Annotated in this window: 48 protein-coding genes and 1 pseudogene; 22 read left to right on the top strand and 27 right to left on the bottom strand. The window is 66.7% G+C overall.

Translation table 11 applies throughout. From position 1 onward, the window contains the following. Positions 1-263: 263 nt before the first annotated feature. A pseudogene (locus MT490_RS05490) lies at positions 264-476 on the top strand (transposase); the annotation flags it as partial. Positions 477-508: 32 nt separating this feature from the next. Here MT490_RS05490 and MT490_RS05485 read toward each other — a convergent pair. The 5 genes from MT490_RS05485 to MT490_RS05465 form a co-directional block, all read right to left on the bottom strand. Further along, complete coding sequence (locus tag MT490_RS05485; RefSeq protein WP_297384979.1) at positions 509-1,012, bottom strand: N-acetyltransferase; 504 nt, start codon at positions 1,010-1,012, stop codon at positions 509-511. A 10-nt stretch (positions 1,013-1,022) separates the two neighbouring features. Continuing rightward, complete coding sequence (locus tag MT490_RS05480) at positions 1,023-1,541, bottom strand: tail fiber protein (RefSeq protein WP_297384978.1); 519 nt, start codon at positions 1,539-1,541, stop codon at positions 1,023-1,025. A gap of 11 nt (positions 1,542-1,552) precedes the next feature. Next, positions 1,553-2,056: a tail fiber protein gene (locus tag MT490_RS05475; RefSeq protein ID WP_297384976.1), complete on the bottom strand. Its 504-nt coding sequence runs from the start codon at positions 2,054-2,056 to the stop codon at positions 1,553-1,555. 12 nt (positions 2,057-2,068) lie between these two features. After that, a complete protein-coding gene (locus tag MT490_RS05470; protein ID WP_297384975.1) occupies positions 2,069-2,575 on the bottom strand; it encodes a tail fiber protein in 507 nt (168 codons plus the stop codon). Between the two features lie 101 nt (positions 2,576-2,676). Continuing rightward, entirely contained in the window at positions 2,677-4,005 is a 1,329-nt protein-coding gene (locus MT490_RS05465) for a hypothetical protein (RefSeq protein ID WP_297384973.1), read from the bottom strand. Between the two features lie 114 nt (positions 4,006-4,119). Between MT490_RS05465 and MT490_RS05460 the strand changes: the two genes are divergently transcribed. From MT490_RS05460 to MT490_RS05440, 5 genes are all read left to right on the top strand, one after another. Continuing rightward, positions 4,120-5,748, top strand: a complete 1,629-nt coding sequence (locus MT490_RS05460; protein WP_297384971.1) for a M28 family metallopeptidase — start codon at positions 4,120-4,122, stop codon at positions 5,746-5,748. A 10-nt stretch (positions 5,749-5,758) separates the two neighbouring features. Next, the gene (locus MT490_RS05455; RefSeq protein WP_297384969.1) at positions 5,759-6,733 is read left to right on the top strand and encodes an agmatine deiminase family protein; all 975 of its coding nucleotides are present in this window, start codon (positions 5,759-5,761) and stop codon (positions 6,731-6,733) included. A 7-nt stretch (positions 6,734-6,740) separates the two neighbouring features. Continuing rightward, positions 6,741-7,589 (top strand): N-carbamoylputrescine amidase, encoded by an 849-nt coding sequence (aguB, locus tag MT490_RS05450; protein WP_297384967.1) that lies wholly within the window; start codon positions 6,741-6,743, stop codon positions 7,587-7,589. A 21-nt stretch (positions 7,590-7,610) separates the two neighbouring features. Next, a complete protein-coding gene (folK, locus tag MT490_RS05445) occupies positions 7,611-8,090 on the top strand; it encodes a 2-amino-4-hydroxy-6-hydroxymethyldihydropteridine diphosphokinase (protein ID WP_297384965.1) in 480 nt (159 codons plus the stop codon). A 153-nt stretch (positions 8,091-8,243) separates the two neighbouring features. Continuing rightward, positions 8,244-8,573, top strand: coding sequence for a DUF1905 domain-containing protein (locus MT490_RS05440; RefSeq protein ID WP_297384964.1), 330 nt, complete (start codon positions 8,244-8,246; stop codon positions 8,571-8,573). Between the two features lie 13 nt (positions 8,574-8,586). Here the strand turns inward: MT490_RS05440 and MT490_RS05435 are convergent, their stop codons facing one another. Further along, positions 8,587-9,222 carry a hypothetical protein gene (locus tag MT490_RS05435; RefSeq protein WP_297384962.1) on the bottom strand — a complete coding sequence of 212 codons (636 nt, stop codon included), beginning with the start codon at positions 9,220-9,222 and terminating at the stop codon, positions 8,587-8,589. A 198-nt stretch (positions 9,223-9,420) separates the two neighbouring features. Here MT490_RS05435 and MT490_RS05430 point away from each other — a divergent pair, with 198 nt between their 5' ends. After that, a complete protein-coding gene (locus tag MT490_RS05430; RefSeq protein WP_297384960.1) occupies positions 9,421-9,720 on the top strand; it encodes a GIY-YIG nuclease family protein in 300 nt (99 codons plus the stop codon). A gap of 22 nt (positions 9,721-9,742) precedes the next feature. On the opposite strand, the gene MT490_RS05425 is transcribed toward MT490_RS05430, so the two are convergent. From MT490_RS05425 to MT490_RS05405, 5 genes are read right to left on the bottom strand one after another with little or no spacing between them, the layout of a single operon-like run. Then, complete coding sequence (locus MT490_RS05425) at positions 9,743-10,537, bottom strand: hypothetical protein (protein WP_297384958.1); 795 nt, start codon at positions 10,535-10,537, stop codon at positions 9,743-9,745. Positions 10,538-10,551: 14 nt separating this feature from the next. Further along, on the bottom strand, positions 10,552-11,610 hold the full coding sequence (locus MT490_RS05420; RefSeq protein ID WP_297384956.1) for a ribonucleotide-diphosphate reductase subunit beta: 1,059 nt from the start codon (positions 11,608-11,610) through the stop codon (positions 10,552-10,554). 4 nt (positions 11,611-11,614) lie between these two features. Beyond that, a complete protein-coding gene (locus MT490_RS05415; RefSeq protein WP_297384954.1) occupies positions 11,615-11,821 on the bottom strand; it encodes a hypothetical protein in 207 nt (68 codons plus the stop codon). Then, entirely contained in the window at positions 11,818-12,039 is a 222-nt protein-coding gene (locus tag MT490_RS05410) for a hypothetical protein (protein WP_297384952.1), read from the bottom strand. Before MT490_RS05410 ends, MT490_RS05415 begins: the two co-directional genes overlap by 4 nt. After that, entirely contained in the window at positions 12,036-12,362 is a 327-nt protein-coding gene (locus tag MT490_RS05405; protein ID WP_297384950.1) for a hypothetical protein, read from the bottom strand. Before MT490_RS05405 ends, MT490_RS05410 begins: the two co-directional genes overlap by 4 nt. Positions 12,363-12,430: 68 nt before the next feature. On the opposite strand from MT490_RS05405, the gene MT490_RS05400 reads away from it, so the two are divergent. Next, entirely contained in the window at positions 12,431-12,700 is a 270-nt protein-coding gene (locus tag MT490_RS05400) for a DUF2171 domain-containing protein (RefSeq protein WP_297384949.1), read from the top strand. Between the two features lie 161 nt (positions 12,701-12,861). On the opposite strand, the gene MT490_RS05395 is transcribed toward MT490_RS05400, so the two are convergent. Then, on the bottom strand, positions 12,862-13,185 hold the full coding sequence (locus MT490_RS05395; RefSeq protein WP_297384948.1) for a DUF559 domain-containing protein: 324 nt from the start codon (positions 13,183-13,185) through the stop codon (positions 12,862-12,864). Positions 13,186-13,408: 223 nt separating this feature from the next. After that, positions 13,409-15,322 (bottom strand): ribonucleoside-diphosphate reductase subunit alpha, encoded by a 1,914-nt coding sequence (locus MT490_RS05390; protein ID WP_297384946.1) that lies wholly within the window; start codon positions 15,320-15,322, stop codon positions 13,409-13,411. A 665-nt stretch (positions 15,323-15,987) separates the two neighbouring features. Here MT490_RS05390 and MT490_RS05385 point away from each other — a divergent pair. Continuing rightward, a complete protein-coding gene (locus MT490_RS05385) occupies positions 15,988-17,586 on the top strand; it encodes an amidase (RefSeq protein ID WP_297384944.1) in 1,599 nt (532 codons plus the stop codon). Position 17,587: 1 nt separating this feature from the next. Here MT490_RS05385 and MT490_RS05380 read toward each other — a convergent pair whose 3' ends face one another. Continuing rightward, positions 17,588-18,049: a DUF2721 domain-containing protein gene (locus MT490_RS05380; RefSeq protein WP_297384942.1), complete on the bottom strand. Its 462-nt coding sequence runs from the start codon at positions 18,047-18,049 to the stop codon at positions 17,588-17,590. A gap of 85 nt (positions 18,050-18,134) precedes the next feature. Between MT490_RS05380 and MT490_RS05375 the strand changes: the two genes are divergently transcribed. Continuing rightward, positions 18,135-19,244 carry a GNAT family N-acetyltransferase gene (locus MT490_RS05375; protein WP_297384940.1) on the top strand — a complete coding sequence of 370 codons (1,110 nt, stop codon included), beginning with the start codon at positions 18,135-18,137 and terminating at the stop codon, positions 19,242-19,244. Between the two features lie 90 nt (positions 19,245-19,334). Here the strand turns inward: MT490_RS05375 and MT490_RS05370 are convergent, their stop codons facing one another. Further along, entirely contained in the window at positions 19,335-21,029 is a 1,695-nt protein-coding gene (locus MT490_RS05370) for an acyl-CoA dehydrogenase (RefSeq protein ID WP_297384938.1), read from the bottom strand. 54 nt (positions 21,030-21,083) lie between these two features. Here MT490_RS05370 and MT490_RS05365 point away from each other — a divergent pair, with 54 nt between their 5' ends. Continuing rightward, entirely contained in the window at positions 21,084-22,004 is a 921-nt protein-coding gene (locus MT490_RS05365) for an L-threonylcarbamoyladenylate synthase (protein ID WP_297384936.1), read from the top strand. Between the two features lie 100 nt (positions 22,005-22,104). After that, positions 22,105-22,836 carry an aquaporin Z gene (aqpZ, locus tag MT490_RS05360; protein WP_297384934.1) on the top strand — a complete coding sequence of 244 codons (732 nt, stop codon included), beginning with the start codon at positions 22,105-22,107 and terminating at the stop codon, positions 22,834-22,836. Between the two features lie 107 nt (positions 22,837-22,943). Here the strand turns inward: aqpZ and msrA are convergent, their stop codons facing one another. Then, positions 22,944-23,489 carry a peptide-methionine (S)-S-oxide reductase MsrA gene (msrA, locus tag MT490_RS05355; RefSeq protein ID WP_297384932.1) on the bottom strand — a complete coding sequence of 182 codons (546 nt, stop codon included), beginning with the start codon at positions 23,487-23,489 and terminating at the stop codon, positions 22,944-22,946. Positions 23,490-23,576: 87 nt separating this feature from the next. Here msrA and galE point away from each other — a divergent pair, with 87 nt between their 5' ends. Beyond that, positions 23,577-24,575 carry a UDP-glucose 4-epimerase GalE gene (gene galE / locus MT490_RS05350; protein WP_297384930.1) on the top strand — a complete coding sequence of 333 codons (999 nt, stop codon included), beginning with the start codon at positions 23,577-23,579 and terminating at the stop codon, positions 24,573-24,575. Positions 24,576-24,593: 18 nt separating this feature from the next. Here the strand turns inward: galE and MT490_RS05345 are convergent, their stop codons facing one another. The 11 genes from MT490_RS05345 to MT490_RS05295 form a co-directional block, all read right to left on the bottom strand. Further along, a complete protein-coding gene (locus MT490_RS05345; protein WP_297384928.1) occupies positions 24,594-25,307 on the bottom strand; it encodes a phosphatase PAP2 family protein in 714 nt (237 codons plus the stop codon). A 24-nt stretch (positions 25,308-25,331) separates the two neighbouring features. After that, on the bottom strand, positions 25,332-27,440 hold the full coding sequence (locus MT490_RS05340) for a TonB-dependent receptor (protein WP_297384927.1): 2,109 nt from the start codon (positions 27,438-27,440) through the stop codon (positions 25,332-25,334). A gap of 140 nt (positions 27,441-27,580) precedes the next feature. Next, entirely contained in the window at positions 27,581-28,825 is a 1,245-nt protein-coding gene (locus MT490_RS05335) for a VCBS repeat-containing protein (protein ID WP_297384925.1), read from the bottom strand. Positions 28,826-28,976: 151 nt separating this feature from the next. Beyond that, entirely contained in the window at positions 28,977-30,653 is a 1,677-nt protein-coding gene (locus MT490_RS05330; RefSeq protein WP_297384923.1) for a GMC family oxidoreductase, read from the bottom strand. A 21-nt stretch (positions 30,654-30,674) separates the two neighbouring features. Next, positions 30,675-31,514 carry a sugar phosphate isomerase/epimerase gene (locus MT490_RS05325; RefSeq protein WP_297384922.1) on the bottom strand — a complete coding sequence of 280 codons (840 nt, stop codon included), beginning with the start codon at positions 31,512-31,514 and terminating at the stop codon, positions 30,675-30,677. Then, positions 31,511-32,071, bottom strand: coding sequence for a gluconate 2-dehydrogenase subunit 3 family protein (locus MT490_RS05320; protein WP_297384920.1), 561 nt, complete (start codon positions 32,069-32,071; stop codon positions 31,511-31,513). The genes MT490_RS05325 and MT490_RS05320 overlap by 4 nt, the downstream gene beginning before the upstream one ends. Further along, complete coding sequence (locus MT490_RS05315; RefSeq protein WP_297384918.1) at positions 32,068-32,895, bottom strand: DUF1080 domain-containing protein; 828 nt, start codon at positions 32,893-32,895, stop codon at positions 32,068-32,070. Before MT490_RS05315 ends, MT490_RS05320 begins: the two co-directional genes overlap by 4 nt. A gap of 11 nt (positions 32,896-32,906) precedes the next feature. Then, positions 32,907-33,815 (bottom strand): TIM barrel protein, encoded by a 909-nt coding sequence (locus MT490_RS05310; protein WP_297384916.1) that lies wholly within the window; start codon positions 33,813-33,815, stop codon positions 32,907-32,909. Continuing rightward, on the bottom strand, positions 33,812-35,113 hold the full coding sequence (locus tag MT490_RS05305) for an MFS transporter (protein WP_297384914.1): 1,302 nt from the start codon (positions 35,111-35,113) through the stop codon (positions 33,812-33,814). Before MT490_RS05305 ends, MT490_RS05310 begins: the two co-directional genes overlap by 4 nt. 49 nt (positions 35,114-35,162) lie before the next feature. Continuing rightward, the gene (locus MT490_RS05300) at positions 35,163-36,206 is read right to left on the bottom strand and encodes a sugar phosphate isomerase/epimerase (protein WP_297384912.1); all 1,044 of its coding nucleotides are present in this window, start codon (positions 36,204-36,206) and stop codon (positions 35,163-35,165) included. A 25-nt stretch (positions 36,207-36,231) separates the two neighbouring features. Continuing rightward, the gene (locus MT490_RS05295) at positions 36,232-36,561 is read right to left on the bottom strand and encodes a c-type cytochrome (protein ID WP_297384984.1); all 330 of its coding nucleotides are present in this window, start codon (positions 36,559-36,561) and stop codon (positions 36,232-36,234) included. On the opposite strand from MT490_RS05295, the gene MT490_RS05290 reads away from it, so the two are divergent. From MT490_RS05290 to MT490_RS05250, 9 genes are all read left to right on the top strand, one after another. Next, complete coding sequence (locus MT490_RS05290; protein ID WP_297384985.1) at positions 36,461-36,664, top strand: hypothetical protein; 204 nt, start codon at positions 36,461-36,463, stop codon at positions 36,662-36,664. The genes MT490_RS05295 and MT490_RS05290 overlap by 101 nt on opposite strands. A 59-nt stretch (positions 36,665-36,723) precedes the next feature. Next, positions 36,724-37,917 (top strand): Gfo/Idh/MocA family oxidoreductase, encoded by a 1,194-nt coding sequence (locus MT490_RS05285; RefSeq protein ID WP_297384910.1) that lies wholly within the window; start codon positions 36,724-36,726, stop codon positions 37,915-37,917. A gap of 387 nt (positions 37,918-38,304) precedes the next feature. Continuing rightward, a complete protein-coding gene (locus MT490_RS05280) occupies positions 38,305-40,674 on the top strand; it encodes a GH92 family glycosyl hydrolase (RefSeq protein WP_297384908.1) in 2,370 nt (789 codons plus the stop codon). Positions 40,675-40,684: 10 nt separating this feature from the next. Beyond that, positions 40,685-42,649, top strand: coding sequence for a sugar-binding domain-containing protein (locus MT490_RS05275; RefSeq protein WP_297384906.1), 1,965 nt, complete (start codon positions 40,685-40,687; stop codon positions 42,647-42,649). A gap of 199 nt (positions 42,650-42,848) precedes the next feature. Then, complete coding sequence (locus MT490_RS05270; RefSeq protein ID WP_297384905.1) at positions 42,849-45,932, top strand: TonB-dependent receptor; 3,084 nt, start codon at positions 42,849-42,851, stop codon at positions 45,930-45,932. Positions 45,933-46,068: 136 nt separating this feature from the next. After that, positions 46,069-47,124 (top strand): glycoside hydrolase family 43 protein, encoded by a 1,056-nt coding sequence (locus MT490_RS05265; RefSeq protein WP_297384903.1) that lies wholly within the window; start codon positions 46,069-46,071, stop codon positions 47,122-47,124. Positions 47,125-47,562: 438 nt separating this feature from the next. Further along, entirely contained in the window at positions 47,563-49,839 is a 2,277-nt protein-coding gene (locus tag MT490_RS05260; RefSeq protein ID WP_297384983.1) for a GH92 family glycosyl hydrolase, read from the top strand. Continuing rightward, positions 49,836-51,248, top strand: a complete 1,413-nt coding sequence (locus tag MT490_RS05255; protein ID WP_297384901.1) for a glycoside hydrolase family 125 protein — start codon at positions 49,836-49,838, stop codon at positions 51,246-51,248. The genes MT490_RS05260 and MT490_RS05255 overlap by 4 nt, the downstream gene beginning before the upstream one ends. A gap of 193 nt (positions 51,249-51,441) precedes the next feature. Further along, positions 51,442-53,766 (top strand): GH92 family glycosyl hydrolase, encoded by a 2,325-nt coding sequence (locus tag MT490_RS05250; RefSeq protein WP_297384899.1) that lies wholly within the window; start codon positions 51,442-51,444, stop codon positions 53,764-53,766. Positions 53,767-53,842 lie beyond the last annotated feature (76 nt).

Raw genomic sequence — 53,842 nt, 5'->3', positions numbered from 1 at the left:
GAGGGGGCGGAACCACTGCGCTCAATTAGAGAGGGCATTGCTTACCTCCCCCTCCGACGCCTTCGGCGCCACCTCCCCCTGGCGGGGGAGGATTTTGAATGTCGATCCGTCCTAGGCCGGATCGACATTCAGGATTCCCAAGAGGGAAGATTGCTGATTCATAGGGTTCCGCGATTGGCGGAGGCTATGAATGGGAGTGAAGCGGTACGAGCTGAGCGAGGCGCAATGGGCGAGGATCGCACCACTGCTGCCGGCAAGACGAGCGATCCGGGAAGGCGCAAGCGGTGATCCCGTCCAAGCGAAATCGCAAGGTCCTCATCCCGCACGACACCGAACTCTATAGGCAGCGCAACCGCATCGAACGATGCTTCAATCGCCTCAAGCACTTCCGACGTTTCGCAACCCGCTATGACAGGCGTACCATCCATTTCACCGGCTTCGTCCACCTCGCCGCCGTCGTCATCTGGCTACGATGAATGTTGATCCGGCCTAGCTTAGGCCAGGACCGCTAGGCGGCGGCACGCCATTCCCAGAGGTCGTACGCGCCCCGGTCGTCATCGAGGATCGTGAAGCCGAGCCGGGCATAAAGCGTGCGCGCCGGGTTGTTCTTCTCGACATGGATGGTGACGCTCTTGCCACGCGGCGCGGCATCGGCGAGCACGTCGCGCAGCAGGGCGCTGCCGATGCCCAGGCGCCGCGCTTCGGGCATCAGCGATATGTCGACGATCCTGACCTCGCCCGGCATCTCGAACAGATAGAGGCGCCCGATCGCCGCGCCGGCGCGCTCGAGGATCATCGCCGCCATGCCGCGATAATGCTGTTGGTAATGCGCGTGCTGCGCCGCATGCTGCTGGAGGAGGAACGCCTGCTTGGCCTCGGCGGGCCAGGGCAGCGGTGCCAGCTCCTCGGAGCGCGTCGAGGCATAGAGCGCCGCGGTAAAGGGCAGGTCCGCGTCCGACATCGGCCGCGGCACGACGCCGAGCGTGGCGGCCTGGTTCAATGGCGGCGGCACGGCGGCGCTCTCAGGGACGAGCCGGGAAGACGCCCTGGAGTGCGATGCAGAAATTGACGGCCAGATAGGGCATCATGTTGTTGTGCGGCAGACCGCCACCGGCGGCGGAGAGCGACTGGGGCGCCATCTGGACGATGGTCAGCGTGTTCGAATAGACGTTCAGATTGGACCGCGTCAGCGAATTGCCCGTCGGCACGTTCGACTCGTACTGGTCGTCCGCCGCGGTTACCAGTCCGTGGGTGTGCGACGGAATCTCGCTCTGGAGCAGAGTCACGTTTTCCGAGCCGCCGGTCTGGCCGAGGTCGTACAGCGACAGGCCGGGCCCCTGGCCCTGATGTAGCGGCACCGAACCCTGGAGATTCGGCAGCTGGAAAGTGCTCTTGCCGTCACCGCCATACGTGGTGCCGAGCAGCGAGAAGAGGGCGGTGTTCTGCGAAAGCGGCAGGAGCTGACCGTTGCAGAACGCCCACCCCGTAGGCGCGAAATTGAACGGAAAGACCCGGATTTCGGCGACGAACGGATCGGCCAAGGGAGGGCTCCTCAGGTTTGGCTCGGGAAGATCCCGAACAGCGAGATGATGAAGTCGACGCAGAGATAGGGCTGCATGTTCTCGTGCGGCTGGCTGCCGCCCACCGGCGTGATCGCCTGGGTGTTCAGCGCCGTGGTAGGCTGCGCATTGATGAATGCGTCGATCGACGTGGACTTGCCGATCACCTGGTTGGTCGGCGTCGGCGAAGTCGCGGAGTTGAGGGACGCCTGCATCGCGTGGGTGTGCTGCGGAATCTGCTGCACCGTGAGCGTGACCTGCTCGACACCGCCCGTTTCCGCCTGGATGAAGCCATTCCCAAAATGCATCGGCACGCGGCCGCGCAGATCGGGCAGCGCGAAGGTCTCCTGACCGTCGCCGCCATACATGGTGCCGATCAGGGTGAAGAGCGTGTCGTTCTCGGAGATCGGCAAAAGCTGACCTTCGCAGAACATCCATCCGTTCGGCGGGAAATTGCCCGCGAACATCCGGATCTCACCGATATAGGGTTGCGCCATCGGCCGGGTTCCTCAGTTTTGCGAGGGGAAGATGCCCTGGAGCGCGATGCACCAGGAAAGCGTCAGAAATGGCTGCATGTTCATGTGCGCCTGACTGCCGCCGACATTGCCGACCGTACCCGCGGCGAGCGGAGTCAGGGCCGCGGCGCCGGTATAAAGATCGTTCGGTGCCGTGGAACTGAGAAGCTCGGCGTTGGTGGGGATATTGTTGTTCGTGGCCGCCGTGGTCGCCTGCAGGAAGTGCATGTGCGTCGGCAGCTCGGAAATGGTGAGCGTATGCGCCTGCTCTCCGCCGGCCTGGCCCAGCGTATAGCCGTTGCCGAAATGCATCGGCACGCGTCCCTGGAGGTTCGGGAGCGCGAAATTCGTCTGTCCGTTGCCGCCGTACATCGTGCCGAGCAGCGAGAACAGGGCCTGGTTCTGGTTGATCGGCAGGAACTGGCCGTTGCAGAACGCCCAGCCCTTTGGCGGGAAGTTAAAGGAAAAAAGCCTCAACTCCGACAAAAACGGCTCAGCCATGCCTGAATCCCCCCCGATGAGCCACAGTGTACTCACGAAACGAGCTTGAGCAAGTCCTATTCGTCATCGCCGGCGCACTGGCGCGGCGGCGGCAGCGCAAGTCAATGTTCTTTCCGGAAAAGATGCATGGATGCGAAGTCGATGAAGACCGGCCAGTTGTCGCGGTTGCTATGCCCGCCCTGGTGCTGCCGGAAACCGAGCTCGCCCGCGACGACGGGCGTGAGCACCGGCGGGAAGGCGGTGGCGGCCAGCCCGCGCCGCCCGAGCAGCGACCAGGCCGGCGAGGCGGCCGCGGCGGCGAGGAAACTGCCCTTCGGGTCGACCCAGCCGTCGCCGGTCTCGATCGTCCCCGCTCCGATGAAGATCGGGCGCGGCGCGGCGAGCGCGATCAGCATGTGCGCGTCTACCGGCAGGTCCTGCGGGGTCAACGGCCCGGCATATCTGAGGAAGTTGCCGGCGAACCAGTGATATTCGCCGCTCGCCGCGAGATTGCCGATTCGTTCGCCGAAATCGCGCCGGTAGAGCGCCGCGCCCCCGGCGCCCGAGGAGCCGATGAAGCCGATCGCGAAGCGCGGGTCATAGGCCATGGCGACCAGCGCCGCCTTGCCGTAGCGCGACAGGCCCTCGATGCCGATTCGCCGCGAGTCGACCGCGCGATCGCCGGCCAGCGCATCGAAGGCCCGGCTCGCGCCCCAGGCCCAGGCGCGCAGCACGCCCCAATCCTCGGGACCGCGCTGCCTGCCGTGCAGCGAAATGCCGATGACGCCGGTATCGAGCCCGCCGCCATTGTCCGCCTGGATCGAGTTGGCGACCACCACCGCATAGCCGAAGCCGCGCGCGAGCAACTGCTCGGTATAAAGCGGGCCCGGATCGGGCGCGCGCGGCGGGCCGGGGAAGCGGAATCCCTCGGGAAAGCCGAGGGAGAGGATCACCGGCACGCGCGCCTTCGACTCGGCGGGCAGCGTGTAGCGGAGCGCGATCTCCGCCTTGGCCGCGGGCCAGGCGCGATTGTCGACGATGCCGGTCAGCCAGCTTTTGACCACGGGCACGCCGCCCTCGACGGCGCGCTCCCACCTGTCGACGCGCCAGCGGATCGCCGGGGCGGTCGCGGGAACGCGGCCATAGATCTCGCGGTCGAACAAGGCGACGATCTCGCTCCGGCGCTTCTCCCAGGCCCGGGCAGTGGTCACGGGCGTGCCGTCGACGAAGCGGAGCAGTTCGGGAAGCGCAGGCGTGCCCGCCTTGGCCTCGTCGTAATTGGCCGCGTTGGGCGCATCGCGGTTGAACCCGTCCGCGCCGGGGCGGGTGCCGGCGATGCCCAGCCGGTCGAGCATGATGCGCCGGTCGGCATCGGCGGCGCGATAGTCCTGCTGCGCCATGGCGGGTGCGGCGAGCATCGCCAGCGCCAATGCAGCCATGATCCAGCGCATCGCTCTCTCCGTGGTGATCGCTATCATTGCTGCACCAGCTCGGAGCCGGCCGCAATGCTTGCCGGTGCTTCACTGCGCTGCCACACTCGCGGCATCCCCTTCGCAGGAGTTCCCATGCGCCTTGCCCTCTCCGCCATCCTGTTGCTCGCGAGCGCGTCGGCCGCGGCCCAGACCGCGCCGCAAATCTCGCTCGATACGCTCAAGCAAGTCACCGAGCGCCTTGCGTCGGACGAGTTCGAGGGCCGCGCGCCGACGACTCCGGGCGAAGAGAAGACGCTCGCCTATCTGGTCGAGCGCTTCCAGAAGGCGGGGCTCAAGCCCGGCAACAAGGGCAGCTGGTTCCAGGACGTGCCCTTGGTCGAGCTCACGCCGCAGAATGTTTCACCGCTCGTCTTCAGTGGGGGCAAGACGCCGGTCAGCCTCGACTATCGCAAGGATATGGTGATCGGCACCTATCGGGTGACGCCGAAGGCCGAGATCAAGGATAGCGATGTCGTCTTCGTCGGCTACGGCATCAACGCGCCCGAGCGCGGCTGGAACGACTATGCCGGCGTGGACGTCAAGGGAAAGACGGTCGTCATCCTCGTCAACGACCCCGACTGGCAGACCCAGGGGCTGCAGGGCGAGTTCGGCGGGCGCGCGATGACCTATTATGGCCGCTGGACCTACAAGTACGAGGAGGCCGCGCGGCAGGGCGCCGCCGCCGCGATCATCATCCACGATACCGAACCCGCGGCCTATGGCTGGGGCGTGGTCCAGTCCTCCTGGACCGGGCCGCAGCTCGAGCAGGATACGCCGGGCGATCACATGGACCAGTCCAAGGCGATCGGCTGGATCCAGCAGGACGCCGCCCAGGCGCTCTTCGCCAGCGCGGGCAAGGATTACGCTGCATTGCTGGAGGCGGCGAAGCGCAAGGGCTTCAGGGCGGTGCCGCTGGGCGTGAAGGCGAGCGTGTCGTTCGACAATGCGATCCGGCGCCAGGCGTCGAAGAACGTCGTCGGCATTCTGCCGGGCAGCGCACGGCCTGACGAAGTTGTGCTCTATTCGGCGCATTGGGATCATCTCGGCCGCTGCGACGCGGTGAACGGCGACGACATCTGCAACGGCGCGCTCGACAACGCCTCGGGCACCGCCGCTTTGGTCGCGCTCGCCGAGGCGCATGTGAAGGCGGGACCGGCCAAGCGCAGCCTCGTCTTCCTTGCCGTCACCGCCGAGGAATCGGGACTGCTCGGCTCCAAATTCTATGCCGAGAACCCGGTCTTCCCGCTTTCGCAGACCGTGGGCGGGGTCAACATGGACGGCGTCAACAATGTCGGCCGTGCCAAGGATTTCGTGCTGGTCGGCGTCGGCAAGTCCGAGCTCGAGGACCTGGTGAAGCCCTTCGTGGCGGCGGAAGGGCGAGTGATCGTCCCCGAGCCCACGCCCGAGCGCGGCTATTATTACCGCTCGGACCATTTCAGCTTCGCCCGGCTCGGCGTGCCGATGCTCTATGGCGAGAGCGGCGAGGACCTGCGCGTCGGCGGCAAGGAAGCGGGCAAGAAGGCCTCGGACGACTATACCGCGAACCGCTATCACAAGCCGCAGGACAATTATGATCCCAACTGGAACTGGGACGGCGCGATCGAGGATCTGACGATCTTCTACAGCCTCGGCCGCCAGCTCGCCGAGGGATCGAGCTGGCCCAATTGGTATCCCACCGCCGAATTCCGCGCGATCCGAGACAAGAGCCGCGCGGGGCGGTAAAGGCGCGCCCATGATTCTGCCGCCCCCGCCCGAATGGGCATCGCACGACGCCGTCTGGATCGGCTTTCCGAGCCACCCCGAATTGTGGCTCGAGGACCTCGAGCCCGCGCGGGCGGAAGTCGCCGCCTTCGCACAGGCGGTGCATGCCGGCGGGCGCGGCGAGACCGTCATCCTGGTCGCCGCCGACGAGGAAGCGGCTGCCGCGGCGCGGGAATATGCCGGTGACGCCGCCCGCGTGGTGGTCGAGCCGTTCGGCGACATCTGGCTGCGCGACACCGGCCCGATCGTCGACGGCGCGGGCCGCGCGCACGACTTCGGCTTCAACGGCTGGGGCGGGAAGTACGACCTGCCCGGCGATTCGGACGTCGGACGGCGGCTGGCGAAGCGCGAGCAGCTTGCGGTCGAGGAGCATGGCTGGATCCTCGAGGGCGGCGCGATCGACGGCGACGGCACCGGGCTGTGCGTCACCACCGAGCAATGCCTGCTCAATCCCAACCGCAACCCCAATCTGAGCAAGGCCGATGTCGAGCGCCTGCTCGCCGCCGATCTCGGCTACACCCGCGTGCTCTGGCTCGGCGACGGCCTGCTCAACGACCATACCGACGGCCATGTCGACAACCTTGCCCGCTTCGTCGGCGAGAACCGACTGCTGATCCCCGAGGCCACCGACAACGACCCCAATTGGCGCGTCTATCAGGACGCCGCGCAGCGCGCCGAGGCCTTCGGGGTCGAGGTCGTCCGCTTCCCTTCGCCGGGCCGGGTGCTCAGCCCCGAGGAGGAGATCATCCCCGCCAGCTATATGAACTTCTATATCGGCAACGCCGCGGTGGTCGTCCCCGTCTATGGCCAGGCGAACGACCAGGCCGCGATCGCCGCTCTGGCGGAGCTTTTCCCCGGCCGGCAGGTTGTCGGGCAGCGCGCCGACCATATCTTGACCGGCGGCGGCAGCTTCCACTGCATCAGCCAGCAGCTTCCCCGGCTCTGAGGAAATCATGACCGAGATCACCGTCGCGGCGCTCCAGCTCGCCTTCACCAACGATATCGACGCCAACATCAAGGCGGTGTCCGAGCTCGTCCGCGAGGCGGCGGGCCGCGGCGCGCAGGTCGTGCTGCCCCCCGAACTGTTCGAAGGCGAATATTTCTGCCGGGTCGAGGACGAAGGCCTCTTTGCCAACGCCAAGCCGGTGAACGAGCACAAGGCGGTGCTGGCGATGCAGCATCTCGCCGCCGATCTCGGCATCCACATCCCGACCAGCTTCTTCGAGGCCGACGGGCCGCATCATTATAACAGCCTCGCGATGATCGGCCCCGACGGGCGAGTCGAGGGCGTCTATCGCAAGAGCCACATCCCCGACGGCCCCGGTTACGAGGAGAAGTTCTACTTCCGCCCCGGCAATACCGGGTTCAAGGTGTGGAACGGCCCCGGCGCCCGCATCGGCGTGGGGGTGTGCTGGGACCAATGGTATCCCGAGACGGCGCGCGCGATGATGCTGATGGGCGCCGAAGTGCTGTTCTACCCCACCGCGATCGGATCCGAGCCGCATGACGACAGCCTCGACACCGCTCGGCTGTGGCGCCGCGCAATGGTGGGGCATGCCGTCTCGAACGTCGTTCCCGTGGTCGCCGCCAATCGGGTCGGCAACGAGCACGGGCAGACCTTCTACGGCACCAGCTTCATCACCGACGAGCGCGGCGACATCCTGGCGGAACTCGACCGCGAGGAGACCGGGGTGATCGTGGCCAAGCTCGACCTCGACCGAGTCAAGCGTCACCGCGCCGCCTTCGGCTTCTTCCGCGATCGGCGGCCCGAGCTCTACGGGCGGCTGGTGCAGGACATCTGAACAGACTCCGGGCACAAGCGGGTGCCGACATATCGATATGCGATCGCGCTGGGCTCCAACCGCCGGGGGCGCCATGGCAGCCCCGAGGCCGAGATCGCCGCGGCGCTCGCCGCCCTGGGCGGGGTGCTCGCGGTCTCGCCGCTGCTGCGCACGCCGCCGCTCGGCCCCTCGAAACGCCGCTTCGCCAATGCCGCCGCGCTGATCGAGAGCGACGAGGAGCCGCCGGCGCTGCTCGCGCGGCTGAAGGCGATCGAGCGCGGCTTCGGCCGGCGGCGCGGGCGCAATTGGGGCGCGCGGGTGATCGACTTGGATATCATCCTCTGGTCCGAAGGCGCATGGGGCGGGCCGGGACTGACCGTCCCGCATGCCGCCTTCCGCGAGCGCGACTTCGTGCTCCGCCCGCTGCTCGCGGTGGCGTCCGGCTGGCGCGATCCGGTGAGTGGGCTAAGCGTACGGCAGATCGCGGCGCGGCTGGGGAAAGCGCGGGGACTCGCGGACTGATCTTCTTCCGTTCGTGCTGAGCTTGTCGAAGCACCGTTCTTTCTGTTTCTCCGCGGGAAGGAAGAAGGACCGTGCTTCGGCAAGCTCAGCACGAACGGGGAGAGGTGTGAGCTGGCGGTTGCCCGGCGGGCGCCGGGTGCGCAGGATCGCCGCATGTCCGCCCCCGATTCGCCCCCATTGCTGCTCGAGGCCGAGCTCTGGCGCTGGACGCCCGAGCCGCCGGCCAAGGCGAGCTGGCATTTCGTGACGATCACCGGCGCGGCGGCCGATGCGATCCGGGCACGCGCGTTCGAGCTGCGCGCGATGGGCGCGGGGCGTGGCTTCGGTTCGGTCCGCGTCCGCGCCACGATCCGGGGTGTGGCGTTCGACACCTCGGTGTTCCCGCAAAAGGCGGGCGGCTATCTGCTCCCGGTCAAGGCCGAGGTGCGGCGCAAGGCCGGCCTGGCCGAGGGCGACCGGGTCGAGATCGGGCTTCGGGTGTGAGCCGCGCCCCGGCTCAGCGCGCGCCGGGGGTGGGGTTCACCATCGGGCGGCCGGCGTCGAAGGCGGGCTGGCCGGGCGGGGGCGTGTAGCGGCTCGCGCGGAACTCCGAATGGAGCTCGGCCGCCTCTTCCATCGCCGCGGCGGCGGATTTCTGGATCTCGCCCATATTGGCCATCGCATATCCCTTCATGGCCTCGGTCACGACGCCCTTGTCGAAGTCGCGCTGCTCGAGCCGCGCGTCGATCTGCTCGCGCATCGCGACCTCGCCGACCGTGGCGAACTGCTTGGCGAGCGGCATGAAGCGGCTCTTGAGCAAAGTCTCGGCATCGCCCGACATGGTCATCGAGGTGCTGACCCGGGTGTGGGTGGCGTCGACCGCCTGATAGGTCGCGACGAACTTCGCCGCCTGGCCGCCGCGCGCGTGGAAGAAATAGGTCACCGACTTTCCGGGAACCACGTCGCGCGTATAGGCGCCGTTGGGGACGCTCTCGACCATGCGGGTCACCGCCTTGGGGAGCGTCAGATTCTCGAGCACCTGCGCGACTTCGGACGCGGGCCGGGCATAGGTCTCGCCGGTCGCCAGTGGCCCATGGAAATAGACCCCGCCCGCGAGCACCGCGGGAACGCCGCCGATCATCAGCCATTTCATGGTGGGTACCCCTCGCTTGATGCGGGGGCGGTTGTAGGGGTGTGGGGTAAGAAAAGGGCTTTGGGGTTTGGTTAATGGGGGCGTTCAGAGGCGCCCGGCTTGATCGACCTGTTTAAGTGCATCCGAACCGGCGCGATCTCCGCCCTTCTTCGTCACCCCGGCCTTGTGCCGGGGTCCACCGGGCGACAGGTTGTGACGATGATGCGCGAGCGCACGCCCTGCGTTTACATCCTGGCGAACCGCTACAACGGCGCGATCTATGTCGGCGTCACTTCGAACCTGGTCGGCCGGATCCTCCAGCACCGCGAAGGGACGTTCGAGGGGCACACCAAGACCTACGGCATCCATCGGCTGGTCTATTACGAAGTCGTCGAGACGATGGAGGCGACGATCCAGCGCGAGAAGCAGCTCAAGCGCTGGCGGCGCGAGTGGAGGCGCAACCCGATCGAGCGGCAGAACTGGCGCAAGGCTGGGGCGACGAAAGGAATGATTCCCTAATGCTTGAATGCAACTTGGAGAATTATATCTGATTCGCAAGATAGGCGTTAATGGCTTTCACTGGTCCGGGATTGCGATCCAGCTTTTCTTCGGTGGTTTCGTTCTGAATTTGCTGGGATATTTCGGAGGGTATGTGAATTATCTCGTAGTAATAGGTGGGGTCTGACTCGTCCGTATCTTTTTCGCGCTCAACTTTCTTTAGTTCTATACCGCATGGGCGAACGGTATATATAAGATCATGAACGCCCTGCATAAAATGCAACCATAATAAGGATTTCCCGTAAATCTCCTCTAAGTCGATTATATGAACTCCTAATCGGAAAGATTTATCTAGTCCATAAAACGCTACTCTTAGTCCTGTGCCAATATCTGTCTTGAATAGACTATCTGGAGTAGTTTGAATCTCAGCCTGGTTTGGGCTTGGGGTGATCGGACTTGAAGCGGCGGTTATTCTGCTATGTATCTGCTCTACTCTCGGTTTTATATCAGAAAAATCTGATAGTAAGATCGTAATTTGGTCTCTTAATTCATGAGAGGCGTTTGAAACTACAGTTGACGAAGCAGAAATTTGCGCTGACGACGTTCTCAAGTCAGAGAGATTCTCTGAGCTATTTTGATTTGATATAAAGGCATAAAACATTGCGACAATTGCTAGTAATAAGGAAGACAATGACGATGCAAAAGAAATGTATTCGTTTATTGCTGAGCCGTTTGGCATAAAGAGCAGCAACGCGGCAATAACTAGTATCAGCATGGCGATCGTCCACCAAGCATGAACGGTGCCATGAAGTCGAAAGTGCTCCCGAAGTCCCTCCATTTACGTTCTCCGGTCTACTCCGCCGCAATTCCCGCCTGCTTGAACATATCCCCGCCCTCACCGGACGCATCCTCGTTCGCCGCAGGCACGGCCTTCGCCTTTTGCCGCTTGTCGAACGAGTCCCACACTTCGTTCCAGTTCCCCCGCGTCGCGCCCTTCGAATACTCCGTCGCGCGCTGTTCGAAGAAATTGGCGTGCTCGACGCCGTTCAGCAGCGGGGCGAGCCAGGGGAGGGGGTGCTCGTCGATCATGTAGATCGGCTTGAGGCCGAGCTGGCCCAGCCGCCAGTCGGCGATGTAGCGGATGTACTTCTTGATCTCCTTGGGCGTCATGCCGGTCACCGGGCCGTGCTCGAACGCCAGGTCGATGAACGCGTCCTCGAGCCGCACCGTCGTCTGGCACATGTCCATGATGTCGGACTTGACCGACTTGGTCAGGCAGTCGCGCTCCTTGGCGAAGGTGTGGAACAGGCGGATGATGCCCTCGCAGTGAAGGCTCTCGTCGCGCACCGACCAGGACACGATCTGCCCCATGCCCTTCATCTTGTTGAAGCGCGGGAAGTTCATCAGCATCGCGAAGCTGGCGAAGAGCTGGAGCCCCTCGGTGAAGCCGCCGAACATGGCGAGCGTCTTGGCGATGTCCTCGTCATTGTCGACGCCGAACTTCTGCAGATAGTCGTGCTTGTCCTTCATCTCGGCATATTCGAGGAACATCCCGTACTCGCTCTCGGGCATGCCGATCGTGTCGAGCAGGTGGCTGTACGCCGCGATGTGCACCGTCTCCATGTTGGAGAAGGCGGCGAGCATCATCTTGATCTCGGTCGGCTTGAACACGCGGCCGTATTTCTCGTGATAGCAATCCTGTACCTCGACGTCCGCCTGGGTGAAGAAGCGGAAGATCTGGGTGAGCAGGTTGCGCTCATGCTCGGTGAGCTTCTGCGCCCAGTCGCGGCAATCCTCGCCGAGCGGCACTTCCTCGGGCATCCAGTGGATCTGCTGCTGGCGCTTCCAGAACTCGTACGCCCAGGGGTACTCGAACGGCTTGTAGGTCTTGCGGGCTTCGAGAAGGGACATGGGATTACTCCGAGACGAACTTGATGAGGATGATGGCTGCCGAGGCGGCGCCGAGGAAGAGAAGGACGGTTCCGAACCAGCGGACGGTGCGCGGATCGGTGGCAGGAGCGGTACCCTTGCCGAGATAGATATGCGGCTGCAGCCGCATATGGGCGCCCGACGCGGCGAGCGCGAGCATGCCGAGCAGAGCCAATGCCGTACCGCCGCTCATGCCGCACCGCCTGTCATTGTGAACACCATCGCGAAGCCGCCGAGGAACAGGCCCAATGCGAACAGCATCATCCCGGCGATGCGCAGCGCATAGCCGGTCGCCTCGGCGTCGGGCAGGCGCAGCGCGGCGCGGGCGAGCGACGGGCGCAGCAGCGTCGCCAGCCCCAGGGCGCCCGCGGCGCCGGCCAGGCCGGCCATCAAGGCGAGGCTGCGCGTCATTCGTGCTCGATCACCGTCGTGTTCCGCTCGCGGACGATCCGGTCGCGATAGACGACCTTCCTGCCGCGATTGGCGCCGACTCCGAACACGACCACGCCCAGGAAATAGCCGAAATCATACCAGCCGCCATTGTTGGGAACGGCATAGATGGCGACGTCGGGCATGATCAGCGAGAGGAACCACGCCACGGGGAAGATGAAGCCGTGCCACAGCCCCCAGAAGAAGCCCGGGGCGCCGGGGGCGACGCCGGCCGCGACCTGCTTCGCGCAGGCGGCGAGCAGGATCAGCGCGGCGAGGGCGGCGAGGTTGCGGATCCGGATCATTCCCACTCTCCTGCATCGTTCGCGGCATTCGTGCGTTGCACCGCCGGATCGAAGCAAGGAGTGACCCCATGGCCGACGCGAGTGCAATCAGGGAACATATGGAAGTGATCGGCGCCGACGGCGTCCATGTCGGCACCGTCGACCATGTCGAGGGCGACCGGATCAAGCTGACCAAGAAGGATTCGGGTGCCGACATCGAGGGCGCCCAGGGTTCGCACGCCGGACATCACCATTTCATCTCGCTCGGACTGGTGGCCGATGTCGAGGGCGACCAGGTGCGGCTCTCGGCGAACGCGGACGTCGCAGTGACCTTCGAGGAGGAGGAATCCCAGGCTTGAACGCGCTTTGACGCGAGAAGTCCCCCTCACCCTTCCCACGCCTTCGGCGCGGGCCCCTTCCCTCTCCCACAAGGGGAGAGGGAGGTAGGACGTCCCAATTCCCTCTCCCCTTGTGGGAGAGGGAGGGAGCGGCGAAGCCGCGGAAGGGTGAGGGGGACGTATCACGCGAAACTCCCCCGCAGCTCCGACGGCAGATTCCGGGCGATTTCCGCCATCACGCCTTCGATGTTGCTCATCACATCGTTGTTCCAGAAGCGCAGGACGCGATAACCTTCGCCGCTCAGAAAGTCGGTACGCGCCGCATCGCGATCGCGGCGGTCTGCATGAGTCGCGTCGTCCACTTCGACGATCAGCCTTGCCGTGTGCGAGCAGAAATCGGCATGGTAGGGACCGAACGGAACCTGATGGCGGAATCTCGCTGCCGGCAGTCCGCGGCGGAGTTCGGCCTTCAGGACGTTCTCGACCGGGCCGGCGTTACGGCGCAATTCGCGTGAGCGGAATACGGTGGTTGCGGGAAGCAACTGACGCTTGGTCAGGCCCGCCTCATTCCCTCTCACCCTTCCCACGCGCTTTGCACGCGGGGCCAGTGTTGGGTCAACAGCGCCCCGCGCTGTTGAGTGCGTGCCGGGGGCACGCACAACCCAACACTCCTCTCCCACAGGGGGAGAGGGAGATTTGGGCGACCCCGGGCGACCTACCCTCGCCACCTCACTGGCACGCCAGACATTCGTCGTAATCACGCGATTCGACCTGGATCTGCTTGAGCTCGGGGGTGTTGTCGGCCTCGACGCCGCCCGCGAAGCCGGCGCGCTGGACCGACTTGGAGCGGAGGTAATAGAGCGACTTGATGCCGAGCTCCCAGGCGCGGAAGTGGAGCATCAGCAGGTCCCACTTCTCGACGTCTGCCGGAATGAACAGGTTCAGCGACTGGGCCTGGTCGATATAGGGCGCGCGGTCGCCGGCGAGCTCGAGGATCCAGCGCTGGTCGATCTCGAAGCTGGTCTTGTAGCAGTCCTTCTCTTCCTGGCTGAGGAAGTCGAGATGCTGGACCGAGCCGCCCTGCTCGAGGATCGAGCTCCACACGCCTTCCGAGTTCTTCGACTTCTCGATCAGCAGCTTCTCGAGATAGGGGTTCTTGACCGAGAAGGAGCCCGACAGCGTCTTGTGGGTGTAGATGTTGGCCGGGATCGGCTCGATGCACGCGCTGGTGCCGCCGCAGATGATCGAGATGCTCGCGGTCGGCGCGATCGCCATCTTGCAGCTGAAGCGCTCCATCACGCCCATGTCGGCGGCGTCGGGGCACGGCCCGCGCTCGACCGCGAGCTGCATCGAGGCCTCGTCGACCTGCGCCTTGATGTGCTTGAACATCTTGAGGTTCCACGACTTGGCCATCGCGCCCTCGAACGAGAGGCCGCGCGCCTGGAGGAAGCTGTGATAGCCCATGACCCCCAAGCCGACGCTGCGCTCGCGGCTCGCCGAATAGGCGGCCTTCTCCATGCCGGGCTCGGCGCGTTCGATATAGTCGCTCAGCACATTGTCGAGGAAGCGCATCACGTCCTCGATAAAGCCCTTCTCGCCCTTCCACTCGTCCCAGGTCTCGAGGTTGAGCGAGGAGAGGCAGCAGACCGCGGTGCGCTCGTTGCCGAGATGGTCCTTGCCGGTGGGCAGGGTGATCTCGGAGCACAGGTTCGAGGTCGAGACCTTGAGGCCCAGGTCGCGGTGATGCTTGGGCATGTTCGAGTTCACGTGATCCGCGAACACGATGTACGGCTCGCCGGTGGCGAGGCGGGTCTCGACCAGCTTCTGGAACAATGCGCGCGCATCGACCTTGCCGCGCTCCGAGCCGTCCTTGGGGCTCTTGAGCGTCCATTCGCCGCCGTCGCGCACCGCTTCCATGAACGCGTCGGGGATGAGCACGCCGTGGTGGAGGTTGAGCGCCTTGCGGTTGAAGTCGCCCGAGGGTTTGCGGATCTCGAGGAACTCCTCGATCTCGGGGTGCGAGATGTCGAGATAGCAGGCGGCCGAGCCGCGGCGCAGCGACCCCTGCGAGATGGCGAGGGTGAGCGAATCCATCACGCGGACGAAGGGGATGATGCCGCTGGTCTTGCCGTTGAGGCCCACCGGCTCGCCGATGCCGCGGACATTGCCCCAATAGGTGCCGATGCCGCCGCCGCGCGAGGCGAGCCAGACATTCTCGTTCCACGTGTCGACGATGCCGCCCAGGCTGTCGGGCACCGAATTGAGGAAGCAAGAGATCGGCAGGCCGCGCCCGGTGCCGCCGTTCGAGAGGACGGGCGTGGCGGGCATGAACCACAGCTTCGAGATATAGTCGTAGATGCGCTGGGCGTGCGCGGCATCGTCGGCATAGGCCGAGGCGACGCGGACGAAGAGATCCTGATAGGTCTCGCCGGGAAGGAGATAGCGGTCCTTCAGCGTCTCCTTGCCGAACTCGGTGAGCAGGGCGTCGCGCGAGTGATCGACCTCGAGCGTGTAGAGCTGCGGCGCGACGGCGCGCGTGTCCTGGTCCTTGGCGGACTTGCGCGGTTTCGCCTTGGTCTCGGCGGCGATCGTGGCTTCGGCGACGGTATCGTTCACGCTGTTTTCCGTGTCCCTGAATTCCATGTCATCCGACCCCTTTTGACTCTGCACACGCCTCCTTCCGGGAGGCCTCGGTGCGACTCGGGGGCGGCTCGCCGATACTAGCATCGACACGGTCGGCACGAGAACAAAAAGCGTACTCCGCGCCGGCAGCCGGGCACGACAGAACCTGTTCCGCATATGGGTATGCGGTTGCGGTTCTACCAGTAGTTGAGCCTGCCCCTCAGTCCTACCACTATAGATTGTGCCAAACCGAGTCCCGGCACAAGGGGTTTAATCCGCCCTTAACCCAACGGTTCGTCGCTAAAATGACTCGGTTCGCAGACATGCCGGAGGTGCTGCGATGCCGCGACGCATGGTCAATCCTCGGGTCCCCGAAAGGCAAGAGAACACAGCGCGAACCGAAAAAATTTTCCGGGGGAGGAATCGGGGGACACAAGGGGTAGTGGCTGGGTTCTCAATCCTCCCCCGCCAGGGGGAGGTGGCACGCGCAGCGTGACGGAGGGGGCGGAATCACTGCGCTCAATTGGAGAGGGCACTGCTTACCTCCCCCTCCGACGCCTTCGGCGCCACCTCCCCCTGGCGGGGGAGGATTTGTATGTCGATCCCCCCAGACCAGCATTTCACGGGGCTTTCCGGCGGAGGTGACGCGCTCTAGGCTGTGCACCTGGCTTTTGGGGGGACGGCGGATGCGGATCGGGTTGCTGGCGCTGGCATTGGTGAGCACGCCCGTGGCGGCACAGGACATCGTTCTTCGCGAACTGCCTCCCGCCAGCATAGCCGTCGGCGAGAAGTCGATCGACGAGCTCCAGACGATGATGGCCTCGGGCGAATGGACCAGCGCGCGGCTGACCCAGGCCTATCTCGACCGGATCGCGGCGATCGACCGCAGAGGCCCGACGCTGCGCTCGGTGATCGCGGTCTCGCCCAACGCGCTCGCGCAGGCGCGGGCGAGCGACGCGCGACGCAAGGCGGGCAAGACCCTCGGGCCGCTCGACGGCATACCGGTGCTGATCAAGGACAATATCGACACGCGGGAGCTGCCGACGACCGCTGGCAGCCTCGCGCTGGTCGACAACCATACCGGCCGCGACGCGCCGGTGGTGGCCCTGCTCCGCGCGCAGGGCGCAGTGATCCTCGGCAAGACCAATCTCAGCGAATGGGCGAACATCCGTTCGAACAATTCCATGAGCGGGTGGAGCGCGGTCGGCGGGCTGGTCAGGAACCCCTATGCGCTCGATCGCAGCGCCTGCGGCTCGTCGAGCGGATCGGGCGCGGCGGTTGCGGCGAGCCTCGCGGCGGTGGCGGTGGGCACCGAGACCGACGGGTCGGTGGTCTGCCCCTCGGCGATGAACGGGCTGGTCGGGCTGAAGCCGACGCTCGGGCTGGTCAGCCGCACCCATGTCGTGCCGATCAGCCACAGCCAGGACACGCCGGGGCCGATGGCGCGCAGCGTAAGGGACGTGGCGACCCTCTTCTCGGCGATGGTGGGCAGCGATCCCAAGGACGCGGCGACCAGAGGCGCGGACAAATACCGCAAGGACTATGTCGCGGGACTCTCGTCGGGCGCGCTGAAGGGCATGCGGATCGGCTGGTGGAAGCCCGAGATGGATGCCGATCTCGCGGCGCGGTTCGACAAGGCCTTGGAGGAGCTGCGCGCCGCGGGCGCGATCCTGGTCGAAGTGAAGCTGCCCGAGCTGAAGGGGCTGGGCGATGCCGAGGGCGAAGTGCTCTACACCGAATTGAAGGACGACCTCGCCGCTTATCTCGCCACCACGCCGCCATCGGTGAAGGTGCGGACCCTGGCCGACGTCATCGCCTTCAACGAGGCGAACAAGGCGGTGGAGATGCAATTCTTCGGGCAGGAGAGCTTCCTCAAGGCCGAGAAGACGCGTGGGACCAAGGACGCCGAATATCTCGGCGCGCGGGCGAAATCCCTGCGGCTGGCGGGTGCCGAGGGGATCGACGCGATGCTCAAGGCGGCGAACGCGCAGATCCTGGTCACGCCGACCTACGGCACGCCCTGGCTGAGCGATCCCGCGCATGGCGACCAGTTCGGCGGCCCTTCGGCGAGCGAGCTGCCGGCGGTCTCGGGCTATCCGCACCTCACCGTGCCGATGGGGCTGGTCGACGGGTTGCCCGCGGGGCTCTCCTTCATCGGGACGGCTTATGCCGACGAACTGCTGCTCAAGGCGGGCTATGCCTGGGAGCAGGCGAGCAAGGCGCGGGTGGCACCGCGTTACCTGCCGACGGTGGCGGCCGATCTGGGGCCGCAAAAGCCCCGATAGGCTATTTGCTATCGCGCTCGAGCAGTTCCTCGCGCACATGGATCGCGCCGAGCGACATGCGCACCTCGATCAGGAAATAGACGAGCCCGGTCATCAACAGCAGCATCGAGACGACGAAGGCGACCGCGACGATTGCGCCGACATGGAGCCCGAACAGCCGCGAGACGAACATCAAGGCGACGACGAAGCAAGTCGCCAGCGCGCTGGCGACGCACAGGAAGATCGCCATGTTGATCACCGAGATGCGCCGGTCGATCAGCCGCAGCTCCCAGACGTGGCGGTCATGCTCGATCCCGGTCGAGCGGGGATGGAGCTGCTCGAGATCGCGCGCGCGATCGACGATGCGCGCGAGGCGGCCGACCATCACGTTGAGGATGGCGCCGATGCCGGCGAGCAGGAACACCGGCGCGATCGCGCTCTGGATCGTGTCGGCGACGGTGGAGAGATAGGGCCCCGGTATCATCGCCGCGGACTATGGCGCGGCTGGGCGCGCGCGTGAAGTCGTTACGCGCATGCCCTCACCGCTTGGTAACCCATGGCGGGTTACGATGGCCGCGATGACCAAGCCGATGCCGCTCGATACGTTCACGCGTCTCTCGCCTGCGCTCGCCGCCGACTGTGTCGACGGGCTGGCGGCGAGCATCGACGCCGTGGCTGCGCGCGCGGCACCCACGCACCGCTTCCTGCGCTATGGCTGGTTCGCCGCGGCGCTACAGGCCTATGGCGGTGCCGCGCGGACGCTGACCGTCACGCGCGAAGGCGAGCCTGCGGCGGCGCTGCCGATCGTGCGCGCCGGGCCCGGCTGGCTCGGGCTGGCGAGCGTGCCAGGATGCTATTGGCCGTTCCGCAGCTTTCCCGTGCGCGATGACGCCGGCGTCGAAGTGGCCGAGGCATTGCTTGCGCGGCTGGCGCGCGAGGCGAACGCCCTGCGGCTGGGGCCGGTCTATGACGGCGATCCCGGGCTCGAACTGCTCCGGGCGGCCGCCAGGGCCAAGGGCTGGGCGGTGCTCGACCGCTTCGTCGCCGACAGCTATCTCCTCGACATCGCCGCGCTCCAGGCCGAAGGTACCTGGCCGCGCAACTCGACGCTCCGGAAGAACCGCTTCCACGAGAAGCATCTCGCTGGTCATGGCGAGCTCGACTGGCGCTTCGTGTCGGGTGCGGACTGGGACCAGGACGCGTTCGACGCGCTGGCCGAGATCGAGCGCAGGAGCTGGATCGCGGCGCGCACCGACGGCTCGGACGCCAAGTTCACCGCGGAGGGCCATGGCGGCTTCTGGCGCGCGGCTTCGGCCGATCCGGCGATCGCCGCGATGATGTGGGCGGCGGTGCTGCGCGTCGACGGCACGCCCGCGGCCTTCTCGTTCGATCTCAATGCCGGCGCGCTGAAGTACGCGATCGCCAACAGCTACGATCCGGCCTTCGCCAAGCACTCGCCGGGCAAATTGCTCTATTATCGCAATCTCGTTCGTGCCGTGGCCGACGGGATGACGAAGGTCGACTGGGGCGCCGGCGACAGCGGCTATAAGCGCGTGATCGGCGCCGAGCGCGGCCCGGCGATCCGCGACTGGCTGTTCGTGCGGCCGGGCCTGCCCGCGCTGGCGGGCGGGATGCTGCGCGGGCTGTGGCGGCGGAGCGGGCACGAGCAGGCCAACTAACCGTCATCCCGGCGAACGCCGGGACCTCAGGCGACGGCGCGAGCAGCTTGCGGCACGAGATCCCGGCTTTCGCCGGGATGACGGTAAATGTCAGGCCGCGAACGCCTCGGCGTCGATCGAATAGAGCACATCCGCCGGCGCCATTGCGGCGGCCTTGAGGCCCATCGCCTCGGGAACGATCTGCGCGACGTAAAAGCGCGCTGCGGCGGCCTTCATGCCGAGGAAGGCGGGGTCGCCCTCCGAGCGCGCGGCGATGCGGCCGCTTTCCTCCATCAACCAGCCGCACACTGCGACCGAGAGCATCGTCAGGAAGGGATAGCTTGCCGCGAGCCGGTCGTCGGTGTCGGCACCGAGCAGATGCCGGCCGACTTCCTCGCACGCGTCGATCAGGCGGATCAGCTCGGCGTCCTCGGCATCGCCGCGCATCTCGGCGAGCAACGCGAACAGCGTGCCGCCATTGTCCATGCTGAGCTTGCGGCCGACCAGATCGGCGGCCTGGATGCCGTTGGTGCCTTCGTAGATCGGCGTGATGCGCGCGTCGCGGAAATGCTGGGCGGCGCCGGTCTCCTCGATATAGCCCATGCCGCCATGGACCTGGATGCCGAGCGACGCGACTTCGTTGCCGAGATCGGTGCCGTGCGCCTTGGCGAGCGGGGTGAGCAACTCCACCCGCGCCCTGGCCGCGGCGTCGCCGGCATGGCCGCGGTCGAGCTGGCCGAAGGCGTAATAGACCAAGGCGCGCGCCGCCTGGGTCTGCGCCTTCATGCGGAGCAGCATGCGGCGGACGTCGGGATGCTCGACGATCGCGGCGGGCGCGCCCATGCGGACGCCCTGGACGCGCTCGCGGGCATAGGCGACCGCGCGCTGGGTGGCGCGCTCGGCGACCTGCACGCCCTGCAGGCCGACATTGAGCCGGGCGTTGTTCATCATCGTGAACATCGCGCGGATTCCGCCCATCTCGCCGCCGATCAGTTCGCCGATACAGTCGTCATGGTCGCCGAAGCTGAGCACGCAGGTCGGCGAGGCGTGCAGGCCCATCTTGTGCTCGATCGAGACCACGCGGACGTCGTTGAAGGCGCCCGGAGTGCCGTCGGCATCGAGGCGGTACTTGGGCACGAGGAAGAGCGAGAGGCCCTTGGTGCCCGCGGGCGTATCCGGGGTGCGGGCGAGGACGAGATGGACGATATTGTCGGCCATGTCGTGATCGCCGAACGAGATGAAGATCTTGGTGCCCTTGATCCGGTAGGTGCCGTCGCCGACCGGCTCGGCGCGGGTCTTGAGCGCGCCGACGTCCGAGCCCGCCTGCGGCTCGGTGAGGTTCATCGTGCCGGTCCATTCGCCGGTGGCGAGCTTGGGGAGGTACAGCGCCTGCTGCTCGGGCGTGCCGTGATGCGTCAGCGCCTCGATCGCGCCGACGGTGAGGATCGGGGCGAGCGCGAAGCCCATGTTCGCGGTGCCGAGCGTCTCGAGCACGGCGATCGAGAGGCTCACCGGCAGGCCCTGCCCGCCGAATTCGGCCGGCGACCCGATCGTGCCCCAGCCCCCCTCGACATAGGCCTTGTACGCATCGGCGAAGCCCGCGGGCATCTTCACGCCGTCCTCGCTCCACTTCGGGCCGTCGGTGTCGCCCAGCCGCTCGAGCGGCGCCCATTCGCCCGCGGCGAACTGGCCGGCGCCGTCGAGCACCGCGTCGGTCATCTCGGCGGCTTCCGCGCTGATCTCGGCGAGGCGAACGACATGCTCGAGCACGAAGCGCTGCTCGGCGGTGGCGGGGGTGAACGTCATGACCTTTCGGGGCCTCTCTTGTGGTCTTGTTTCCCGCGATATAGCCCCCCTCGCGTGAGCCCGACAAATCCCCGCATCTTACCCTACGGCACGGCTGCGATCGCCGAAGCGGCGGAAGTGATTCGCGGCGGCGGATGCGTCGCGGTGCCCACCGAAACCGTCTACGGACTCGCCGCCGACGCCAGCGATTCGCGCGCGGTGGCGGGGATATACGAAGCCAAGGGGCGGCCGAGCTTCAATCCGCTGATCGTGCATGTGCCCGAGCTCGCGGCGGCCGAGACGATCGCGATCTTCGACGATGCGGCACGCGATCTGGCACGGCGCTTCTGGCCCGGGCCGCTGACCCTGGTGCTGCCGCTGCGGCCCGGGGCGGAGATCGCCGCATTGGTCACCGCAGGGCTCGATACGATCGCGATCCGAGTGCCCGATCACCGCGCGATGCAGGCGCTGCTCGACGCGACCGGGCTGCCGCTCGCCGCGCCTTCGGCCAATGCGAGCGGGTCGATCAGCCCGACGCGCGCGGCGCATGTCGCGGCGAGCCTGGCGGGGCGCATCCCGCTGGTGATCGACGATGGGCCGACCCCCGCGGGGCTGGAGTCGACGATCGTGCAGGACGGCCGGATCCTGCGGCCGGGGCCGCTCGACGCTGCGACACTGGGGCTCGAGCATGCGGCGCCCGAGGGCAGGATCACCGCGCCCGGGCAGCTCGCCAGCCACTATGCGCCGGGCAAGCCGCTGCGGCTGAATGCGCGCGAACGCGAGCCGGGCGAATGGCTGATCGGCTTCGGCGGCGTTCCGGGCGACGATACGCTTTCGATCCGCGGCGATCTCGTCGAGGCGGCCGCGAACCTGTTCGACGCGCTCCACCGCGCCGACGCGTCGCCCGCGGCGCGGATCGCAGTGGCGCCGGTCCCCGGGACCGGCATCGGAATCGCGATCAATGACCGGTTGCGCCGGGCCGCACATCCGCGCTGAGCGTTACTTCGCTTTACTTTACTTTCCTCCAGGCGGGGCTACACTTCCGCGCATATCCCCAGGCACTTGAGGCTAAAGCGAAAACAGCGGGAGGGAAATCATGACCAACGTGCAGCGCGGGCTTGCCGAGGCGATCGGCACTTTCTGGCTGGTTTTCGGCGGGTGCGGGAGCGCGGTGCTCGCCGCGGGGATTCCCGATCTCGGCATCGCTTATGCCGGCGTCTCGCTGGCGTTCGGGCTCACAGTGCTCACCATGGCCTATTCGATCGGCCATATCTCGGGCTGCCACCTCAATCCGGCGGTGACGATCGGGCTCTGGGCGGGCGGGCGTTTCGCGGCGCGCGACATCCCGCTCTACGTGATCGCGCAGGTCCTGGGCGCGGTGATCGCCGCGGCCCTGCTCCAGGTCATCGCGAGCGGGGCGGCCGGCTTCACGGGCGGGCTCGCCTCGAACGGCTTCGGCGTGCATTCGCCGCACGGCTATTCGGTCGCGGCGGGCGCCACGATCGAGGTCGTGCTGACCTTCATGTTCCTGCTGATCATCATGGGATCGACCGACAGCCGCGCTCCAGCGGGATTCGCGCCGATCGCGATCGGGCTGGGGCTGACCCTGATCCACCTGATCTCGATCCCGGTGACCAACACCTCGGTCAACCCGGCGCGCTCGACCGGGCCTGCGCTGCTCGAGGGCGGGATCGCGCTCCAGCAGCTCTGGCTGTTCTGGCTGGCGCCGATCGCGGGCGGCGTGATCGGCGGGACGGTCTACCGGCTGCTCGGTGCCGAGGCCGGCAAGCGCCCGCCCGTCGAAGGCGAGGCGTTGCCGGCGGAGTGAGGCGCTGACAACCCGTTCGCCCTGAGCTCGTCGAAGGGCAGTCCTTTCTTCCGTCCTGAGATAGAGAAGAACGGTGCTTCGACAAGCTCAGCACGAACGGAGATGGGCTACGCCGCCGCGCCTTCCTTCAGCCGATTGGCGAAGCTCTTGCGCAGCTTCCGGAGCTTGGGCGGGATCACCGCGAGGCAATAGGGGTTCCGCTGACCCTCGCCCTGCCAATATTCCTGGTGGTAATCCTCGGCCGGATACCATTCGGCCAGCGGCTCGATCGTCGTGACGATCGGTGCGGGCCAGTCGGGCCGGGCGCGCTCGATCGCTGCGCGCGCCTCGGCCTCCTGCTCGGGCGAGTGCGGGAAGATCGCCGAGCGATATTGGGTGCCGATATCGTTGCCCTGGCGGTTGAGCTGGGTGGGGTCGTGCGTGGCGAGGAAGATGTCGAGCAGATCGCCATAGCGGATCTGGTCGGTGTCGAAGGTCACCCGGATCGCCTCGGCATGCCCCGTATCGCCGCCGCAGACCTGCTTGTAGGTCGGGTTGGGGACGGTGCCGCCGATATAGCCGCTCTCGACCTTGCTCACGCCCACCACGTCGTTGAACACCGCCTCGGTGCACCAGAAGCATCCGCCGGCGAGCGTCGCGGTTTCGACTGTCATTTCGTTCTCCTTGTCGCGCCCAACATAGGTGGGGGTTGGCGGAGCGCAATCGCGGCTCTAGGCGGGGCCGCGTAAAGGGAGACGGGCATGCGCGACGGTACGGTGCTGGTGACGGGCGGTGCGGGCTATATCGGCAGCCATGCGGTGCTGGCGCTGCTCGATGCGGGCTGGAAGGTGGTGGTGGTCGACAATCTCGTCACCGGCTTCGACTGGGCGGTCGACAAGCGCGCGAAGCTGGTCGTCGCCAATATCGAGGACGAGGACGTCGTGCGCGCCACCATGCGCGACGAGGGCGTGATCGCGGTGATGCACTTCGCCGGATCGGTGGTGGTGCCGGAATCGGTCAGCGACCCGCTCAAATATTATCGCAACAACACCGTGGCGAGCCGCTCGCTGATCGAGAGCGCGGTAGCGTCCGGGGTGAAGCATTTCATCTTCTCCTCGACCGCGGCGACCTACGGCATCCCCGAGAAGGTGCCGGTCTCCGAAGACAGCCCCAAGTCGCCGATCAACCCGTACGGCATGTCCAAGCTGATGACCGAGTTCATGCTGCGCGACGTGGCGGCAGCGCATCCGATCAACTATTGCGCGCTGCGCTATTTCAACGTCGCCGGTGCCGATCCCCAGGGCCGCTCGGGCCAGTCGACCGCGGGCGCGACGCACCTGATCAAGATCGCGGCCGAGGCGGCGACGGGGAAGCGCGCGGCGGTATCGGTGTTCGGCACCGACTTCGCCACCGAGGACGGTACCGGGGTGCGCGACTATATCCACGTCACCGATCTCGCCGCGGCGCATGTCGACGCGCTCGACCTGCTGATCGCGCGGCCTGAGGAGAGCCACACGATGAACTGCGGCTATGGCCGCGGCTTCTCGGTGCTGCAGGTGCTCGACGCGGTCGACCGGGTGACCAACCGGACGATCGAGCGGAAGCTGGAGGGGCGCCGCGCGGGCGACCCCGACGCGCTGGTGGCGGACAACCGCAAGATCCTGAGCACACTGCCGTGGCGGCCGAGGCACGACGATCTCGAGGGGATCGTCAAGGACGCGCTGGCCTGGGAGCGCAAGCTGGCCGAGCGGCAGGGCTGACGCGGGCCGACCGACTGGCTAGCGCTTCCTGCGGAACAGCCTCAGCTCCACTCCCCACCACAGCAATGCCCAGATGCTGCCGAAGGCCCAGCCGGCGAGGACGTCGCTGGGCCAGTGGACGCCGAGATAGACGCGGCTCGCGCCGATCAGGCCCACCAGCAGCATCGCGACGCCGAGGACGAAGCCGCGCATCCGCCAGCCGCGCACCACGGGGAAAAGCAGGGTCGCGACCGTGAGATAGACGATCGCGCTGTTGGCGGCATGGCCGCTTGGGAAGCTGTGCGACGCTTCCTCCATCAGCCGCCCGACCAGGTCGGGGCGCGAGCGGGCGATCAGTGCCTTGACCACAGTCACCGCGAGCGCGCCGAGTGTCGTCGCGGCGAGCACGAGCAGCGACGAGCGCCAGCGCCGCCGTAGCGCGAGGAAGCTCGCGGTGACGAACACGACCAGGGTCAGCACCGTGGTGCTGCCGAGCGCGGTCATGTCGCGCACCGCCGAGGGCAGCCAGTGCGGCCCGAGCGGTTGTTCGGGATGGCCGGGGACGCGCATCGCGAGGATGATCGCGCGGTCGATCGCGGCCGCGTCGCCCTCCAGGATCTCGTGGCCGAACCAGACCATGCCGAGCAGCAGCAGCGCCACCGCTCCGAGGATGACGATCGGCCAGGGGATGCGGCGCGACGCCGTCTTTTCGGCTTCGAGGTCGACGACCGGTTCGGGGAGCGGACTGTCCATCCGCCCCCTATTAATGCGCGCGGATCAGAGTTGCACCCGGAGCGTCGCGCGCAGGTCGCGGCCGGCGAGTGGGGCATAGTCCTTGAGCACGCTGGTGTGGCGCCGCGCCTCGACGTCGAAGAGGTTGTTCGCCGAGAGTGTCAGGCTGGTGTGCGAATCCGCGCCGAACGGCTTCCACGAGAGCGAGGCGTTGACGAGGGTGAAGCCGTTGGTCGGCGTCTCGAAAGCGGTGATACGGTCCTGCGCGAAGCTGTGCTCGACCTCGACCCGGCCGGTGAGCGTGTCGGACTGCGCCTCGATCCCGCCCATCACGCGGAGCGGCGGGATGCGCGGGACGGGTCCCTGGTCGACCAGCTCGGCATGGACATAGTCCGCCAGCGCATCGGCGTTGATCGCGAACTTGCCGAGCTGCGCGAGCCGCGCCGAACCCTCGACCTCGAAGCCGTAATAGCGGGCATCGGCCTGGTTGTACTGGAACACCGGCAGATCGTCCTCGATCGCGCCGGTGGGGGCGTCGTAGATATAGTCGGTGAACCAGTTGTAATAGGCCGCCGCCGACAGGCTCCAGCCGTCGCCCGAGCCCTTGAGCGTGCCTTCGATACCCCAGGCCTTTTCGGTGGTGAAATCGGGGTTGCCGATCTCGAACGCCTGGGTGCCCGCGTGCGGACCGTTGGCGAACAATTCCTCCTGCGTCGGCGCGCGCTCGCTGCGCGAGACGTTGATGCCGAGCCGCAGATGATCGGCGAGCGCATAGCTCGCGCCGAGCGAGGCCGAGAGACTATCGAAGCTGCGATCGGTGCGCGGGTTGCCGATGTCCGCGTCGGCCTGCGCGGTGAGGTGGTTATGCTCGTAGCGCAGGGCTGCCTCGGCTTTCAGCTTGCCGAAGTCGAGCGACTGGAGCGTGAACAGACCGTATTGGTTGCTCTCGGTGCGCGGCAGGAACTTCTCCTCGCCGACGATGCGCGTGTTGCGCGTCGAGAACTGGCCCCCGGTGACGCCTTCCCAGAGCCCATGCGTCTCCTGAACCAGCTCGAGCCGGCCTTCGAGGCCCTGGCTGTAGAAGGTGGTGCCGACCTCGCCGGTGTCCTCGATCTCGCTGTGCCGATAGTCGGCTGCCGCGAGGCGCATGCGGATCTGGTGGATGCCCGCGGTCTCGGTGAGGATGTCGCCGCGCAGGTCGAAGCGCGTCTGCTTGGCGTGGAGCCGGACCGCCTCGGCCTCGACCGCGGGGTCGAGCGAATAGCGGATCGGCACGCCGTAGAGGCTGTCGTAGCGCGACACCGAGAAGCCGAGGTTGCCGGACTCGTCGACGATCGCCGCTCCGCCCGCGATATCCCAGGTGCGGGCGGCGGTGTTGGGGATCTTGCCCTTGAGATCGGCGAGCGCCTGGATGTCGGGGTCGGCGCTGGCCGCGGCCTGCGCGCGCAACGCGGGGGTCAGCACATAGCCGCCGCTCCTGAGGTCGCCGGTCTTGGTGTAGCTGCCATCGGCATGGACGACGAGCTTGCCCGCCACGGGCACGTCGACCACGCCCGAGACCGCGCGCTCGTCGGCGGCGCTGCCATAGGTTGCGATGCCGTCGAAATGGAGCGGGCTTTCGGCCATGCGGCGCGGGATGCGGCTGTCGATCACGTTGACCACGCCGCCGATCGACGAGGGGCTGAACAGCAGGGCCGAGGGGCCGCGCAGCACTTCGATCCGGTCGGCGGTGAGCGGGTTGATGATCGCGGCATGGTCGGCCGAGGTGTTCGACACGTCGATGCTGCCGATCCCGTCGATCAGCAGCCGCGCGCGATCGCCGGTGAAGCCGCGGAGCACCGGCCGCGAGGCGTTGGGGCCGAACGAGGTCGCCGAGACGCCGGGCTGCGAGGCGAGCGTCTCGCCGATCGTCGGGCGCATCTCGCGCGTGAGCTCCTCGGCGGCGAGGATCGCGGTCCCACCGAGCACGTCCGCCGTGGCGCGGGCGCGCGTGCCGGTGATGACGACTTCCTGCGCCGGCTGGTCATGGTCCTGCGCATCGGCCGCGGACGCATCGGCCGTCGTGTCGCCGGCCGGGGCGGCGACGGGCTTTTCCTCGGCATGCGCCGGCAAGGCGATCAGGGTGGCGGTGGCAAGCAACAGGCTACGCAACATGGACAGGTCCCGGACGGAAGGGTTGCCGCTGCGCTAGCCGCGATGATATAAAGTATCAACACCCTTTCGTCGCGGATCGCGCGCGCTCCGGCCGTTCGCGTCTCGTCCGCCGCGCCGCCGTCGCCTGGGCGATGGTCAGGTTATCGCCCCAGAAGCAGTCGCGCCTGCGTGCCCCAGCCGCCGATGAAGAGGTCGTCGATCTTGTCCCCGTCCACGTCGCCCACCGCCATGCTCCAGCTTCGGCCGACGACCGTTCCGGGGAAGGTCGCGGCGGTGGCGTCGCGGAAGCGGCCCTTGCCGTCATTGGCGTAGGCGCGGACCTGGAGCGGCGCGAAGCCGGGGACCGCGATGGCACCAAGGATGATGTCGGGATGGCCGTCGCGGTTGAAGTCCATGACGGTGCCGCCCCAGCTCGAGAAGCGATTGGCGGGGAGCCGCTGCGCCGTCTCGTCGACGAAGCGGCCCGCGCCATTCTGGACGAGCAGCCGCGCCTGCGGGTCCTTCTCCCATTTCCCGGCATTGCTCGTCAGGTTGAGGAGCAGGATGTCGGGCCGCCGGTCGCCATTGGCGTCGAATATATGGACTTCGCGCGTCTCCAGCGGCGTGACCTGGTCGAGCCTGTCCGACGCCTCGGCGAAGCGGCCCTTGCCGCCGTTGACCAGCAAGCGGGTAGGGGGCGCCTCGGTCGCCACGACCATGTCGAGGTCGCCGTCGCCGTCGAGATCGGCGAGCGCCACGCCCTGGGCCTTGTTCTTGATCGCGGGCAGATGGGTGTCGGTCGCGGCGACGAACCAGCCGGGGCGGCGGGGATCGTTCAGCCACAGGAGGTTGCGGCCACCATCCTCGCCTTTCTCGCCCGAGTTGCCCGAGTTGCCGACAAGGATGTCGGGCAGGCCGTCGCGGTTCACGTCGCCCACCGCCAGGCCGTTGCCCACGCTCATCGCGGGCAGCCGCGCGCTCGCGTCGACGAAGCTGCCGTCGCCGCGGCCGAGGAAGAACTGGTGCACCCGATCATCCTCGGCGACGAAGACCAGGTCGACATGGCCGTCGCGATCGAAATCGGCGGCGCGGACATGCTCTGTGTCGTGCGCGCGCTGCCCGAATACGCCTTCGCGCCAGGCGAAGCGGCCCCGGCCGTCGTTGACGTAGAGCCGGTTGGGCGCGCCCTCTACCGCGAGCGCGGCGTCGAGATCGCCGTCATGATCGAAATCGGCCAGTGCGATGTCGAGCGCGTGCAGATCGGGCGCTTGCGGCACATGCGTCGCCGTCACGTCGCGGAAGGCTTGTGGTGTGGGTTCCTGCGGTGCCTGGGCGTGGCAGGCGCTGGCCGTCAGGAGGGCGAGGGCCAGAAGCAGTGGTCGGTGGTCGTTTGCCATGGAATCCATCGCGCAACCCACCTCCCTCTTCGTCATCCCCGCGAAAGCGGGGACCCATCTCCGGGGCTATCCACCAGCGCGCCGGCCCAGCTTGCCGACCGCTTTGGAGATGGGCCCCCGCTTTCGCGGGGGTGACGGGTTTTGAACAGGCGCCCGTCTCCTAGATCACCCCCGCCTTCAGCTGCTTGACCGCATGATCGGCCGCGCGCGCGGTGAAGGCCATGAAGGTGAGCGACGGGTTCACGCAGGAGATCGAGGCCATCTGCGCACCGTCGGTGACGAAGAGGTTGGCCGCGTCGTGCGCCTGGCTCCACTTGTTGAGCACCGACTGGCGCGGGTCCGCACCCATGCGCGCGCCGCCCATTTCGTGGATGGCATCGCCGGGAACGTGCTCGCCGTGATAGCTCGTCACGTTGAGCAGGCCCGCCGCCTTGAGCATCTTCTCGCCCTCGGTCACCGCATCGTTCATCATCTTGATCTCGTTGTCGCGGAAGGTGACGTCGAAGCGCATCAGCGGGATGCCGAACCGGTCGACCTTGTCGGGGTGCAGGCTGACGCGGTTGTCCTCATAGGGCAGGCATTCGCCGAACGCGCCCATGCCGAACTTCCAGCCGCCATATTGGCGCATGCCGTGCTTCATCGATGCGCCGAAGCCTTGCGGATAGGCGGGGTCGCGCCGTGCGCCGCCCTGATAGCCATAGCCGCGCTTGAAGCCCACGCCCTCCTCGCCGCCGACATTGCGGAAGCGCGGAACATAGACTCCGCCCGGCCGCCGGCCATATTCGATATATTCGGTCATGCCCGGGATGTCGCCCGAGACGCCGACGCGGAAGATATGGTCCATCACATAGCGGCCGAGCGTGCCGCTGGTGTCGAAATGGCTCTTGCCGGTCCCGGGGATCCGCGAGTTCATCAGGATCTGGGTCGATGCCATCGCCGAGGCGCAGAGGAAGACGAGGCGCGCGGGGATCACCTCGGCCTGGCGGGTCTTGGTGTCGACCACGCGGACGCCGGTGACCTTCTTGGTCTTGGGGTCATATTCGAGGTTGGAGACGACCGCGTCGGAACGCAAGGTCAGCCGGCCCGTGGCGCGCGCGGCGGGCAGGGTGACCGCCTGGGTCGAGAAATAGGCGCCGAACGAGCAGCCGCGCCCGCACTGCGCGCGGAACTGGCACTTGGAGCGCCCCTGCGCCTCCTTGTCCTCGGTCATGTTGGACATGCGGCAGTTGATCAGCTTGCGCCCGGGCGACGTCGTCTCGAGCCGTTCCTTCACCCACTTCTCGGCGATGTTCATCGGGATCGGCGGCTGGAACTGGCTGTCGGGCAGCTGCGGCAGGTTCTCGCGGCTGCCCGAGATGCCGGCATATTTCTCGACATAATCGTACCAGGGCGCGAGGTCGTCGTAGCGGATCGGCCAGTCGATCCCGACATTCTCGCGCTTGTTCACCTCGAAATCTTCAGGCGACCAGCGGAAGCTCCAGCGGCCCCAGATCAGCGACTTGCCGCCGACCGCGCCCGGGCGGATCCAGTAGAATTTCTCGCCCTCGCCATAGGCATAGGGGTTGAGCCGGTCGTTGTTGTAGAACTTCCGGGTCGCCGGCGAGACATAGCCATATTTCGCGATGAAATAATCGCTGTCGAGCAGCCCCTTGGGCATCATGTCGCGGGCGGGGATCTCGAAAGCGGGCTTGCCGTCGAAATCATAATCCTCGCCATGCTCGACCATCACCCCGCGGTCGAGCACCAGGACCTTGAGGCCCTTCTCGGTCAATTCCTTCGCCGCCCATCCGCCGCTCACTCCGGAGCCGATGACGATCGCATCGAACATGTCGGCCATCTCTATGATCCTCGAATAAAGTTACGCGTGCAGACGGCTGAGCGTCGCGAAGCTGGTCTGGATGTCGGGAAGATACGGCGCGGGCGACTGATCGTTCTCGACGTAGAAATGCTTCACGCCGGCGGTGCCGTTGAGCGCGAAGATGTCGGCGAAGTTCACCACGCCCTTGCCGACGCTGGTCATCTTGCCGTCGGCGGTGCGATCCTTGACGTGATAGGCATAGATCCGCCCCGGCAGGCGCTTGATGATCGCCTTGGGATCCTCGCCCGCGGCGATCGCCCAGAACAAGTCGAGCTCGATCTTGACCAGGGCCGGATCGGCATCGGCGATCAGCGTGTCGAACAGGCTGGTGCCGCCCGGCTTCACGGTGAACTCGAAATCATGGTTGTGATAGGCGAAGCCGATGCCCGCCTTCTTCAACTGCTCGGCATAGTGGTTGAAGTTGGCGACCGCCGCCTTCCAGGCCTCGGCATTGCGGTGGGCGTCGCCCATGTAGGGCACGACGATCGTGTCGGCGCCCAGCGTCTTGGCCATCTTCACCGCGCCGTCGAAATCGCCGCCGAGCGCCTCGTAGCCGACATGGATCGAGGGCGACTTGAGCCCCAGCCGGTCCATCGTCTTGCGGAGCGCGGCATGGTCCATCTTGTCGTAGCCGCCGCCGCCGAACTCGACTTCGCGATAGCCGATCCCCGCCACCTTCTCGAGCGTGCCCATCGGGTCCTTCGAGAAGAGCTCGCGCACCGTGTAGAGCTGGAGGCCGATGGGCTTGCGCTTGCTACCCTTGGCCAACAGCGGGCCCGCCGCCAGCGTCGTCGCGAATGCGGCGCCGCCCGCGATCCATTGCCGTCGGTTGATCATCATGACGAGAAGACCTTGTTGACCTGGGAATAGGGATAGGCGCCGTCATACCGGCCCGGGACGGGCAGATATTCGCGCTCCTGGGTGATGCCGACCTCCGAGGTGAAATAGCCGGTGATCACGAGCTGGCGGAACTTCTCGAAGAAGTCCTTTCCGCCGGGAAACTTGTCTTCCATCGCCAGCGTGAGCAACGCGTCCTGCTGCGCGGGTGTCGCCTTGGCGGCGGCGATCTTGTAGTCGGCCTGGGCACGCGCCTCGATCGCGTCGAGGCCGGCGAGGATCGGCTTGCGATCGTCGGGGCCCGCCCAGTCGGCGAGCAGCTTCTCGATGAAGGCGGGCACGCCCGCGGCGATGGCGCCCGGCGTGTCGGTGGTCGGCATCACGCGCTCGCTGAGCGCGGTCATCAGCGCGCGCTGCTCGGCGGTGAATACCGGGGCGCTCGGCGGGCCGTCGCTGATCGGGGTCGCTTGCGCCTTGGCTGCGCGGGCGATCGGCGCGAACAAAGCGGTGCCGAACATCGCGACCATGCCCGCAAGGGCGTCTCTGCGATCGATGATCATTTCACTATACCCTCAAAGTCGTAGCTCGCCGCCGCTTCGGGCAGCGGGCGTACCCAGATGTTGCGGAACGAAACCGGTGAGTTGTGATCCTGGAGCTGGATCGGCGCGGCATCGCCATGCGCCTGATAGGTGCCGAGCTTGCGCCAGATCGTGCCGCCCAGCCAGGGCTGGCGGTTCTGCACCAGCACGCCGTTCAGGAAGGCAGTGATATAGGCGGGGCGCAGCAACTTGCCGTCGGGCCCGAAATGCGGACGCTCGAAGACGATGTCGTAGCTCTGCCACTCGCCGGGCTTGCGCGACGGGTTCACCAAGGGTGGCTTCCAGCCGTAGATCGCGCCGACGGTGCCGTCGGCATAGGTCGGGTTCTGATAGCCGTCGAGGATCTGGATCTCGTAGCGCTGCATGAACCAGATGCCGCTGTTGCCGCGGTCCTGCGAGCTCTTGGTCGGCGGGTTGGGCGAGCGGAACTCGAGATGGAGCTGGACGTCGCCGAAGCTCTGCTTGCTGACCAGCGCGTTCTCGCCGCCGCCGCCCGCGCGCGGCACCGAAGTCGCCGCGCCGTCCTTGACCGTCCACGGCGTCGCCTGGGGCTGCCAGGCGTCGAGCGACGTGCCGTCGAACAGCACCACCGCGTCCGAAGGCGGTGCCCCCGGCGTCGCGGCCGGCGTCACCACCATCGGGTAGGGCCGGTCGGCGTCGTGGACCTTCCACTTGCCGTCGGGCAATGTCGGCGTGTCCCTGAAGCCGGGCTTCTCCTGCGCGGTGGCGGGATTTCCCGCTGCCACGACCACCGCCACCGCGGCGCCCCATGCGATACGCTTCACTCGTCCCTCCCTCATGCCGCGTCGATTGCGCGATAGGCGGCGACCAGCCGCTCCTCGCCCGCGCGACCCTCGATCGAATTGCCGTGCTCCATGCCGATCACGCCTGCGAACTTCTTCGCGCGCAGCCAGCGGACCACGTTCTGATAATTGACCTCGCCCGTGCCGGGCTCCTTCCGGCCGGGATTGTCGCCGAATTGGATATAGGCGATTTCGTTCCAGCAGATTTCCATCGTCTTGATCAGGTGACCCGCCTGGATCTGCTCGTGATAGAGGTCGGCGAGCACCTTCACCGCCGGGCTGTTCACGCCCCTGGCGACGGCGAAGCCCTGCGGGATGGTCTGCAGGAACACGCCCGGATGGTCCACGATCGTGTTGAGCGGCTCCATCACCATGACGAGGCCGTGCGGCTCTACGATCTCGGCGGCGCGGCGCATCGTATCGATGATGCGGCCGGTCTGGATCTCGACCGGCAGCCGGCGGTCGAGGAAGCCGGGGACGACCGTCATCCACTTGGCGTTCAATCGCTTGGCGACGTCGATCGAGGCGCGGATGTCGGCGAGGAATCCTTGGCGCTCGGCTTCGTCATTGCCACCCAGCAACGGCCGCATCTCCCCCCACCGGGGCATGCTCGCGACGAACACGCCCATGGTCATGTTCCGTTGCTGGAGCGCGCGCGCCATCGCGACCTGCTCCTCGACCGGACGGCCCGCCGCCTCATTGTCCTCCCAGGCAGTGAAGCCCTGGTCGGCGGCGAAGGCGATCTGCTCGAGTCGGTTGCCGCGGCTCTTGAAGCTGCCCTCGTGCGGCGCGAAGCCCAGCGAGAAGCGCGCGGCGTTCCGCGTCGGGGCCGCGCGCGCCATCGTCGCCGCGCCCGCGCCGACGGCGCTTGCGGCCAGCACGGAACGTCGGGTCAGCTTCACGCGACCTCACCCGCCAGCGCCGCGCGCGACTTGCCGCGCTCGCGCAGCCAGATGAAGCCGAACACCGCCAGCAGCACCACCGGCAGGATCGCCAGCCGCTGGAACGACACCGACGCCGCCGCGTCCTCGACCGCCAGCTTGGCCGCGCCGGCCAGCTGCGCGAACGCCTCGGGCCCGCCGGCGAACTCGATCTTGGCCTTGTCGAACATCGCGCCGAGCAGCGGCAGCACGAAGAAGCTGGCGAGCGCGCCCGCCGATCCGACCAGCCCCATCGCCCAGGAGCCGCCGCGCGGATAGCGCTCGGCGACCGAGGCGAGCATCGTCGGCCACATCACGCAGACGCCCAGCCCCCAGATCGTCGACGCGATCACCGCCGCCACCGGCGTCTGCGCCTGGCTCAGCATGAACAAGCCGATCGCGGCGAGCAGGCTCGATACCCAGAGCAGCCCGGGGTTCGAGATCTTGTTGGCGAGTCGGCCCGCGAAATGGCGGAACACGAACATCAGCGCGTTGACGTAGACGAGCAGCAGGATGCCGCGCATGCCGACGCGGTTGGTGAGGGCAACGTCGATCCACTGACCCGGTGCGAGCTCGGACGCGGCGGTGAGGAACATCGCGCCGAACCAGATGAAGAAGCTCGGGCGGCGGAACACTTCGCTCACCATCTCGCCGAAGCTGACGCCGCTCTCGGCGCGCAGCGGCGGCGGGAAGGTCGTGGTCGCGGCGATCGCCACGGTCGCGACCGCGGGGATCATCACCAGCGCCATGATGCCCTGCCAGGGCAGAGTCGCCGAGAGGAAGAAGCCGACGAGCCCGCCGACGATGATCCCGCCCGGGAACCAGGCGTGGAGCACGTTCAGCCGGTGGGTGGTGTCCTCAGGGTATAGCTGCGCGGTCAGCGGGTTGATCGCCGCTTCGGTCAGCCCCCAGCCGATGCCGCTGAGCAGCATGCCGAACCAGACGAGCGTGTAGACGGTCATGCCGGTCGCGAGATTGCCCGCGGTGACTATCAGCAGCGGGCCGAGGATGAAGCACAGGCCCGCGCCGAGCAGGCAGCGCTTCATGCCGATCTGGTCGAGGAAGGCGCTGGCGACGAACAGGGTGATCGCGAAGCTGAGGAACGCCGCGCCCAAAGCCGCGGCGAGCAGCTCGCCCGCCTGCAACGGCGCGATCGGATCGATCCACTCGGCCTTGAGCCCGCTGGCGATCGCCCCGCGGATCGCGAGGCTCGAGGCGGCGGTGAACAGGGCGAGCACGCCCAGCCAGAACAGCCTTGCCTTGTTGAATGTCGTGGCCATTTTCTGGCTCCCTCCCCTTATCGTTCTTGCCCGCCCGATCGTAATGTCGTCAGCTCAGCCCCAGCAGCTTGCGGTTGAGCCCCGGATCGCTGCCTCCGGCGAAATCGTCGAAAGCCTTGTCCGCCCGTCGGATCATGTGCGCCGCGATGAACGGCGCGCCTTCGCGCGCGCCGTCCTCGGGATGCTTCAAGCAGCATTCCCATTCGAGCACTGCCCAGCCTTCGTATCCGTACTGTGTCAGCTTCGAGAAAATTCCGCCGAAATCGACCTGACCGTCGCCGAGCGAACGGAAGCGGCCGGGTCGGTCGACCCAGTCCTGGAACCCGCCATAGACGCCCGAACGCCCGGTCGGATTGAGCTCCGCGTCCTTGACGTGGAACATCTTGATCCGCTCGTGATAGATGTCGATGAAGCTCAGATAGTCGAGCGCCTGCAGCACATAATGGCTGGGATCGTAGAGGATATTGGCGCGCGGGTGATTGTCCACGCCCGCCAGGAACCGCTCGAAAGTCACGCCGTCGTGCAGGTCCTCGCCGGGATGAATCTCGTAGGCGACATCGACGCCCTGTTCCTCGAACGCGTCGAGGATCGGCCGCCAGCGCTTCGCCAGTTCGCCGAACGCTTCCTCGACGAGTCCCGCGGGACGCTGCGGCCAGGGATAGAGATAGGGCCAGGCGAGCGCGCCCGAGAAGGTCGCGTGCGCGTTGAGCCCCAGCCGCCGGCTCGCCTTGGCTGCGAGGCGGAGCTGCTCGACCGCCCAGGCCTGGCGTTCGGCGGGCTTGCCGCGCAGCGCCTCGGGCGCGAATCCGTCGAACGCCACGTCATAGGCCGGATGCACCGCGACCAATTGGCCCTGGAGGTGTGTCGAAAGCTCGGTGATCTCGACGCCGGCCTCGCGGCAGGTGCCGGCGAGCTCGTCGCAATAATCCTGGCTCTCCGCCGCCTTGGCGAGGTCGATGCAGCGGCTGTCCCAGGTCGGAATCTGGACGCCGACATAGCCGGCTTCCGCCATCCAGCGCGCCGCCGAGGGCAGCGTGTCGAACGGCGCCGAGTCGCTCATGAACTGCGCGAGGAAGACTGCCGGACCCTTCATGCCAATCCTCCCCTCGATTCCACGCTCACTTCGACGTTTCGGCCTTGAGATAGGCGATCAGCGCGGCGCGCTTGGCGGGATCGGCGACCTTCATCACCATGCGCGTGCCCGGCACCTTCTGCGTCGGCGCAGTGAGGAATTGATCGAGCGTCTGCGCGTTCCAGACGATGTTCGATGCCTTGAGCGCCGGGGTGTAGGTATAGCCCGCAAGCGAGCCCGCCTTGCGCCCGAACAGGCCATGGAGATTCGGGCCCATGATGCTCTTGCCGCCCGCCGGAAGCGTATGGCACGCCTTGCAGGTGGCGAACGCAGCCGCGCCCGCGCTTTGGGCGGGAGGTGCGGCGACTGACGGCAACGCTGTCAGCGCTACCGCGCAGAATGTTGCCGCAACGGGCGGCAACATGATCAGAGATTTCATTATCCTCTCCGGTCTGGCAACGATCGGTTGCCTCATCTAGTCGGTTCGCGCCGCACCGCGCAACCATTTATCAGACTTAAATCGACGGAAGGAGAAGCGATGGACACGGGCACGCAGCCGAGAATACGCTACGGAATGGTGGGCGGCGGCGAGGGCGCGTTCATCGGCGCGGTCCATCGCATGGCGGCGGCGCTCGACGGGGAATATGCCCTGGTCTGCGGAGCGTTCAGCAGCGATGCCGGGCGTAATCGGCGCAGCGCCGAAGCGCTCGGCCTCGACTCCGCGCGCGCCTATCCCACGCTCGAGGAACTGCTCGCGGGCGAGGCCGCCTTGCCCGAAGACCAGCGGATGCAGGCGCTGGCGATCGTCACGCCGAATCACCTTCACGCCCCTGCGGCGATCGCCGCGCTCGATGCCGGCTTCCACGTCATGTCCGAAAAGCCGATGGCGCTGAACCTCGACGAGGCGCTGGCGATCGAGGCTGCGGTCGCGCGGAGCGGCAAGCTCTACGGCCTCACCTTCACCTATAGCGGCTATCCCTTGGTCGAGGAGGCGCGCGTGCGCGTCGCGCGCGGCGATTTCGGCGCGATCCGGCTGGTCCAGGCCGAATATTGGCAGGGTTGGCTCAGCCAGCCGATCGACCGCGACGGCCAGAAGCAGGCCGAATGGCGCACCGATCCCGCGCGTGCCGGGCTCGGCGGCTGCCTAGGGGATATCGGCACCCATGCCTTCCAGCTCGCCGAGCATGTCTCGGGCCTCGCGGTCGAGGCGCTCAGCGCCGATCTCACCATCCACGTCCCCGGCCGCCGCCTCGACGACGACGTCGCCGCGCTGCTGCGATTCGAGGGCGGCGCGCGCGGCGTGCTCAAGGCCACGCAGGTCGCCGCGGGCGAGGAGAACGGCCTCCGCCTGCGCGTCTATGGCGAGAAGGGCGGGCTCGAATGGTCGCAGATGGAGCCCAACACGCTGACCTTGCGCTGGCTGGACCGCCCCGCCGAGATCGTCCGAGCGGGCGGCCCCGGGCTCGATTCGCTGACGACCGCGCGGCTGCGGACCCCCTCGGGCCATCCCGAGGGCTATATCGAGGCCTTCGCCAATCTCTATCGCAGCTTCGGCAGCGCAGTGCGCGCGGGGGCGACGATTCCGCCGGCACAAGGCAAGGCCGACTGGTTCCCCGGCATCGCCGACGGCCTCAGGACGATGACCTTCGTCGAGGCGATGATCGAGAACAGCGCCGGCGCGGCGAAATGGACTTCGCTCGACAGCGTCCTGGCGGCGCGCCGAAGCGCCTGAGGGCTGCCCGTGTCCAGGGCGGACTGCGACGCGGACGCCCACCCCGGATAGGGGTGAGGCCTCATAGTCAAAACCCGTCACCCCCGCGAAAGCGGGGACCCATCTCCTACGGCATCCGCAAGCGCGCCGGTGCATTTGGCCACTCCCTCAGGAGATGGGCCCCCGCTTTCGCGGGGGTGACGATGATGGGAGCGAGCCTGTAGCCAAAACAATAGCTTAGTTGGAGGATTGCGCCCCGCAGCCCTCATCGCGACAATGCTCGACTCAATCAATTGACAAAATGATTTATTTAATTGAAGCTCCGAACCCTGACGATCGCGGCAGCGCCATGCCAAGCGATCGCGGCAAGAAGGAAGGGGCGTAAACGGCCCCGCTGGGAGAGGGTCGATGAGGGGATCGGATTTCCGCCCGCGCCGCAGGCTGCCCGTCGGCGCGGCACTCCTGCCGGCGGCGGCGTTCTGCCTGGCGCCGAGCGCGCCGGCCCTGGGTCAGAGCGTCGCGCGGAGCCAGCCGGTCGACGAGGCCAATCCCCTGGTCGGCACCGCGCCGCTCGATCGTCCCGAGCTGATCGGCAACGCGCCGCCCGCCGGCGAGCCGCTTTATTCGGGCCTGACTTCGCCCGGCGCGCGGCTCCCGCACAGCGCGGTCGAGGCGGCACCGGTCAATTCCAATGTCGAGCTGAGCTATCCTTGGGGCGTCGCGACGCCCTATTACTATACCAACCCGACGATGATCGGTTTCACCGGCGGCGGCGGGCCGAGCTATGGCGCGCGCGCCACGCCGATGCTGATGCCGATCGTCGGCAACTGGACGGTGCCGCCGGTCTATACCGAGGCCTATTACGACAAGGCGCAGGAGAAGGCGGCGCCGGGCTATTATTCGGTCTTCCTCGACACGTTCAAGACCAGGGTCGAGCTCACCGCCGCCCAGGCCACCGCGCTGATGCGCTTCACCTTCCCGGCCACCGAGCGCGCGCATGTGATCCTCAACCTGCAGGGCCGCGGCGGCAGCGTCGAGATCGTCGGCGACCGCACGGTGCGCGGCGTCGTCGCTGCTCACAACGACAACGAAGCGCGCGACGGCCGCTATTTCGTCGCGGAGTTCTCGAAGCCGTTCAAGCGCTTCGGCACCTTCCGCAAGGCACCGGGCAATGCGCGCGGCTACGGCATCGGCGACAAGGACGTCCAGCCGGGCACGCGCAGCATCGAGGGCGGCTTCGCGGGCGCCTATCTCGACTTCACGACGCAGGCGGACGAGGCGGTGCTGGTCAGGATCGCGCATGGCGCGAGCTACGAGGCGGCCGAGGCGCGGCTGCGCGCCGAGAGCCCGGGCTGGGACTTTGACGGCATGCGCGGCAAGGCGCGCGCGGCCTGGGCGGAGCTGCTGAACCGCGTGCAGGTGACCGGCGGTAGCCCCAGGCAGCGCATGATGTTCTATTCGACGCTGTTCCAGTCCTTCGCCAGCCCGCGGCTGGTCGCGCGCAAGGGCGAGGCGTTCACCGATGGCCACGGCAAGACCCAGGTCGCGAGCTATGACCGCTACGGCCCGGTGCCTTTCTGGGATACCGGGCGCAACCAGATCGTGCTGCTCGAGCTGATGGAGCCCGAGGCGGTCCGCGACATCATGCAGTCCGAGCTCGACATGGCGCGCGAGCGCGGGTTCATGAACAGCTCGTTCCACGGCGACAATGCCGTGTTCCTCTATCTCGGGGCGATGCGGCGCGGGATCGCGTTCGACTATGCGGCGGCGTACGAATTTCTCCGCAGGAACGCGGTCGATCCCAAGGGTCCGCGCGACTTCCTCGCCGAATATGACAGGCAAGGCTGGGTCTCCGACGAGATCCCCGCGGGCAATCCCAGCCCGCCTTATGCCGGCGGCAAGGCGGGCGCGGCCAAGACGCTCGAATATGCCTGGGACGATCATGCGATGGCCGAAATGGCCGATCGGCTCGGAAGGCGCGACGATGCGCGGCGCTTCCGCAAGCGCGCGGCCAACTGGCGCAACGTCTTCGATCCCTCGATCGGCTTCGTTCGCGGGCGCACCGCCGACGGCAAGTGGATCGCGCCCTTCGATCCGGCCGAGCCCTATTACAACTTCATGATGAAGGAGGCCTCGGGCTGGTCGACCCTGTGGCTGGTGCCGCACGACGTGCAGGGGCTGATCGATGCGCTCGGCGGCCGCGCCGCGTTCAACGCCAAGCTCGATGCATTCTTCTCGAAGCCCTACGATCCCAAGGGCATCTGCCGCGACTGCACCGGCATGATCGGCCAATACGTCCATGGCAACCAGCCCGACCAGCAGGCGCCGTTCCTCTATGCGTGGAGCGGCCAGCCGTGGAAGACGCAGGCGCTCACTCGCCGCATCCTCGCCGATCTCTATGGCAGCGACGCCGCCGGCTATGGCTATGCCGGGATGGACGATCAGGGCGCGACGTCGTCCTGGTATGCGATGGCTGCGCTCGGCTTCTATCCGGTCGATCCGTCGAGCGACGAATATATCCTCGGCAGCCCGATCTTCGATCGCTCGGTGCTTCGGATGGGCAACGGCAAGACGCTGGAAATCGTTGCGAAAAACAACTCGGCCAGGAACCTCTACATCCAGTCGGCCACGCTCGACGGCCGGCCCTGGACCAGGCCGTGGTTCCGCCATGCCGATATCGCCAACGGCGCGAAGCTGGTGCTCGTGATGGGGCCGAAGCCCAACCATGCCTGGGGCAGCGCCCTCGGCGATGCTCCGCCTTCCCTGTCGCGGCACTGAGGAGAGAGAAGTGAAGATCCTCCCCGCCCTCCTCCTTGCGCTCCTTCCCGCCACCGGTGCCGCGGCACAGCAGGCGCCCGCGGCTCCGGATGCCGTCTATACCGGCGCGATCACCACGCGCTGGGGAAAGGCGGTGACGCCCGAAAATGCCTGGCGCAGCTATCCGCGGCCGCAGCTCCAGCGCGACAAGTGGCTCAACCTCAACGGCCTGTGGGACTATGCCATCGCCAAGGCCGGCACGCCGCAGCCACAGGCGATGGACGGCAAGATCCTCGTGCCCTTCCCGGTGGAGTCGCGCCTGTCGGGCGTCGCCCGGAAAGTGCTGCCCGAGGACCGCATCTGGTATCGCCGCACTTTCGCCGTGCCCGCCGGCTGGGTGGGGCAGAATGTCAGGCTCAACTTCGGCGCGGTCGATTACGAGGCAATGGTCTGGGTCAACGGCGCGGTGGTCGGCGCACACAGGGGCGGATCGGACAGCTTCGGCTTCGACATCACCGCGGCGCTCAGGCCGGGCGCCAACGAGATCCTGGTGCAGGTCGTCGACCCGACCAGCGCCGGCAGCCAGCCGCGCGGCAAGCAGATCCTCGAGCCCGACGGCATCTGGTACACTGCGTCGAGCGGCATCTGGCAGACCGTGTGGCTAGAGCCGGTGCCCAGGCTCCACATCGCCGATGTCCGCGCGACGCCGAACATCGATACCGGCAGGGTCGAAGTCGACGTCGCGCTCAGCGCCTGGGCAAGCGACACCGACGCGGTGCGACTGAGCGTCAAGTCGGGCGGCAGGACGATCGCCTCGACCACCATCCGCGCCAACCGCCACGCCAGCATCGCGATCCCGGGCGCGCATCTCTGGTCGCCCGAGGATCCGTTCCTCTACGATCTCGTCGCCGAGCTGGTGACGGTGAAGGATCCCTGGGCCGGCAAGCCCGAGCGCGACCGCACGGCCTATGATTCGCGCTTCACCACCGGCGAGGCCGAGGCCTATGCCGCGGCGCAGGCGGTCGGGAGCCCGCGCGACACGGTCAAGGCCTATTTCGGGATGCGCAAGATCTCGGTCGGGCCGGGGACGGTCGCCGGCCAGCCGATGCTGCTGCTCAACAACAGGCCCTATTTCCAGAACGGCACGCTCGACCAGGGCTGGTGGCCCGACGGGCTGCTCACCCCGCCTTCGGAAGAGGCGATGCGCTACGACCTGGAGTTCCTGAAGAAGGCCGGGTTCAACATGGTCCGGAAACACATCAAGGTCGAGCCGGCGCGCTATTACTACGATGCCGACCGCATGGGCATGCTGGTCTGGCAGGACATGCCCTCGGGCGGCGGCGAGGACCAGTTCCTCGCCGGCACCAGCCAGAGTCAAGCGGTGCTCTCCTCCGACGTGATGAGCGACCAGCAGGCCGAGCTCTCGCAGATGATCGGCGATCTGCGTGCCTTCCCCTCGATCGTGCTCTGGGTGATCAACAACGAGGGCTGGGGCCAGTACGACTCGGCGACGCTCGCCCGTTTCGTGAAGGGCATGGACCCGAGCCGGCTGGTCGATGCCGACAGCGGGTGGCTCGACGTCGCGGCGCGCGATTCCGACATGCTCGACATCCATACCTATGAGGACGTGCCCAAGGTGCCGACCCGCCAGGCCGAGCGCGCGATCGTGATCGGCGAATATGGCGGGGTCGGGCGGCCGATCGAGGGGCATCTCTGGCGCGCGGGCAAGCGCAACTGGAGCTACCAGGTCGCCAGGGACGCCGACGACTATCTCGCGCGCTATCGGCGCAAGTTCGCGGAGATCGTCCGCCAGGCCAGGGTCCATGGGCTGAGCGCCGCGGTCTACACCCAGACCACTGACGTCGAGGGCGAGATCAACGGCCTGCTGACCTATGACCGCGCGGTCGCCAAGGCGCCGGCCGAGGCGTTCGCTCGAATGGCCAAGCCCTTGTGGGAATACGAGAAAAATACCGCCGCAACGCCCGCGGCGCCCTAGTCCGGACAGGATTTTCACGCCCGCGCGGCGGCCCGGCCAACGGGTCGTCGAGGGGGCAGAACGAACTGACCCGATCCAATTGACAAATTGTTTTTTATATTCAGGATTGGATCGTCGAGGTTGGTCGCGGCGCAGACCGCGGTGTCGACAATAAGCCGGAGGCGAAGACGTCCCGGCACATCTGGGAGGAGAGAGGGAAATGAAGGTTCACCGGATCGAGCGGTCTCGTGTCCATGCGCGCCAGCGCGTCGCACGCGACCTGATGCTGTCGGCCAGCGTGCTGGTCGCGATGTGCGGCACTGCGCATGCGCAGGATGCCCCCGCTAACCCGGATGCCGCAGCGGCGCAGGCCGACGCCGCCAGGGCACAGGCAGACGCCGCCGCGGCCCGCGCGGATGCCGCCGCCGCCCAGTCGGACGCGGCCCAGGCGCAGGACGAGGCGCAGGACATCGTCGTCACCGGCTATCGCCAGTCGATCGAGCAGAGCCTGTCGCAGAAGCGCGAGGCCAATGCGTTCGTCGACGTGATCACCGCCGAGGACGTCGGCAAGTTCCCGGACAAGAACGTCGCCGACGCGCTCCAGCGCGTGCCGGGCGTGATCATCGAGCGCGACGGCGGCGAAGGCAGCCGCGTCAGCATCCGCGGCCTTTCCTCGGACCTCACGCTCACGCAGCTCAACGGCAACTTCATCGCCTCCGCGGGCAACGATCCCTCGCGCTCGTTCGACTATCTGCTGCTGCCGGCGAACCTGATCGGCAGCGTCGAGGTGTTCAAGTCGCCCGAGGCGCGGCTCGACGAAGGCGGCGTCGGCGGCGTGATCATCAACCGCACCCGCAAGCCCTTCGACCTCCAGCCCTTCTCCGGCAACATCGCGGTCGAAGGCACCTATTCGGACGTGACGAAGAAGGTCGAGCCGCAGATCTCGGGCCTGCTCTCGTGGCGCAATGAGGACAAGACCTTCGGCGTGCTGCTCGGCGCGACCTATCAGGTGCGCACCAACCGCACGCTCGGCGCGAACACCGAGAGCTGGCACTGGTGGGCCGACGATTCGACCGCGACGCCGGCGACCGACATCAACGGCAACACCTATGCCAATGACGACGCGATCTCCTATTGGGACGGCGGTACGACGACCCGGAGCGGCACGCATTATGACGGCTATTGGGCGCCGCAGTCGGTCAACCAGTCGGTCCTGATCGGAAAGCGCAAGCGCCTCGGCATCCAGGCGACCGTGCAGGTCAGGCCCTTCGACAATCTCGAACTGACCGGGAACTATTTCCGCTTCCAGCTCAAGGGCAATCAAGTCAACAACGTGCTCAAGATCCCCGAATGGGGCTACGGCAACTTCTTCACCGACGCCCGCTTCGATCCGAGCGGGACCATCCTGCAGTCGGCCACCTTCGAGGTGCCGGCCGAAGGCACTCTCTGTCGTGCGAACGCCAATCCGTGCACGATGGAAACGCCGGCGATGCAGAGCTATTACGACCGCCAGCGCAGCGTCTCGAACACCTTCGACCTGCATGGCGACTGGAATGTCGGCCGCCTGAACGTGAACTTCGCGGTCGGCAAGACCAAGGCCTCGGGCGGCCCGTCGTTCCAGTTCTTCGTGCAGGCCAAGCCGCGCAAGGTCACCGGCGCCGGTGCCGCGGGCAACGTCAACGGCAATCTGCTCAGCCAGTGGAGCTTCACCGATCAGTCGGTGGACACGGCGTTCTCGCCGGAGCTGCAGCAGAATCTGATGAACGGCATCTCGCAGGTCGATCTCGGCTCGACCGGTTCGGGCTTCGGCAACAGCACGCTCGAGCAGAAATATGCCCAGATCGATCTGACGCGGAAGTTCGACAGCTTCATCGACTCGATCCAGGTCGGTGCCAAGTGGCGCGACGGGCGGATCCACCGCGAGACCGGCCGGTTCGAATGGTATTCGGACGCGGCCAACACGCGGCGCTATCAGGATACCGCCGGCGCTGCCGTCACCCAGCCGGACTTCTTCCTGAGCCAGCCGATCGGCAACATCGCCGGGGGTTTCAACACCACCGTGTTCCCGGCGTTCAACATGAACAATTATCTCGCCTATCTGAACGCGACCTATAACGGTCCGGTCCGCGTTCCGGAGCCGGAGAACCAGTACGACATCCGCGAGAAGATCTGGGCCGGATACGCCCAGCTCAACTTCAAGAGCGGGCCGGTGCGCGGCAATATCGGCCTGCGCGTTGCGAACACGAAGCAGTCGGGCGTCTCGACCGACGTCATCACCTACGAGAACGACTATTGCTTCAATGGCCCGGGCGGCCCCTTCGATCCGAACGTGCCGGTCGGCCCGGACGGCAACTGCCTCGTGATCCCGCGCGACGGCGATCCGGCGACCGGCACGCCGCCGCGCCAGGTGAAGGAGTTCAGCCCGAACAACGAGAGCAAGCAATATACCGACTGGCTGCCGAGCTTTAACATCTCGTGGGACGTCACCCCGAACCTGCTGGTCCGCGGCGCGGCGTCCAAGGTGATCGCACGCCCGGGCTATGGCGACCTCGCCGGAGCACGCTCGCTGACCTTCAACTCGGACGCGTTCGTCTTCGACCGTGCCCAGTTCGGCGCGCTGCCGGGCTGGTTCGGCGACGGCGGCAATTTCGATCTGAAGCCGTTCAACGCCTGGCAGTACGACCTCGGCCTCGAATGGTATTTCAGCCGCGGCTCGGTGATCGGCGCGAGCCTGTTCCGCAAGGACGTGAAGGACTTCATCGTCCCGCTCGTCCTCGACATCCAGTCCGAAGTCGCCGGCCAGCAAGTGACCGTGCAGCAATATTCGACGCAGGCGAACGGCTCCAAGGCGCGTTCGCAGGGCATCGAATTGTACGCCCAGCATACGCTGTCCTTCGGCCTCGGCGCGCAGGTGAACTTCACCTACAACGACACTTCGGTCGCCGACGTCACCTTGAACGGCACCAAGGTCGGCACCTCGCCGCTGGTCGGCAGCGCGAAGACGCAGATCAACGCGTCGGTGTTCTACGAGACGCCCAAGCTGCTGCTGCGCGCTTCGTACAATCGGCGCGGCGAGCAGGTCGGCGGGATCCAGTCGGGTCTCAACGTCTATTCCGATCCGTACGATCAGATCGACCTGAACGCCTCGTACAACTTCTTCGACAACCTGCAGCTGACGGCCTCGGTCATCAACCTGACCAAGTCCGAGCAGCGGGCCCATCTCGGCAACGACACCAAGGACCGGTTCGTCTCGAACTATTACTCGGGTCGCCGCGCCTATCTGGGCCTTTCGTACAAGTTCTGACGCGTCGGACCCGACGCGCACCTGAATGCCCCCCAAGGCACCTAGGAGGTGACCCGCTCCCCCCGGGTCACCTCCACCTTTGTGGGTTGGTGCGAAGCGCTCGACGCGGCAGAGTAAGGCAGGGAGAGCAAATGCCATGAAGCGATTGATCCGGACCGGCCTCACGGTGGCGGCGGCGCTGCTGGTGGCCGGCTCGGCGCCCGCGCCGAACCCGATCGTGCCGGGCTGGTATGCCGATCCGGAGATCCACGTCTTCGCCGGCCGCTACTGGATCTATCCGACCTATTCGGACCATGGCGCCACGCCGGACGTCTCGCCGCGCTTCAGCCCGGCGCAGGCCGAGCTGCGCAAGCAGAAGATGGTTCGTCCGTCCTACGGCATCCAGACCTTCTTCAACGCCTTCTCCTCGCCCGATCTCGTCCACTGGACCAAGCACGGACATGTGTTCGATGTGAAGAACGCCGCCTGGGCGGCCTTCGCGATCTGGGCGCCCTCGGTGATCGCGGCGAACGGCAAATATTACATGTTTTTCAGCGCCAATGACATCCAGAAGGATGGCGAACTCGGGGGGATCGGGCTGGCGGTGAGCGACAAGCCCGGCGGGCCGTTCAGGGACGCGATCGGCAAGCCGCTGATCGGCCAGTTCCACAACGGGGCGCAGCCGATCGATCCCTTCGCCTTCCGCGACAGGGACGGGCAGGTCTATCTTTATTATGGCGGCTGGCAGCACTGCAACGTCGTCCGGCTGGCCAAGGACCTCAAGTCGATCGTCCCGCACGCCGACGGTTCGCTGTTCAAGGAGATCACGCCCCCCGGCTATGTCGAGGGCTCGTTCATGATCGAGCGCAAGGGCGTCTATTACCTGATGTGGTCCGAGGGCGGCTGGACCGGCCCCGACTACAGCGTCGCCTATGCGATGGGGCCGAGCCCCACCGGTCCGTTCAGGTCGATGGGCAAGATCCTCCAACAGGATTTCCGCATCGCGCGCGGGGCGGGGCACCATTCGGTGGTCAACCTGCCCGGCACCGACCAATGGGTGATCGCCTATCACCGCCGACCGCTGAACGAGGAGCGCGGCGAGCGCCGCCAGCTCGCGCTCGACCGGATGCTCTTCAATGCCGACGGGACGATCAAGCCCGTGGTGATGACCAACGAAGGCGTGGCGCCGCATCCGATCGGGCGGGCGCGATGATGTCGCTTGGCGATATCGACATCCGTCAACCGAGACTCCCCTCCCTGCAAGGGAGGGGTAGGGGGTGGGTGCGAGCGAAGCGAGCCCTTCGAGCTGCCGGGATTGGAAGACAAGGCCGGGCATCGAGCCCGACCTTGTCTTACCCACCCCTAACCCCTCCCTTGCAGGGAGGGGAATTCGCGCGCCGCCGCGCCGATGATGCTGATGCGGACGAACATCCTCTCCGTCACCCCCGCGAAAGCGGGGGCCCATCTCGCGAAGCGTGCCGCACGCGGATCGGGCAGGAGATGGGTCCCCGCTTTCGCGGGGATGACGAAAATGGGCAATGACTTTGACAGGGTCTCGATCGGGCCGAAAAGAGGGGAAACTCCGTTGAACAAGCGTCTCGTAAACGCGCTGCGAAGCACCATCGCGCTGCTCGCCACCACCGGACTGTGCCTGCCCGGCACCGCGGCGCTCGCGCAGAGCGCGCAGCAGGAATCGCTGGTCGACCTCGCCAACCCCCTGATGGGCACCGATTCCAACTACGAGCTGTCCTACGGCAACACCTATCCGGCGGTCGCGGTGCCCTGGGGGATGAACTTCTGGACCCCGGTCACTGGCGAGATGGGCAATGGCTGGGGTTATACCTACGACGCCAACAAGATCAGCGGGATCAAGCAGACCCACCAGCCCAGCCCGTGGATGAACGACTATGCCGCGTTCGAGCTGATGGCGATGACCGGCCCGGTCCGCCTCAAGCAGAAGGAGCGCGCCTCGTGGTTCAGCCACAAGGCCGAGGAGAGCAAGGCCTATAAGTACAAGGTCTACCTCGCCGATCACGACGTCACCGCCGAAGTGGTGCCGACCAACCGCGCCGCGCAGTTCCGCTTCACCTTCCCCGAGAGCGACGACGCGCACATCCTGCTCGACGCCTATGACGAAGGCTCGATGGTGCAGGTCGATCCCGCGCGGCGGCGGATCACCGGCTATGTCCGCAACAACAGCGGCGGCGTGCCGGCCAATTTCCACAATTACTTCGTGCTCGAGTTCGACCACGACTTCGCCGTCTCGCGCACCTGGGACGAGAATTGGCAGCTCCACGCCGCGCCGAAGAGCGAAGGCGCGCATGTCGGCGCGGTGGTCAGCTTCAAGACGAAGAAGGGCGAGCAGGTCGGGGTCAAGGTCGCCTCGTCGTTCATCAGCCTCGAACAGGCCGAACGCAACCTCGCGACCGAGGTGGGGCGCGACAGCTTCGACCAGACCGAGGCCAAGGCCAAGGCGGCGTGGGAGAAGGAATTCTCGCGGATCAAGGTGAGCGACCCGGACATCGACAATCGTCGGACCTTCTATTCGGCGCTCTACCGGATGCTGCAATTCCCGCGCACCTTCCACGAGATCGACGCGCAGGGCCGGACGGTCCATTACAGCCCCTATGACGGCAAGGTGCATCCCGGGCCGATGTTCACCGACAACGGCTTCTGGGACACGTGGCGCGCGGTCTTCCCGTTCTTCGCGCTGATGTATCCCGAGCAGGACAGCCAGATCATGCAGGGTCTGGCGAACACCTACAGGGAATCGGGCTGGCTGCCCGAATGGGCGAGCCCGGGGCATCGCAACGTGATGATCGGCTCCAACTCGGCGATCCTCATCGCCGACGCCTATGCCAATGGCGTGCGCGGCTTCGACGTCGAGACTTTGTACGAAGCGATGGTCAAGAACGCGACGACCTCCGAGGGCCGCCCGCGCGACGCGCGCGGACGCGTGCTCACCGCGGTCGGCCGCGAAGGCGTCGAATATTACAACAGGCTCGGCTACGTCCCCTACGACGTCGGCATCAACGAGAGCGCGGCGCGCACGCTCGAATATGCCACCGCCGACTTCGCGCTCTCGCGGCTCGCCGGCATGCTCGGCAAGACCGCGGACGCCGAGAAATACGCTGCGCAGGCGCAGAACTACCGGAAGCTGTACGACAAGGAATCGGGCTGGATGCGCGGGCGCAACCAGGACGGCAGCTGGTCGACCCCGTTCAACCCGCTCAAATGGGGCGACGCCTTCACCGAGGGCAATTCGCTCCATTACAGCTGGTCGGTGATGCAGGACGTGCAGGGGCTCGCCGACCTGATGGGCGGCGACAAGGCGTTCGTCGACCGGCTGGACTCGATCTTCTCGACCCCGCCCTTGTTCGACGACAGCTATTACGGCCAGACGATCCACGAGATCCGCGAGATGCAGATCGTCAACATGGGCAACTACGCCCATGGCAACCAGCCGATCCAGCACATGATCTATCTCTACGACTGGGCCGGCGCGCCGTGGAAGACGCAGTTCCACGTCCGCGACGTGATGAAGAAGCTCTATTCCGCCGCGCCCGACGGCTATCCGGGCGACGAGGACAATGGCCAGACCTCGGCCTGGTACGTCTTCTCGGCCCTGGGCTTCTATCCGGTGACCCCGACGGTCGGCCAATATGCGATCGGCAGCCCGCTGTTCCGCAACGTCGAGCTCACCATGCCGAACGGCAAGACGCTGAAGATCGAGGCCGCCAACAACAGCCCGAAGAACGTCTACATCCAGTCGGTCAGCTTCAACGGCAGGAAGCACGACAAGACCTGGCTGACGCGCGAGGCGCTGCAGGCGGGCGGTACCTTGCGCTTCGTCATGGGCCCGACGCCCAACAAGCAATGGGGCGCCGACAAGGCCGCCGCGCCCTTCTCGATGAGTGCGGGTCGATGAACCGCCGCGAAGTGATCGCAGGTGCATTGGCGGCCGGGCTCCCCGGCGCGGCGTTTGCGCAGGCGCAAGTGAGCCAGCGTCCGCCCAGGGAAAGGCGCCGCTTCACCAGCAAGGCGGTCGAAGCCGAGATCGCGCGCGTAAAGGCCAGGATCGCCGATCCCGAGCTCGCCTGGCTGTTCGAGAATTGCTACCCGAACACGCTCGACACCACCGTCACCCTCGGCGAAATCGACGGCAAGCCCGACACCTTCGTCATCACCGGCGACATCGACGCGATGTGGCTGCGCGACAGCTCGGCGCAGCTCCAGACCTATGTCCATCTGACGCCGAAGGACGCCGATCTGCGCCGGCTGTTCCACGGTGCGTTCCAGCGTCAGGCGCGCTGCATCCTGATCGACCCCTTCGCCAATGCCTACACGCGCGATCCGGCCGCCAAGTCCAATCTCTCGGCGGTCAACGACAAGACCGAGATGCGCCCCGGCGTCGCCGAGCGGAAATGGGAGATCGACTCGCTTTGCTATCCGATGCGTCTCGCCCACGCTTATTGGACCGCGACGCGCGACAAGGCCCCGTTCGACGCGCTCTGGGCCAAGGGCATGGCGCTCGCGGTGGCGACGCTGCGCGATCAGCAGCGCAAGCACGGTCCGGGCGGCTATCGTTTCCAGCGCGTCGATCCGTCGCCGACCGAGACTTTGATGTTCGCCGGCTATGGCGCGCCGACCAGGAAGGTCGGGCTGATCCATTCGGGCTTCCGTCCCTCGGATGATGCCTGCGTCTTTCCGTTCCTGATTCCGTCGAACCTGTTCGCCGTCTCGGCGCTCAAGATGCTGGCGACCGTGCTGCGCGAGGCGCGCGGCGATGCGGCGGCGGCGCAGGACGCCGAGGCGCTCGCCGCCGAGGTCGCCCAGGCGCTCGACGCGCACGGCAAGATGCCCGACGGCAAGGGCGGCGAGGTCTGGGCGTTCGAAGTTGACGGCTATGGCAACGCCATCTTCATGGACGACGCCAATGTGCCGAGCCTGTCGGGCCTGCCCTTGCTCGGCGCGGCCGATCGCAAGGATCCGCTCTATCGCCGCACCGCCGCGCTCGCGTGGAGCCCGCGCAATCCCTATTTCTTCGCCGGCAAGGCCGGGGAGGGGATCGGCGGGCCGCATGTCGGCATGGACATGATCTGGCCGATGTCGTTGATCACCCGCGCGCTGATGAGCGACGATCCTGCGGTGATCCGCCAGTGCCTCCGCACGCTCAAGACCAGCCATGGCGGCACCGGCTTCATGCACGAGAGCTTCCACAAGGACGATCCGGCCAGGTTCACCCGCAGCTGGTTCGCCTGGGCCAACGGCCTGTTCGGCGACCTGATCCTCGACGTCGAAAAGCGCGCGCCCGCGCTGCTCGACCAGCGCCTCTGAAGGTGTCCAGTATCCGCTTCGATCCTCCCCGGAACGGGGAGGGGGACCGCGCCCGCAGGGCGTGGTGGAGGGGCCCCACCTCTCCACCGGCAATGTGGCTCGCGGATAAGGGGGACCCCTCCACCATCGCTGCGCGATGGTCCCCCTCTCCGTGCCGGGGAGGATTTAAGACGCTATCCCCAAGGAAAGTTTTATGATCGCCACCAACCGTCGCCAGCTTCTCGCAGGGGCGGGTCTGACTGCGCTCGCTTCGGCCGCGCCGGGCTTTTCGCGCGGGCAAGGGACGGCGGCCGCCACCAGGCCCGACCTCTTCATCGGCACCGGCGGCCACGGCCATACCTTCCCCGGCCCGTCGCTGCCCTTCGGCATGGTCCAGCTGGGTCCCGACACCGACAATAGCCGCTGGGACGCGTGCTCGGGCTATCACCGCACCGACGGCTCGATCATGGGCTTCTCGCACACCCATCTCTCGGGCACCGGGATCGGCGACATGCTCGACGTGCTGGTCGTGCCGACGCGCGGGCCGCTCGAGCTCGATCCGGGCAAGCTCGACGATCCCGACAAGGGCTATCGCCAGCGCTTCTCCGAGGAGCATGCCGAGCCCGGCTATTACCGGGTGAAGCTCGAATCCGGCGTCCTCGCCGAGCTGACAGTCACCGAGCGCACCGGCCTCCACCGCTATCATTTCCCCAAGGGGCCCGGTCACATCCTGATCGACTTCGCCCACATGATCCACGACGTGTGGGACAAGGGCATTATCGTCGACCAGGCCTCGCTCGCGATCGACGAGAGCGGTACGCTCACCGGCAGCCGCCGCGTGCATCGCTGGGCCAAGGGCCGGAACGTGCATTTCGCGCTCCAACTCTCGCGCCCGCCCAGCCGCGTCCAGTTCTTCGGCGACGACAACAAGCCCGCGCCGGCGGGCGCGAAGGGCGTCACCGGCAACAAGCTCAAAGTGGCGCTGTTCTTCGACGAGGCGGGCGGCGAGCCGATCCTGGTCAAGACCGGCATCTCGGCGGTCGACGTCGCCGGCGCCAAGGCCGCGCTCGCCGCCGAGGCGCCGGGCTGGGACTTCGACCGCGCCGCCACCGCCGCGCGCCGCGCCTGGGCGCAGGAACTCGACGCCGTCCGCGTCGAAGGCGGCACGCCCGACCAGCGCACGATCATGGCGAGCGCGCTCTACCATTGCTTCCTCGCGCCGACGCTCTTCACCGATTCCGACGGCCGCTTTGTCGGGATGGACCAGCAGGTGCATCAGGCGCCCGCCGACACGCCGGCGTTCAGCACCTATTCGCTATGGGACACCTATCGCGCGCTCCATCCGCTGCTGACGCTCGTCCAGCCCGAACGCGCCGCGATGTTCACCCGCGATCTGATCCGTCAGACCCGGCAGAGCCCCTATGGCCCGCCGGTCTGGCAGCTCCAGGGCGTCGAGACCGGCTGCATGATCGGCTGGCACTCGGTCTCCGTGCTCGCCGAGGCGAAGGCCAAGGGCATCGAGGCCGACTATGTCGCCGCCTGGCCCAATATCCGCCGCCGCGCCTTCGATCGCGACTATAAGGACAGCGATGGCTCGCTCGGCCGCGGATACTATTACGACCTGAACTACATCCCTGCCGACAAGATCTGGGAGTCGGTCAGCCGCACCCAGGAATATGCCTATGACGATTGGGCGATGGCGGTGCTCGCCGACGCCGCGGGGGCGAAGGAGGATGCGGCGGCGCTGCGCAAACGCAGCCGGAACTATCGCAACGTGCTCGATCCCGAGATCCGCTTCGCGCGCCCCAAATTCTCGGACGGCAGCTGGTGGGCGCCATACGATCCCGTCCAGATCGGCCACGACGTCAAGAAGCATCGCGACTATACCGAGGCGAATGGCTGGCAGGCGACCTTCCTCAATCAGCACGACGTCTACGGGTTGATCGCGCATTTCGGCGGCGACGCGGCGTTCGAGAAGCAGCTCGACGCATTGTTCAACGCGCCCTCGGTGCTTCCCGAAAACGCCCCGCCCGATATTTCGGGGCTGGTCGGCCAATATGCGCACGGCAACGAGCCCAACCACCATGTCGCCTATCTCTATGCCTATGCCGGCGCACCGTGGAAGACGCAGGCGATGATCCGCCGGCTGTGCACCGAGATGTACAAGGCCGATCCCGACGGCGAGATCGGCAACGACGATTGCGGCCAGATGAGCGCGTGGTTCGTGCTCAGTGCGCTGGGCTTCTATCCGGTCGATCCGGTGAGCGCGCTCTACGTGCTGGGCTCGCCCTTGTTCGATCGCGCCGAGATGCGGCTGGGGAAGGGCAGGACGCTGCGCGTGATCGCGAAGGGCAATGCGCCCGATGCGCCCTATGTCCAGTCGGTGCGCTGGAACGGCAGGCCCTGGACGAGGAACTGGATCAGCCATGCCGATCTCGCCAAGGGCGGCGAGCTGGAGTTCGTGATGGGGCGGGAGCCGTCGCGCTTCGGCGCGGCCAGGGCGGACCGCCCGCCCTCGTTCGGACGAACGCCGGCCTAGGGTCAGAACGCAATTAGGTTTTGGGCCAATACTTTGAGATCGCTGAATAACCCCTCTCCCTTGATGGGAGAGGGAG

The sequence above is a fragment of the Sphingomonas sp. genome, from assembly GCF_026460985.1.
Taxonomy (GTDB): domain Bacteria; phylum Pseudomonadota; class Alphaproteobacteria; order Sphingomonadales; family Sphingomonadaceae; genus Sphingomonas.
This window is presented reverse-complemented; position numbering and strand designations above follow the sequence as displayed.

What these genes read in the sequence shown, in the direction of transcription:
- MT490_RS05280 (WP_297384908.1), top strand. Translation starts at nt 38,305, where the DNA reads ATGAGGGGATCGGATTTCCGCCCGCGCCGCAGGCTGCCCGTCGGCGCG.
- MT490_RS05265 (WP_297384903.1), top strand. Translation starts at nt 46,069, where the DNA reads ATGAAGCGATTGATCCGGACCGGCCTCACGGTGGCGGCGGCGCTGCTG.
- MT490_RS05455 (WP_297384969.1), top strand. Translation starts at nt 5,759, where the DNA reads ATGATTCTGCCGCCCCCGCCCGAATGGGCATCGCACGACGCCGTCTGG.
- aguB (WP_297384967.1), top strand. Translation starts at nt 6,741, where the DNA reads ATGACCGAGATCACCGTCGCGGCGCTCCAGCTCGCCTTCACCAACGAT.
- MT490_RS05320 (WP_297384920.1), bottom strand. Translation starts at nt 32,071, where the DNA reads ATGATCATCGATCGCAGAGACGCCCTTGCGGGCATGGTCGCGATGTTC.
- MT490_RS05460 (WP_297384971.1), top strand. Translation starts at nt 4,120, where the DNA reads ATGCGCCTTGCCCTCTCCGCCATCCTGTTGCTCGCGAGCGCGTCGGCC.
- MT490_RS05375 (WP_297384940.1), top strand. Translation starts at nt 18,135, where the DNA reads ATGGCCGCGATGACCAAGCCGATGCCGCTCGATACGTTCACGCGTCTC.
- MT490_RS05465 (WP_297384973.1), bottom strand. Translation starts at nt 4,005, where the DNA reads ATGCGCTGGATCATGGCTGCATTGGCGCTGGCGATGCTCGCCGCACCC.
- MT490_RS05305 (WP_297384914.1), bottom strand. Translation starts at nt 35,113, where the DNA reads ATGGCCACGACATTCAACAAGGCAAGGCTGTTCTGGCTGGGCGTGCTC.
- MT490_RS05330 (WP_297384923.1), bottom strand. Translation starts at nt 30,653, where the DNA reads ATGGCCGACATGTTCGATGCGATCGTCATCGGCTCCGGAGTGAGCGGC.
- msrA (WP_297384932.1), bottom strand. Translation starts at nt 23,489, where the DNA reads ATGACAGTCGAAACCGCGACGCTCGCCGGCGGATGCTTCTGGTGCACC.
- aqpZ (WP_297384934.1), top strand. Translation starts at nt 22,105, where the DNA reads ATGACCAACGTGCAGCGCGGGCTTGCCGAGGCGATCGGCACTTTCTGG.
- MT490_RS05420 (WP_297384956.1), bottom strand. Translation starts at nt 11,610, where the DNA reads ATGTCCCTTCTCGAAGCCCGCAAGACCTACAAGCCGTTCGAGTACCCC.
- MT490_RS05325 (WP_297384922.1), bottom strand. Translation starts at nt 31,514, where the DNA reads ATGATGATCAACCGACGGCAATGGATCGCGGGCGGCGCCGCATTCGCG.
- MT490_RS05340 (WP_297384927.1), bottom strand. Translation starts at nt 27,440, where the DNA reads ATGTTGCGTAGCCTGTTGCTTGCCACCGCCACCCTGATCGCCTTGCCG.
- MT490_RS05470 (WP_297384975.1), bottom strand. Translation starts at nt 2,575, where the DNA reads ATGGCTGAGCCGTTTTTGTCGGAGTTGAGGCTTTTTTCCTTTAACTTC.
- MT490_RS05285 (WP_297384910.1), top strand. Translation starts at nt 36,724, where the DNA reads ATGGACACGGGCACGCAGCCGAGAATACGCTACGGAATGGTGGGCGGC.
- MT490_RS05255 (WP_297384901.1), top strand. Translation starts at nt 49,836, where the DNA reads ATGAACCGCCGCGAAGTGATCGCAGGTGCATTGGCGGCCGGGCTCCCC.
- MT490_RS05300 (WP_297384912.1), bottom strand. Translation starts at nt 36,206, where the DNA reads ATGAAGGGTCCGGCAGTCTTCCTCGCGCAGTTCATGAGCGACTCGGCG.
- MT490_RS05335 (WP_297384925.1), bottom strand. Translation starts at nt 28,825, where the DNA reads ATGGATTCCATGGCAAACGACCACCGACCACTGCTTCTGGCCCTCGCC.
- MT490_RS05405 (WP_297384950.1), bottom strand. Translation starts at nt 12,362, where the DNA reads ATGATCCGGATCCGCAACCTCGCCGCCCTCGCCGCGCTGATCCTGCTC.
- MT490_RS05425 (WP_297384958.1), bottom strand. Translation starts at nt 10,537, where the DNA reads ATGGAGGGACTTCGGGAGCACTTTCGACTTCATGGCACCGTTCATGCT.
- MT490_RS05270 (WP_297384905.1), top strand. Translation starts at nt 42,849, where the DNA reads ATGAAGGTTCACCGGATCGAGCGGTCTCGTGTCCATGCGCGCCAGCGC.
- MT490_RS05440 (WP_297384964.1), top strand. Translation starts at nt 8,244, where the DNA reads ATGTCCGCCCCCGATTCGCCCCCATTGCTGCTCGAGGCCGAGCTCTGG.
- MT490_RS05410 (WP_297384952.1), bottom strand. Translation starts at nt 12,039, where the DNA reads ATGACGCGCAGCCTCGCCTTGATGGCCGGCCTGGCCGGCGCCGCGGGC.
- MT490_RS05415 (WP_297384954.1), bottom strand. Translation starts at nt 11,821, where the DNA reads ATGAGCGGCGGTACGGCATTGGCTCTGCTCGGCATGCTCGCGCTCGCC.
- MT490_RS05345 (WP_297384928.1), bottom strand. Translation starts at nt 25,307, where the DNA reads ATGGACAGTCCGCTCCCCGAACCGGTCGTCGACCTCGAAGCCGAAAAG.
- MT490_RS05250 (WP_297384899.1), top strand. Translation starts at nt 51,442, where the DNA reads ATGATCGCCACCAACCGTCGCCAGCTTCTCGCAGGGGCGGGTCTGACT.
- MT490_RS05290 (WP_297384985.1), top strand. Translation starts at nt 36,461, where the DNA reads ATGATGCTCTTGCCGCCCGCCGGAAGCGTATGGCACGCCTTGCAGGTG.
- MT490_RS05385 (WP_297384944.1), top strand. Translation starts at nt 15,988, where the DNA reads ATGCGGATCGGGTTGCTGGCGCTGGCATTGGTGAGCACGCCCGTGGCG.
- MT490_RS05370 (WP_297384938.1), bottom strand. Translation starts at nt 21,029, where the DNA reads ATGACGTTCACCCCCGCCACCGCCGAGCAGCGCTTCGTGCTCGAGCAT.
- MT490_RS05390 (WP_297384946.1), bottom strand. Translation starts at nt 15,322, where the DNA reads ATGGAATTCAGGGACACGGAAAACAGCGTGAACGATACCGTCGCCGAA.
- MT490_RS05400 (WP_297384949.1), top strand. Translation starts at nt 12,431, where the DNA reads ATGGCCGACGCGAGTGCAATCAGGGAACATATGGAAGTGATCGGCGCC.
- MT490_RS05430 (WP_297384960.1), top strand. Translation starts at nt 9,421, where the DNA reads ATGATGCGCGAGCGCACGCCCTGCGTTTACATCCTGGCGAACCGCTAC.
- MT490_RS05475 (WP_297384976.1), bottom strand. Translation starts at nt 2,056, where the DNA reads ATGGCGCAACCCTATATCGGTGAGATCCGGATGTTCGCGGGCAATTTC.
- MT490_RS05435 (WP_297384962.1), bottom strand. Translation starts at nt 9,222, where the DNA reads ATGAAATGGCTGATGATCGGCGGCGTTCCCGCGGTGCTCGCGGGCGGG.
- MT490_RS05380 (WP_297384942.1), bottom strand. Translation starts at nt 18,049, where the DNA reads ATGATACCGGGGCCCTATCTCTCCACCGTCGCCGACACGATCCAGAGC.
- galE (WP_297384930.1), top strand. Translation starts at nt 23,577, where the DNA reads ATGCGCGACGGTACGGTGCTGGTGACGGGCGGTGCGGGCTATATCGGC.